This window comes from Bacillus sp. AFS012607, assembly GCF_002558005.1.
GTDB lineage: Bacteria > Bacillota > Bacilli > Bacillales > Bacillaceae_G > Bacillus_A > Bacillus_A thuringiensis_S.
The window spans coordinates 57,672-115,162 of sequence record NZ_NTVM01000028.1 but is presented as its reverse complement, the minus strand read 5'-3'; the positions used below and the strand labels follow the sequence as shown (position 1 = coordinate 115,162).

The window sequence follows — 57,491 nt, the reverse complement described above, 5'->3', positions numbered from 1 at the left end:
TCCTGCTAAAACAGGATAAAGCCCCCAGCATATTGATGTAATAAGTCCAATTCCATTGCCATAAAAAGAACTAGCAAGTGAATGTCCTGCTACTAAAACTAATGCTGCACCACTAAAGGCAATGATAGAACCTATGAGCTTTCGAGAAGAAAACTTTTCTTGTTTCAGAAAAATCGCAAATACAGTTGTAAAAATAGGTGAAATAGAAATGAGTAAAGAGGCATTTGTAGCGGATGTATATTTGACAGTTTCCATAAATAACGTTTGATACAGTACAATACCTACAACGCTAACGATGATTAATCTAGGTATATCCTTTCGCTCCATATAAACCGACTTTTCAATAAAAAAAGTAAGAAGTAACAGGAGCGGTGCCGCCGCCATCATACGAAGTGCGGTAAACTCAATTGTTGTAAATTCTAAAAGTCCATACTTCGCAATTGTATAGTTAATCCCCCAAATAATAACAACACTTAAAATTAATAACTCAATTCCCCATCTTCTCATGCGTATCCCCTCCGCAAAGAAAATTATACAGAAAATTCAATCATGTGTACATTTCATTATGTGAAAAAACTTTTTATTATATGAAACGTTTTGGTAAATGAAATTATATTGGCGCAACTCCATTTATATCGGCGACTTCCCAAATATATCGACTTATAAAATAAAAAAAGGTGATTCCAAAATACATTTTGGAATCACCTTTCCTTTACTATACTCGAACGTGTAATTTCATATTTGGATTATAAAACTGGCTTGGGCTCTTCAACTGAAAAGTTCCTCCACCTTCATGCCAATCAACCGTTAACTTATCGTCCATAAATACAAGCTTTGTACGATCAGCGATAAAATTCATTGTGCTTGATTCAATATCCACATCGCGCTCATCTTTCTCTGCTACAGCTACTAAATCGATGATTCCGCTCATGACACAACCGCAACCCTCATTATCGTAAAATAACTTTATATATTTCGCTTCACTTGGAATCGTATCCATAATCTTTTTATATGCTGCTTCTGTTACAGTAACGTACATATGTTAATCTTCATCCTCTCTTCTCTTATCATTCATATATTGTATCACCATTTTTCTTAAAATTTATATACAGAAAATTAAGACTAATATACAATGTATGTGATAAAGTTTCAGCAATCGAGCTTTTATGAGTAGTTCATACAGGAGAAAGGAGGTTTGCTATCCGTGTTCAAACTACAACGATATCCTATTTTATTAAGTCTATTTGGTAGTTTCTTCATTTCTAGCGAAATGCTATTACAGCATGTACTTCCCTATTCTCCTTCTATCGGCTGGATTCTAGGCTTTATTTGTTTCCTATCGCTTCTTATTTCGCTACGAAGAATACAAACAACTCATAAAGCAAGAATCATCTTAAGGAGGATTATTAAACATGCCAGCCTTAAAAAAAATAGAGCAATCACTCGATCACTTATTTCAAATTGAAAAATACGGAAAAGATAGTGCCTTTAGTCGATTTATCCCAGCCGTATATGATCCTATCAAATTTCCTTGGCAACAATTTTTCGAAGCAAATTTTGTAGATTTATTTAACAGCCTTATGATGCACGGATCTGAAAATGTAAACAAAGTATTTTTAGCTGTATTCCCTACAGATGACGTTCTTGAAACATTCATTTCACAATCCACACCCGGTGATTTACTCTTTATGCACCATCCCCTTGTAATGGAGTGCGGTGATCCAATTGGAAGATCAGGCCGCGGTTTCATACCAATTCCTGAAAAATATTTGCAAGGAATAAAAGAAAAACAACTTTCTATATATACATGTCACGTACCAATGGATTTTCATCAAACGCATGGAACGAGTATTTCAATTGCAAAAGCATTAAACGCTACTGTAGTGGACGACTTTGCATATGGAGGTCCAGAACAAGAACCAGTTGGCCTTATTTGTGAAATAGATGAAACATCAACAGAAGCACTCCAAAAACATCTAAAACAACTCTTCCAGATCCCTTACACAGACTTCGAAGGTAAACGACATGATTCCATCAAAAAAATCGCAATTATCGCTGGATGTGGCGATGTTGTATCTTTAATGAAGGAAGCAGAAAAAAAAGGTGCCGAAGCATATATTACAGGAGAAATCCATTGCCATATCGACAATGATTACGGGCGACATAAATACTCGCTCATTATGGATTATGTAAAAGAAACAAATATGTCTCTAATTGGGGTGTCACACTCTGCCTCTGAATATTTAGTGAAAGAGACATTGATGTATGATTGGTTTAAAGAGAATTTTGATGTGGATGTTATTTTGCTTCCTCAGGAGAAATGGTGGCTCTAACACTACTTAATTCTCCTACCGCTATTTTTGAAATCTAGACACAAAATACGATCAGCCACACAAAAATATAGAATCCGTAATATACATATAGTAGTTCTATTTTTAAAACTAGATTTTCAAAATATAGAAAGGAGAACGTACATGTATCAACGTAATTGTTTTAGTTGCGATGGCAGACGCAATAGTGGTGGTTCTAACGGAAACACTGGGCCCACTGGTAGCACCGGGGCTACCGGAAGTACTGGACCTTCCGGGCCTACTGGGGCTACTGGACCTACTGGTAGTGCTGGACCTTCCGGAGCTGGTTTCCAAAGTACTACCACCTTCAGTCTAGCAGCGGCCCCCAACTATAAAAAAGGACAAGTTGTCACTTATACGGGCAGTGGCTATGTTGTAAAAAAGGATGCACCTCAAGGATTTCCAAATGTATCTCCGGATTATATCATATTAGTAGAAAGTGGACCTACCGGTAGTACCGGACCTACGGGGAACACCGGACCCATGGGATCTGCCGGTAGTGCTTCAGCAAAAAGTATTGTTTTTCAGGGAACAAATGCTGGTTTTCAACGTATAGCGGGTTCTCCTGGAATTGACTCCAATGTTATCCCATATGTCACTGCTGGAGCCGGTAGTATAGTTGGCTTTTCTGCGTCTATAAATATAAATAATTTACCTGCTGCTGTTTATACGATTAATATTTGCAGAAATGTCCCAACAAACCTCACATCCCCTACTTCTAGCTACATCCTATCTACTATTACCTTAACTACTACTGACAAAATTACCGGAACTATGGTATTTTCTATTAAACCAACGGATAGCGGAGCAGGACAAATTCAAGTATTTAATCCTACTCCAGCAGTAGGTCCCGCTACTGTAACTTGGACTAGTATTACAACTGGAAACCCAATTGTCAGAGGAGATGCTATATCCCTTTATATTACCCCTGGAATTACTGCAAGTGCTGTATACTCTGTTTTTCTCATTACTGATATATAGCAATTCATTCCATAAAAAAAGACCCGAGATTCGGGTCAACAAATAGAAATATAAATGAACTACAACAAATAACAGACAAAGCCATTATATATTTTTCATAGTAAAACATCCATTATTTTCTTTTTACACTATCAATATATTATTTTTCGTTATCGTCCTCTTTTTTAGAACGTCTACCTAAGAAGAACACAAGAACTAATAATATAATTACCAGTAGTACTCCGCCGATAATGTAATATAGCGTGTAGTCTTTTTTCGCTTCTACCGCTGTATCATTTAACTTATCGGCTTTCTTTCCTTCAATTGTAAATTTCTTCGTCCATTCCCACTTTTGATCGCCATCAGTGGCTTTCACTTCTACTCGGTACATTCCTGGATCAAACGCTTTGTTTTCCCAGCTAATAGCGTAATCAAAGTTTGAGTTTGGCGCCATTCTTAAATTTTCTTTTTTCGCTTCAAATAAAACGTCTGTACCTTTTTCTTTATATACCTTTGCATCAACACTTAAATTTTTTAACATTGCTGGCTTTACGTTTTGTAAATTTGCAGTAACAACGTTACGCCCGTTAATTTGTGTTGGCTTTACTTCGTTTAATTTCATGTCTGGTTTTACTTCAGCATCCGTCTCTTTTAAAACAACGCCAATTGCGTATGCATATTTATTTTCAATTTGCACACCTTCATCTTTTTTCTTTGCATTCTCATCTTCTTTTTCTTTAAAGTATAAACCACCTAAAATAACACCATCAAACGACTCACTTGGCATTTCCAAGTTTATATCAACTGTCACTATGCTGTTAGCTGGGACTTTCGTTTCTTTTGGCATTTTAACAATTTTAGAAAACGGATATTTCAAAGTAGAATCCGTTTTTGGTTCTACTGTACTATAATCTGTAATACCATTGCTATTCGTAATTGCTGTATTAGCAAACGATTCTACCACAACTTCTTTATTCGTATCATTTTTCATTTGGACTTGAATTGTTTGCTTTTGTCCAGGTTGCATTTTCAAATCAAAATACGTTTGATTTTTATCAATTTGATTTTCTGGTATAACTGCTGTCACAGCGAATTTCATTTCAGCCGCATATACTGAAAAAGCGTTTACCATGAAGAATGTAATTAATAGTAAGCTAGTAAATAGTTTTTTTACCATCTCTTATGTAGTCCCCTTCATATCCATTTTATAGACAAGAAAGAGATAAGGTTAAAGCCATTCCCTTATCTCTTCTCATTTTCCTCTTTTATCTTAAAATTCCTCTTACTTACATAGGAGCGTCTGTTAGTTCCCAAGTTAGTGAAGTTGTGTATTGTGTTTGTTCTTTTTTCGTTTTACCTGGTACAGATAACTCTACGCTTTGTTTCGCTTCTGTTGCATCTTTACCAAACGTATTTACCCATGTACCCATACCTTGGTTTTCTTTTGCATCGATTAAATCAGATGCTGCACCACTTGGATTTAATGTGATAGATTGTTCTGCTGTTGGTGCGTCGCTACCTGCGTTTGATTTCAAAGCTGAATTTTTTAATGTTAATGCTGCACCATCCAACGCTTTATCATCTGCAGTTTTGAATTGACCATTTTGTTTTACTGTTAAATGCCATCCAGCATTTGTACCACGATTATCTGTTACTTGAACGTAGTTCGGCACGTCAATTACAGAACCGTCTACTTTTTTCTTTACTTTATCTAATTCTGCAAAGTAGATTTCGTTATTCCCTGATGCTTTTTGTGTTTTAAAGTTGAAGTTAGATACATAATCAATACTTAGTGGACCATCTGTACCTTTTTTATCTGGATCAACTGGATCTACAGTTTCATCTGGATTCTCTGGATTAACAACATCAATTTTATCTGTATTTTTCTCGAATTTAATAAATGCTTTTGAGTCTAATTTCCCGCCATCTTTCTCAGCTGCAAATGCAGACGTCCCTACTGATACTGATGATAATGTTACCGCTCCAATTAATGCTATTTTTGCTAGTTTCATAGTTTTATACCCCTTTATAATCATTTTTTAAAATTCAGTCATTCTTAATTTTCAATCTTGTATAAGCTTAGTTTGGTGTATCTTCTAAAGTCCAAGTTAACTCAGCTGAATATTTCGCACCTTTTTCTTTCGCCGTCGTACCTGGTACGAATAAGCTCACACTCTGTTTACCTTGTTCTGTTCCTTTACCAAATGCAGTCGTCCAATCACCCATACCTTTATTCTTTGCGGCAGTAGTAATTTCCACCGCATCTCCACCTGGAGCTAGCGTTACTTTATTTTTAAATGTTGTAGGTGCATATTGTGCATCAGTTACAGAATTTACAGCTGGGTTACTTAAGCTTAAAGCTGCATTTGTTAACTCACTATTACCACTTTTAAATTGTGCATTTTGCTTTACTTTCAATTTCCATCCTGCATTTGTACCACGGTTATCTGTTACAGATACGAAGTTAGGTACTTCAACTGTTTTGCTCCCTTGTTTCACTTTATCCAATTTTGCAAAGTACGTTTGATCATTACCAGAGATAACTTGCTCGCCGAAGTGTAAGTTAGAAACGTAGTTAATACTTAATGGACCTTTTGTTCCTTTTTCATGGTCATCAGGGTTCTCTGGTGTAACTTTTTCATTTGGATTTTCTGGATTGTTTGGATCTGTTGTGCTTGTATCTTCAATAAACGTTACATCGGTTTTTGATTTCATATTTGCTTTCTCTTCCGCAAATGCTGAAGTTCCTACTGCTGCAACTGATGTTAATGATACTGCACCGATTAATGCTAATTTTGCTAGTTTCATATGTACCTTCCCCTTTTCTCTGTTTTCATCTATTTTTTATTTTGAATACACTTGCTTTCCCCTAATTCTTTTGAATACATATAGAGATAAAACAATCGAAAACAATCCTATATATTGTTTGAAGTCCCGTGTCTGGCCTCCTGTTTTCGGTAAATATTTATCTCCATTTTTATTTTTATCAACTGTCTCTTTTTTTGTATTTATCTTTGTCGGATCAGTTGATGTATTTGGTGTATAGCTATTCGAAAATGTAATACCCGCTTTTGAATTCGTACTTGTAGCCGTTACTACATTTGCCATAAGAAACGGCACACATATAACTGTGGAAACGATAATACCAACTATTTTTTTCATTACTCTCTCCTTTCTAAAATTTATATATTTCATATATTTTTAGAGAGGAGCATCGGTTAATGTCCATTCTAGCTGTCCAGCATATTTTGTATTTGCTTTGACATTCGGCCCTGGTTTTACTTGTAAATGAATTCCCTCGTTTTCCTTCCAATTTAATGAAACCTCCTCGTCGTTTTTAGAAGTATACGAGAATGCTTCTATACTAGAATTACTTAAAGGTGTATCCTTTCCATTTCGTTTGTAAATCAATGCTCCCGTCAATGTGTCATTTTGCGCTGAAGTTAATGGTGTAATTTCCTTTACATATACACTCCATTTTTGCTTTTTAACACGATTATCGGTTACCTTTAAAGAATTTGAAATCGCCTTCGGTGTGTATGTCGTTGTTTTCGATGGAATTGTTACATCTCCAAAGGTAATTTCTTTTGGTACGTCTACTAACTTTAAAGTCCCATCAACGACAGTAACCGGTACTTGAATCTCCGCTTGTACACCTTGCTTCGTTTCAATTACAACCGTTACAGTATGATTCCCTATTGTTTTTGTATCCGGAATATTGATTAACTTCATTACTGATATTGGTTTATCTACATCCAAATTCGTATCTACAGATAAATCTGTCACAAATTTAGAAATATCCATTTTTGTTAAATCTGTTCCTTGCACTACTTTTTGTGGGACTGGTTTCCCAGTCGGAATACCTTTATACCTTATTTTTGCGATTCCATCTCGATTACTATCTTGCCCATTCTTATCGTCATCTAAATAGTTTTTAGCTGACACCGGTATTTCAAGATAACCATCTTTATAATATTTCATTACATCAGCACCTTTTACAGGAGAACCTGTAATTGTCATCTCGTAAATTTTCCCGTTGAATTCTTCTGTTTTTAGCGCATTTGCTTTCGCAACCGCAGTGACCTTATTGTTTTTCCTGCTAATATCAAAGAAGCTACTTACATCATCTCCACTTTCCACATCTTGAATGGAAACATCATTCACAGTAAAATCCTTATTCACTTCACTTTCTAATACAAAAGATTTCGCATAGTGAATATCTTTCGATTGAGCAGGCATATTTTGATATACCTTATAAGAAAGTTGACGGGAATTATCTTCCACGATATCTCCTATTACACTTGGAGCTGGAATTTCAATTTGTGCAATCGCTAATTGGTCGTATGATACATTAACACCTGAAGCATTTAATCTAACTTCTAGCGGTAATTCTGTTAAATTATCAAATGTAATTGTCATATCTGCTTCTGGAGTAGCTACTGGGCCTGCTGTTCCAGAAAACTCTATTTTATTATTCCCTTTGTCTTGATACCTAATTGAACTCGTATCATACACGTATAAATTCGTTAAATGACTACCATCATTACGTAACGTTACATTTTTATAACTATTTATCCTTTTGAAATTCCACATTGCCGTTAATGGTACTTTTTTACTTGTTCCGTGTTCATAAAATTCAAAGGAAGCATTATAAGTTTGTCCTGACCTTCCGTTCCCATATAATTGTAAAAAGTTTTTTGCATCACCTTTAGTTATTGGTGTTTTAACATCTACAGATGAAGCTGTCATAGAGTGAATATTAATACGGACATCAATCCATTTCCCTTGATATTCACCAGCTTTTTTTACTAATACGTACTGTTCTCTATTTGAATTTCTAAATGTATATTGACTTTGACCAGTTCTGTCATTGCTACTACCCTTTACCTCATATGTTACTTGTGGGCTCCAAACAAATCTAAAAGCATATTTACCCGGGATAGAAGGCCCTTCACCTGTTCTATTATTTATTACCTTTACATTTGGATATCTAAGAATACTTGTAACAGGACTAGCAGCTAGTAGAGATTGGCTCTTTAATACCTTCTCAGCTTGAATAGCAGGTAATTCCTGATTATTTTCGTTTACCTTATTGCTCTCTTTTAATTCATTTTCCTTTGATACGAGTTCTTCATTAACCTTTTCTTTCTCTAAAGTATTCGTTTCTTTTGGAACTTCAGCATTAGTAGGCTTTATTTCTTGTTTTTTATTTTCTTCCGATACTTTTACTTTTTCATTTTTTTCTTTTTTCACAACTTCCTCTGAAGCCTTTAGATTTTCATCAGAAATAGCTACATTTAAAGCCTCTTTTTTCTCTACAACATGTAGAGAAGGAGATTCAATTTTCTTTTCATTCCCTTCAAACTTCACTATCTGTTCAAATTTGTACTCTCCAGCTTTTTTCATTTGAATGACTACATATACGTCACCGATAAAATTACTTTGTTCATTCTTTTCAATTTTTACAATGTGATCTTCTGTTACTGAAATGTTTTGAATCGCTTTATTATTTTCATTCATTTTTTTCGTTTCTTCTTCATTAAAGAGCTGCTCATTAGATAATTTCAGCTCGATATTAGCATCTTGTTTATTTGTATTTGTAATCTTTAATACTACATTTTCATCAACTTTTATTTCTTGTTTATCCATATGAACAATAAAACGTCCTTGCTCGTCATTTGTAACCGCATAAACTTTCGTTGCAGAGTAGTCTAGCACACCAACTTGTGTAAATAATATTCCTCCAGCGAGAAGTATACGCCCAAATTTCCCTATTTGATTTTGCAATGTACTTCCCTCCCTCGCTTTTTATGCACAGAATATTCCGAACATTAAATGTATTAATCGACTAAATTTACAATCATAATGTGTATTCTGAAAAAATAAAAAGCCTGGTTGCCTTTTCGATTTTCATATATCACAACATGTGTGAAAATCCAAACTGCAACCAGACTATCATAGTAATTTTCATTACCTTAGACTCTTAGCTTTGCGACCTATCCTTTCGAACAGTGTGCCTATTTATTTTTTTTGAGACAACAAAAAGTCCAGTTGCCTCTTCGATTTTCATACACACAACTATGTGTGAAAATCCAAACTGCAACCAGACTATCATAGTAATTTTTATTACCTTAGACTCTTAGCTTTGCGACCTATTCTTTCGAACAGTGTGCCCATTTATTTTTTTTTAAGAAAACAAAAAGTCCAGTTGCCTCTTCGATTTTCATACATACAACTATGTGTGAAAATCCAAACTGCAACCAGACTATCATAGTAATTTTCATTACTTTAGACTCTTAGCTTTGCGACCTATCCTTTCGAATAGTGTGCCAAATATAGGAATTTATTTATCGTGTTTTGAATATACCATTAAAACCAAAAAAAGAAAATAGTTTTTTCAGAAAAAAATAATTAATTTTTATAGTCTAAATTCCCCCCGGAAAATCCATAATGAAAACTTTCAAAAAACATTTTGATATTAAAAACACATCATACATTCTTTATAGATAAAGTGAAACTTTAATCAGCCCTCACCAATCGGGCTGCCCGGCAAATAGCGGGATAAAATAAAAAAACATCACTTCCAAATAAGTGATGTTTTTTGTAGTTAATGCAGTGGTAACATAACCTCAACCGTCGTTCCAACCCCAACTTCACTTTCAAAACTCATTTTACCGTTGTGATCTTTAATAATTTTTTCTGTAACTACTAAACCTAGACCAGTTCCTGTTTCTTTCGTTGTATAAAAGGCTTCGTTTAACTTTGGAATTTTATCTTTCGGAATGCCGCATCCCTCATCTTTCACTTGAACGATGATTCCTTCTTTTACAGTAACTTTAATCGTAATTGTTCCGCCAACTGACATTGCTTCAATTGCATTTTTAATTAAATTAAAAAAGACCTGTTTTAATCGTTTTTCATCACATGTAATTGATGGTAAGTCTTTACTGTAAATACCTTGTATGTGGACTCCTTGTTTTAAAGCAGGCTTTTCCATAACTCGAATAACATAAGAGATAATTTCTTGTATGTTATGAGTTTCTGATTCTAGTGATTTAGATTTCTCAAATCCACTAAGTTCTGTAGCAATTATATGAATCCGATCTACTTCTTGTTTCATAATATCACTATAAATTTTATCCTCTGGATGCTTGTCTGCTTGTTTATTCACAAGTTTTTTTAAGTTTGCTAAAGGTCTTCTAATCTTATAACCAATAACCGTTGCCATCTTTCCAACAGCTGCTAGTTTTTCTGTTTGTTTTATTTCTTTGTCCATCATCTCAAGCGTACGAACGTAAGACTGAACCCTCAAAAATATAATCCAACATATAATAGTAAATACACTATATAATGCCATTGGGATTAAAACGAGAGAAGATTGAATAATGATTCCTGTAAAAGCGTACTTCCCGACAAGTATCGCTGGAACTAACCAGAAATATCTTTTATTCACAAAGATTGGTGCAAACAAAATAAAAAATACTTCTACTATATTTCCACCGTCAAATTCCGCATCGCTACCATAATAAATCATAATGTTGTGGATACAATCTAATACATTATAGCCAATTAGAATAATATACTTTACCGCAAAAACATTCTTCCATTTCATAAAGTATATTCCAATGCAAAACAATACTACCATCAAAAAGTAAAGCCATAAACCTAAACCATCTTCAAACTTTCCTACGCCTTCTTGCTCTCCCGCGATCAAAGGTACGATAAATTCATAGGCAAGATCATACACAAAAAATATAATAAAAAATAAACTTAAAAATACTTTCAACGCCTTTATTTCTTCATTTTTAAATATATAGCCTTTATTCATATGGTAACTCCTAGCTTTTCTTCCACTTGAATTTCAGTATTTCCACACTTCCTTGGCAGAATAATGTCTATTCTCGTTCCAATATTTCTTTCACTTGAAATATGTAACTCACCAAGGTGCTCGGCGACAATTCGATTCGCTACTGTAAGACCCAGACCAATTTTATCTTGTTTCGTTGTATAAAAGGCCTCTGTAACACGGGCTAAGTTTTCTTGCTTAATACCATGACCATTATCAATTAAGCTGATCATCACATACTCTTTCCCTTTATTTTCTAACCGTAAATGTAATATGCCACCTTGCTCCATTGCTTCTAAAGCATTTTTTATCGTATATAGAAAGACTCCTCTTATTCTTCGTTCATCACATTCAACTTCTATTGTTTGTTCTCCCACATTAGAAATAAGCTGCACATTTAATTCATTCATTTTTTCGCGAAGAGTTGTTGTTGCTTGTAATACAATTTTTCCCAGATCATGTTTCTTATAAATAGAAGGCTTGCATGTAGCAACTTCCATCAACTCACTTATCATATTATTCATATTTTCTATTTCAAAGATCATACGTTTATAAACAGGATCCTCTTCATGCTTCTCTCTTTGTAATTGCGTAAATCCTTTTAATGAAGCGAGTGGATTTTTAATTTCATGTCCAACCGTCGCTGCCATTTTTCCGATTACTGCTAATTTTTGTGATTCACTAGCAATCGCAATACTTTCCTTTACAGCTGAAAGATATTGTAAAAATCGGTTTAAAATGATATATGCAGCTATTAACATAAGTGTACACATAATAAGGAACATAAATGCTTTTATTTCCTCTAATACAAATAAATAAATTAAATATTTTCCTACAATAGAAGAAAGTAAGATTACATAAAATTTTTTATTTAAAAATATGGGTACAAAGAAAATGAGAATAATTTCTATTATATTTGTCGCATCAAACGCCGCCTTATTATAAAAAATATACGAAAATATATTAGCGATTTCTATCCCTATGTATGCAAATATCCATGCATATTTAACAAGGTTTGCCTTCTCTTTTTTCATTAAATATATATTCACGCACAGTATTGCTACTCCGCAAATAACTTGCCATACTATGTTGTATCCCTTATCCATTATTGATTTATTGTCTAATACAATTGCATAGAAAATTTGATATACAATAACAATAACATATAACACCCATAAAAGGATTTTTGCATTCCTTTCTTCTTCTTTATATGATAGAAAACTTTCTTTCACTTCAACACCCCTTCAAAATAATATCTCGAAGAATACCATTTATTATAATAAATGATTTTCATAGACAAACAAAGATAAATCGCAAATTTGAGGAAAATCATCCCAACGATGCAACATCTTCATGCTATATACAAGCATAAAAACCATAAACAATAATACGTATATTATGGGAGGTGTTTTTATGGACGGCAAAAAAAATAAAAAGATAGAACAACTCCAATCTTTCACGCGTGAAAATGAAGGAAAGGAGATGACAACAAATACAGGTGTTAAAATTTCAAATGATGAAAACTCTTTAACAGCTGGAGATCGTGGCCCTACCCTTCTAGAAGATTTCCTTATGCGAGAAAAACTTTCTCACTTTGACCGTGAACGAATTCCAGAACGAGTCGTTCACGCACGAGGATACGGAGCACATGGCATTTTTGAGTTATATGAATCTTTAGAAGAGCTAACAATGGCCCATTTTCTACAAGACCCTTCAAAAAAAACACCGCTTTTCATTCGTTTCTCTGAAGTAGCTGGATCAAAAGGAGCAAATGAAACGAATCGAGATGTAAGAGGATTCGCCGTTAAATTTTATACAGAAGAAGGAAATTTTGATTTAGTAGGAAACAATATTCCCATTTTCTTTATTCAAGATGGCATTAAATTCCCTGATCTTATTCACGCCCTTAAACCAGAGCCGCATAATGAAATTCCACAGGGACAAACAGCACATGATACTTTTTGGGACTTCATCGCCAATAATCAAGAATCAGCTGCAATGATGATGTGGATTATGTCCGATCGTACAATTCCAAGAAGCTTTCGAATGATGCAAGGATTTGGCGTTCATACATTTCGTTTCGTTAATAAAAATGGAAAGTCACGATTCGTGAAATTCCACTGGAAGCCAAAGCTCGGCGTTCATTCGTTAATTTGGGATGAAGCACAAAAACTAGGTGGTGCTGATCCAGATTACCATCGCCGTGATTTGTGGGAAAATATTAATGCTGGAAACTATCCTGAGTACGAACTTGGCATTCAAATTTTAGAAGAAGAGGACGAATTTAAATACGGCTTCGATATATTAGATGCAACGAAAATTTGGCCTGAAGAAGATTTTCCCGTTAAAATCATTGGGAAAATGACCTTAAATCGCAATGTAGATAATGTATTCGCTGAAACTGAACAAGTGGCACTACACCCTGGAAGTATCATTCGTGGTATTGACTTTACCAATGACCCTCTCTTACAAGGTAGACTCTTTTCTTATACAGACACACAATTAGCACGCGTTGGTACAAATTATCAAGAACTACCGATTAACCGTCCAATATGCCCATTTCATAACAATCAAAGAGATGGTGCATCTAAATATATAATCGACAAAGGAAACGTTGCCTACCATAACAATTCCTTAGCAAATAATTCTCCTTATACTGTACCTGGGACAAAGGGGGGGGGCGTTACATATCCTTCTACTGTATCTGGTCATAAAACAAGGGAAACTGCTGCTAGCTTCAAAGACCACTTCTCTCAAGCTCGTTTATTTTGGAATAGTATGAGTCACGTCGAAAAAATCCATATTATACAAGCTTTCTCCTTTGAATTAGGAAAAGTCAAAAGTAAATCTGTCCGCCAACAAGTCGTTGATATGATTGGACATATTAGTACAGAATTGGCTACTTTAGTTGCAGAAGCTCTCGGAGCAAAAGTCCCAAATGTGCAAGAATCCAACGTTACAAAATCATCTCCAGCACTCAGTATGGCAAATACGACCTTTAGTCCTAATACATTACGAGTAGGTGTCATTGTTGCAAATGGATATGATGGGCCAAGCGCACAATATATAATAAATCAGTTCAAACAAGTAGGTCTTCAACCAGTGATCGTTTCCGAACGATTAGGCATAGTGCAGGGGACGTCAAATGGACATTGGGAAGTAAATGATACTTTCTTAACAGGCTCACCACTCCTTTATGATGGATTACTTCTTATCGGCGGAAAGATGGATGATCATTTTCTTAACAAAGCAAGTTCCTTTGTCGTAGAATCATATAATCACTTTAAGCCGATTGGCTCCTTCCAAAACGGCTCTTCTATTATTCAATCTTTAAATATAGAAGGAAAGCCTGGTGTTTTAATAGAACAAGACCCTACGCGACTAGCAAATGAATTTATTAAAGCTATGACAAAACAACGCTTTTGGGATAGAGCATATTCATAAAATAGGGGGACATTTATGTTTGTTACTGTCGAGAAAGATGTGCATATTTTTGTGCAAGACGTTAATCCTGGTCCAGGTAGTAAGACTGTTTTCTTCGTTCACGGATGGCCTTTAAATCATCAAATGTATCAATATCAACTCAATGTTTTACCAGAGCATGGCTTTCGCTGTATCGCCATGGATATACGAGGGAATGGGCAATCTGATAAGCCATGGACTGGTTACACGTATGATCGATTAGCCGATGATATCGCAATTGTTCTAGAAGCACTCGAAGTAGAGAACGCTACATTAGTCGGTTTCTCAGTTGGTGGTGCTCTTTCTATTCGCTATATGTCTCGCTATAATGGGCGCCGCATTTCTAAGCTCGCATTAATTGACGCTGTCTCCCCCTCTTTCGTTAAAAATCAAGAGTCCCCTTACGGTGTACCGAAAGAACAAGCAGATGCTCTCATTAATCAAATGTATGCTAATTTACCAAAATTTTTAAATGATGTATCTTTATCCTTTTTCAATAGAAACTTAGGAGCTGCAACCCTTGAATGGTTTTCTTATCTCGGTATGCAGTCCGCTTCTTATGCCCTTATCAAAATTTTACAAGCAGCTGCAAATGAAGATGTAACGAAAGATTTAAATAAAATTAACGTCCCAACAAAAATCTTCCACGGCGTTCACGACCAACTAATTCCTTACAAAAGTGCTGAGCTTACGCAACAACGAATTAAAAATTCTCAGTTACATGCTCTTACAAATAGTGGCCATGGTTCACCAATCGATCAAGCGGATGAATTAAATAAAGAACTGATAAAATTTTTACATGCATAACAACTGCAATACAAGATTGAAAGTTAACATAATCGATTTTTTACAAAACATAAAATTCACACATTTCTCACAAATATACAAATAAAACGATTACATTTTCATATATACTAAATGTACAAGTAATACTCCCTAAACCCAGCTTGTCTGGTTACCCCGTTAAATACTATGAAAAAAGAACTTGTATCGTTATACAAGTTCTTTTTGTTTCTTTTATTAAAAGAGGATTTCTTTGCTATATTGATTTCCAACGAGTAAATCATATTGAAGCATTTTATATTGCTCTAACATTTCTTTTTGTTTCTTTGTTAAATCATTGATTACTTCCCCATTTTTATCAACTTTTAATTCATCTCTAAGCACTGGTATTTCCTTGTAAAGTCCCGATAAAAATTGATAAAATGAGGATTTATTTAACCCTGCATAATCAAAAATAAGATTAGAAAAATGAATTGGGCTTACTAAACCTAAATTATCATTTGGCATATCAAAGTTTGCATACATTAATAGCGGCGTTTGCGCCATTGCTAAACGTTCACTCGGTGTTTTTTCATTCGTTATATACCCATTTTCTTTATAAAAAGATTTATTTGTTCCTAATGATGGAAGGTGATCTCCAAAGAATACTAATAATGTAGGTCTATCTAAATTATCTAGTTGCTCTATTAAATATTGAAGAGCCTCATCTGAACGTCTTAACCCTTCTGTATACGTCTCTAATTCTCCCTTTGATTCTTCATTTTCTAGCCCGCTAATTTCTATTAGATTTTCACCAAATCGGCCCTCTGTAAATGGAAAATGATTTTGCATCGTAACTGCATGAATAAATGTAGGTTGTTTTTGTTTCTCTAACTCAGCAATTATCTCTTCACTCATCGCTAAATCACTAATATAATCTCCATCAATATCCACATTTTCCATCGTGTCCTCTGCATTAAACTTATCAAATCCTAACACCTTATATACATCATCACGTTTAAAGAATGTGCGTCCAAATGAATGAATTGCACTTGTGTAATAGCCTTCTTTTTTCAAAGCCGTCGGGATTGATGGAATTTCTTTCTTATTTGTAATAACCTGCTGATATGGTATAGAACCTGGCTTTAACAAACTCATTGAATAACTCGTTAATGCCTCAAATTCAACGTTCGCCGTATTTCCCCCAAATGTAGGAGAAATAGTTTGTCCACCAGGAAAGTTTTCTATATAATGATGTAAATTTGGTACAGGATCTTCACTAAAAGAAAGGTTGGTTACTTTCGTCGGATCCCAAAACGATTCACTCATTACAAAAATAATATTCGGTTTCTCTTTTTTCTTTTCGTTCCCTATATTTCCACTATATTGTTTTTTTATATCGTTTGCTATTTGAAGCATATTTTCTTTAGAATAATTTTTTGGTTTTTCCATAACTGTTGTATCTAAATTGCTAATAAACCCCAGTACAAAACCATTTGAAGCATAGTTCTCATTTTGATTCCACAAAACAAAATCTACACCTGATTTTTTAAATACTTTATTCATAAATGTATTCGCAAAATTACCGTACGCATATAGAACAAAAATAGATCCTACTACTAATAAGGCTCTTATTCCTAGATGAATCTTTACATTTTGAATATACCTTCTCATATATATCCCTGCTACAATACAAGCTACGATACTTACAATAATGATTAAAATATAACTCCAGCTAAAATAGTCCATCACCATCGGTATAACAGATTGCATATGCGTAATTTGTGTGAAATCAGAAGGATATAACGGATCCCCTCTGAAAATAAGCTTCAAATAATTCACAATACCTAAAATGACTAACGTACAGCTAGATAAAACCATACTTAGAAAAACCTTACCTATTAAATTATATACAAGAATATATATTGCATAAATTACTACAAAACTTAATATAAACTGCATATTATAAATGTAAATCCAATTCATTGTCTCTATGAAACTCATATTAACTTGCATTACAATATAAAATAATGCTACTGCATGAGCTAGCAAAAATAATATAAAATGCACTCGCAGGGATACCCTAGGTATAGACATCTCTTTTTTATTGAAATGCGTAATATAAAATGTTATGCCCCATATGAAAATCATCATAACACTTAAAACAAGCTTTTGATTTAAATGATCTTTCATCATGTCTAAATTAAAAACCTTTAAAATCATAAACAGCATAGTTATTACTAATAAAGTCACCATACTACTTATAATGCTAGAAATTAATATACTTCTTTTCGGAAGATGAAAAAGTGTAGAACCATACTTCAATTCATTCCCTCTTTTCTATGTATTAATTTCACCCCGCATCAAAAAAACTATTTTTATTAAAATAACATATATCCTATATTTCGTCTGCAAACTTGCTTCTACTATAAATATATTTCCTTAATACTTCCTTAATCAATAGTTAAATTGTGGCATACAAATTACTCATTCTTGAAAAGCTTAATTTCAGCATTCCACTTTATGATATAATAACTATTTTTTAGAAATCCTTAATGCTATCCAAGATTTCACATGAAAATACGAAAGAATTAATAAAAAGGCGTTGCACGTTTTTAACAACTATTAATATAACGAAAAGAACCTGCCACAAGACAGGTTCTTTTCGTTATTTTATGATAAAAGAGAAAATGATTAGCATGTGTATTATATAAAAGGAAGCAGCCATATTTTCCATACGATACATACGAGTACTATAACTACAAAATCAAAAAAATCTAATCTCGGACCTTTTTTCATATTCATATGTAGCCACATATGAAACCATTTTATTTTCGTATATTTATGAATGTTTTTCTTGGCAAATCGGTAAATAAGCATTTGCATGATAAAAAATCCGGCCACAAAAATAAATAATAAGATGAGAAATCCAATCACAAAATTCCTCCTATTTTTGTAGCGTTTTTTCTACTATCCGATTTTTCAAAACCCACTCTTCAAACTGGGCACTTCCAAATTCCCAACTAAGATCGCGAGCATGTACAGAAAAAACGTAATGACCAGCATATTCGTCCATAAACCTCCCTAACTCTACATCGTCTTTCTGAATACCGTATACTCCAAAATTAAAATACACATCCCATACGTCTTCATTCTTCCTCTTATAAGCAATCGATCCCATGTCACATTCTGTCCCAAAATAATCAAGATGTAAATGTACGCTATCATCGTATTCGTACTCCATTTTATCACCCCTTATATTTGTACTTCTTTACCATCCAAAAAATTCCTGCTATCTACACTCACATATAGGCACTTACCTACATATCATGCTTGTAGAGTGACTTCTAGGAGGTGTTATATAGTGAAAAAATTAATCGCGATTTTTTGCATCATGTTACTAGCTGTTTTTACTTTTGCTGCTTGTAGTAATAAAAAAGAAGGTACGAAAGAACAAACTCAAAACATTCGTGTCGGCGAAGTTACCCATTCTCTCTTCTACGCCCCGTTATATGTCGGGATTGAAAAAGGATTTTTTAAAGATGAAGGACTAGATATTGACCTACAAACAACAGCCGGTGGCGATAAAACGATGACCGCCCTATTATCTGGCGGAATTGATATTGCTCTCGTCGGTTCTGAAACGTCTATTTACGTTCATCAACAAGGAGCGAAAGACCCTATCATTAACTTTGCACAGCTTACACAAACAGATGGGACATTTTTAGTTTCACGTAAAAAACTAGACTCTTTTAATTGGAATGACGTAAAAGGTGTTACATTTTTAGGACAGCGTAAAGGCGGCATGCCGCAAATGGTTGGGGAATACGTTTTAAAGAAAAATGGCATTGATCCTCATAAAGATACAAACTTAATTCAAAATATTGAGTTTGCTAATATTGCAAATGCCTTCGCATCTGGTACTGGAGAGTTTGTGCAGCTCTTTGAACCGACTGCAAGTATACTTGAGAAAGAAGGTAAAGGTTATATCGTCGCTTCATTCGGAAATGAATCTGGTACTGTTCCTTATACAACGTTCATGGCAAAAGAAAGTTTCTTAAAGAAAGATAAAGCTGCTGCTGAAAAGTTCACACGTGCGCTCTATAAAGCACAGCAATGGGTTGATACACATAGCCCAGAAGAGATTGCTGATGCTGTTTCTCCGCTATTTAAAGACACTTCAAAAGACATAACAATACAAGTAATTGAACGGTATAAAAAACAGCATTCTTATGCGACAAATCCACTACTAGATGCGGAAGAATGGAAACAGCTCCAAACTATTATGAAAGACGCTGGCGAATTACAAAAAGAAGTTCCACATGAAGCGCTCGTCAATACAAAAATTGCCGAAAGCGTTATTAAGAAATAGAGGCGAAGTGTATGAGTTTTTTACAAATACGTAACGTTTCTCACTGCTTTTTTGCAAAAGAGAATGCCAAACTTATTCTCGAAGATATGAGCTTACAAGTGGAAGAAGGCGAATTTATTTCTATACTCGGTCCAAGTGGTTGTGGTAAAACAACACTCCTCTCAATCATTGCTGGGCTACTTGATCCAATTGACGGTATCGTCTTTTTAGATGGTGAACCGATTACAACGAAAACTTCATCTATGGGATATATGTTGCAACAAGATTACTTATTCCCTTGGAAAACGATTGAAGAAAATATTATGCTTGGACTTCATATTCGAAAGATTTATGATGAACAGATGAAAGAACATACTTTAAATCTTTTAAAACAAGTCGGTCTACATGGGGTAGAAGGACAATATCCTCGTGAACTATCCGGCGGTATGCGTCAACGTGCCGCTCTCGTTCGAACATTAGCGACTGATCCAAAAATTTTATTACTAGATGAACCATTCTCCGCACTCGATTATCAAACGAAATTAAAACTAGAAGAACTCGTTTTCAACTTGCTAAATAAATATAAGAAAACATCACTACTTGTTACTCACGATATTGAAGAAGCGATCGCGATGAGTGATCGTATTTATTTACTGCAAGCGAATCCTGGAAAAATCGCAAAAACCTTTATCGTCCCGGAAAGTATCCGTTCTTTATCACCGTTAGAAGCACGCCATCACTACGATTTCCCAGCCCTCTTTCAAGATATATGGAAGGAGCTGGAACGACTTGGATAATATAAAACAACTACATGAACAATTTCGAAAGAAAGAACGTAGGCGTGCTTGGATTGCTCGCTCTCTACAACTTTTACTACTTATTCTTTTCTTTGCACTATGGGAAATATCTAGCAAAAGAGAATGGATTGATCCTTTACTCTTTAGCTCTCCTTCAAGTATTTGGGATCTCTTCTTAACAAAATGGATCGACGGTTCACTTTGGGTCCACATATGGACGACATTGCTGGAAACGGGAGTAGGCTTCATTCTCGGAACAGTACTTGGTGCTATTATTGCAACGTTTCTTTGGTGGATGCCACTTCTAGCCCGCGTACTTGATCCTTATCTCGTCGTCCTAAATGCAATGCCAAAAGTTGCACTCGGTCCAATCATCATCGTTATTTTCGGTCCAAACATTTCATCTTCTATCGCAATGGGAGTAATCATTTCCATCATCATTACCATTCTCGTTATTTACAGTGCGTTTCAAGAAGTCGATTCTAACTATATAAAAGTGATGGACACATTTGGCGCAAATAAATGGCAATGTTATAAGCAAGTCGTTCTCCCTGCATCCTTTCCAGCAATTATCTCAACGTTAAAAGTAAACGTTGGTTTATCCTGGGTCGGTGTTATTTTCGGAGAACTTCTCGTTTCCAAACAAGGACTTGGCTACTTAATTAGCTACGGATTCCAAGTCTTTAACTTCACACTCGTCTTACTTAGCGTACTACTCACATGTGTTCTCGCAACTCTCATGTATGTATTTGTCGAGGCATTTGAAAAAATTCTAATTGGAAAAAGAAAAAGAAGCTGACTCAAAACAGTGCGCTATAGTCAGCTTCTTTCTTTTACCTTTTATCACACATTTTCGTTTCATTTGTAATGTTTCCATCCGCAACCGTAACTGTATGGAAACATTCTTTCACACGTACTGTAACGACATTATCTTTTCGATCTATCACATGATAATCATTAAACTTTTCATTCAAAGCACTACGAATTTGCTCCCCTTCAAAAATCGGAAAACCGTGAGACATTACCCAAATGAGACCAGCAACAGCAAGAATCGTTTTCATACGTTTCATTACCTCCTCGAGAGTAAACTTATAGTCCCTACAACACGCGCATTATAATTGTGTCTAAATTGTGACATTTTTATACTAATTCTATTTTATACCGCCAGTTCCTTCTTCTTTTCGATAAAAATACAGAATTTTCAATTTTATCAACATGAAAAAACGTAAAGAATTAAAAATTCTTCACGCTTTACTTTAACGAAACTATATCGAACGCATAACTCACATTAGTCTCCACCTTGTTGTTCTATCGTTTTCGAAACATCATATAATCCTGACAGCACTTCCGCTCTCATTTTTACAAGCTCAGGGAACTGATGGAAGAAAGCAATTTTCTTATATTTTAACTCTGTTCCTTCTTTCACTTTTTTTGAATCTTGTAAAATGAACGCTGTAAATGTATCTGCGATATCTTCCGTTACATTTGTTGTTCCATACAGCGATACAAACTCATCATGCTTTTCTTTATAAAATTTAATTTGTGCCTCTTCACTTTCTTCTACTTTCTTTTCTGTCCACTCTTGTTCAATTGGTTTCCAAAATTCATTATAAAATTGGTTAATATACGAAGTTTTTCTCGCACATCCATTTTTCAAGAACACCGTTTTACATTTATTTCGATATGATGAAATGTCTTTCTCTTCATCAAACGCCTCTAAATATTTCCTATCCACTGGTACTTGTTTATGCCCAATCGTTAATACGTGAGCCGTTTCATGAATTAATGTTTTCATCACTTCATCTATATTCACCCCAGAATCGAGCACGTCTAAACTAAGCAACCAATCTCTCGGGTCATCCATACTTGGCATGACATGAGCAACAACGCCATCATAACCATCCGTTATTAGATCAAACCCTGTTATATTCTCACGATATTTCACTGGAATGAGAGTGCGATACATGTCCCATAAAGTTTCATGATACTCTCTATCTTGCCGCTGGCTTAACAAATCATCTTTTGCTACTTCGTCATCTGCAAAAGCTTTATTCAATCTCTTACGATCCAATTTCTCAAAATAAGGATCTACAATTTCATCATCATCGATATAATAAGAAGCTAAAAAGAAATAATTGTCATCCTCTTCTTTTTTCTGTTCCGCCTCTTTCATATTCATACTTTCATACTCTTCTATTTCATAATCCTCTACTTTTTCAAGTTCTGAAAGTCCCTCTATCTTTTTATATACTTTTTGTAATGTTTTATCTCCTATTTGCGTGCACTCTTCTTCTGTTTTACAAATTTCTTTTTCTTTCGTAACCTCAATAGCACTATCGCATCCTGCAACTAAACTGCTTGCTATCATACAACACATTAACTTGCCATACAGTTTCTTCATACAATCCCCCATTATTCCATTCTACAAAATATCATAATCATTTTTTTGTGAATATGCGATAATTAATTATAAAAACTGCAAGGAGGTTTCCCATGATTCGTGCAATCTTATTCGACTTAGATGGCACACTATTAGATCGGCGCCAATCTTTAGAACAATTTATTTGTGACCAATATAATCGCTTCGCCTCACATTTGATGGGCATAGAAAAATCCGAGTATTGTTCTCGATTTCTTGAACTTGATAATAATGGCTATACGTGGAAGGATAAAGTGTATGCTACTCTCCTTTCCGAATACAACATTACTACTTTAACGCAAGAGCAACTGCTACACGACTATATTACAAACTTCCAACATCATTGTATTTCTTTCAAAAACACGCATGAACTACTTCAACAGTTAAAACAGCGAAACATTAAAATTGGTATTATCACAAATGGTTTTACTGAATTTCAGATGAGCAACCTTCGAGCACTACATATACATACGTATACAAACACCATTCTCGTTTCAGAAACTGAAGGAATTAAAAAACCTCACCCTGAAATTTTCGAACGTGCTTTGCAAAGACTAGATGTTAAGGCAGAAGAATGTCTTTATGTTGGAGATCATCCAGAAAACGATGTGCTTGGTTCTGAACAAGTAGGGATTCTTGGTGTTTGGAAAAAAGATTCATTTTGGGGTGATTTTAAGCATTCACGTATCGTAGATGATTTATTAGAGGTTCTTTCATTTTTAGAGGTAGAGATAAAAATACAATAATAGCAAATAAATTATATCAGCGATTTACCAACAAAAAGTGACCATAATAAGAGGAGGCCATTGCTCAAAAACGCCTCCTCTTTCTTTATTCATATACTGTAAACTGTGGTTTACTCGGATGATCTTTTACTAGCGCATCATCTGGAAACTTTGAAACTTTTTGATATAAGGCAATGTCACCGATACAACCTGCTGTTAGTAGAATTCCTAAAAATGAGAGTGGCTCCAGATTCATAGCTAATCCCAATACAATTGGCAAAATTCCAGTTGGTAAAAACGGAAGCATTAACACTTTCTTCATTTGCTTTACTGTAACCGCCTGTTTAGAATGAGCATATGCAACACCTAATTTCCAATTAACGCCCCATTTTAGTTCACTCCACGGAATACCTCCGATATAGCGAAATCCTATTAAATGTATCGCTTCATGAATACAGACGAGAACAATCATTGCAATAATAAACAGAAACATCGTTAATAATGTAACTTCAACTTGAACCCCACCTGAAAGAAATATATGCAAATAACCTATTCCAAACGACAAAGCAATTATTATAAAAAATAAAGAAAAGTTTAATTTAACCATCGAAACAGTAACAGTCGTTTCTTTTCTTTTATCCATCTTCCCCCTCCTAAAATGTAAGTATATCTTCGCAAAATTGTATAATATACCCAAAAATAACATAAAGATATATTTACATTTATTATTACATACAAAAAAAGAAACCGGCTACTTTACTTCGTAAAACAGCCGATTTCTTCTATATGTTTCATCGTACGCGCTAATACGTCATCGCGCATTATAAAGCTAAATTTTCTGTTCGTTTTAATGTTGTCAGGAATGTCTTTTAATAAAACAGACCCTTTCGTTTCTTCGTAATGCGTATGTTCTTCTACCGCACTAATTGTTGCAAAATAAATGTTTTTAATGATTATTTTGTCTTTTCCAGATACTTTATATTGTCCTAAGTAAGTTAAATCAGAAACTATGCCGCCAGTTTCTTCATGAACCTCTCGAACTGCCGCTTCTTCCGGTGTTTCCCCTAGTTCTACTTTACCACCTGGAAATTCAAGACCACGACGTAAATGATGTGTTAATAACCATTGATCCCCGTACCGGCATACAACCCAAACATGCTTTGGCTCAGGAGAAAATGGATAACGTTCAAACGATAATTGTACAGTGTTGTGGTAATAATCTTTAAATTTGTACATGCCATTACTCCCCTATTGATGGTTACAAGTTTTTCCTACCACAAATTGTAGCATATTCTCGCTTTTCTGCATAATATTATCCAATTACAATCCATTGATTATTCCCATTTGCGCGACTAATTCTTTCGTCTCATGATTTCCTAAATCGTAAATCATTTTATATGCTTTTTGTAGTTGTTCATCATATCGGTCATTATTTGAATCGTGATGATACTCAACAAATGGAACGTGGGAGCGTACAAATGAACCTAAATCTTCTACATATGCTTGATCGAAGTGCTCTCTTAATTCCGTAATTTCCTCATCATTTGCATAAATTTCAAAATTATACGTATCCGCCGTCTTCACTTGTGAAATTTGACCATTTCCTATTGATATATAATATGTTTTTTTCGTTTCCATGTAACACCCTTCTTTCATCCTTTTATTTTCTATTGTTTTCATCAATTACAAAATTATGTAAAATAAATAAAAGGAGGGGTTTTATGTTCAAAATATTAATTATCGGTATTATCATCGTCCTAATCATCCTCGTACTCTCCATCATGACAATTAATAAAGGCTATGCTTATAAACATTACGTCGATAAACTAGAAGATAATCCTTATACAAAAAAGAATAAGGAGAATTCCTAATATGCTTCGTATACTCCGCATCACAATCGCACTCACTGTGTTCGTTATGTCGGCAATTGGATTATATACAGGTCAAAATAATTTTCTACCTCTTTCACAATTTCTATTAGGGGCTTTAATGTTTCTCATCGCATTTGAACAAATAAAGAAAAAGGAGGCAGCAACTGGGCTTATTTGTATTATTTCCGGTGCTTTCATTTGGATTGTTCTCATCATTAGCTATATAAAATAAAAGGAGGTACATGCATGCTAAAAGGAGTACGGATTACTTTATCACTTATTGCTTTATGTATAGCAATCTATAGTTTCTTTACTAGTAATAGAGAAATTATGCCTTATATGTTCATCTTTTTAGGGATGATGGCTTTCGTTATTAGTATAGAGGAAATCTTAAAGCAGCAAAAAGGTGGTAGTATACTTGCTCTGTTAGCAGGAGCTGGTGCTTTATTTCTTGGCTTCTCAGAAATATTTCGATAAATAGTCCCTTTAAAGGAGGTATACAATGCTAACTGGATTACGCTATTTTTTCATGCTTCTCACACTCTCTCTTTGCACTTATTCTCTTGCTACCGACAACTTCACACTTCTCCCATACATGCAATTTGCTCTCAGTTGTTTCTTTATTCTTCTAGGAATTAATGAACTGAAATCCGGAAGAAAATCAATGGGTATCTCGCATTTTTTCGTTTCTAGTCTTATGCTCTTCATTGTAATATCGAACTACTTTCACTAAAGATAACATGTAATTTCCAATCACCTACTGACCATTACCTCTCACTAATTTGGATTTTTTAAACAGTTAATAAATTGGAGGATACTATGCTAACAAACCTTCGAATCTTACTATCTGCTATTGCTTTTATTCTTGCTTTTTTTAGTCTTTTTACACGAATTTCTATTCTTTTCTCTTATGTATTTATCCTTTTAAGCATCACATTTATTCTTTCGGGAGTTGCTGAAATACAACAAAAGCAAAAATCGAAAGCTATCTTTTGTTTTATAGTTGGGATAATCACTTTCTTCGTTGGGATTTCTGACATACTTCCATAAAAAAGAAGAGCTTGTGTGCTCTTCTTTAACTCACTACTTTCAATCCAATAATCGTCCCCATAATCCCAACAATACAAATAATTCGAAAAGCGTTTTTAGGTTCTTGAAAAAATAAAATACCGACAACTGCTGCCCCGAGCGTTCCGATTCCAGTCCAAACTGCATATGCGATCGATAACTGAATTTCTTGAAGCGCCATCGTTAAAAATTGAAAACTAATAATAAAACCACCTATTAAAATAATATTATTCGTCCAACTATTATTTTTTGCTACTTTCTTTATCCCAATTACACCGACAATTTCAAAGAGCCCAGCTATAATTAAATAGATCCATGCCACTTTATTTCACCTCTTCCTTATTCCCACTAAATTTCAATCCGATAATAAATAGTGCCAATAAGCAAACGAGGAAAATTTTGATGAGCGAAAATGGTTCTTTGAAATATAAAATATCTACCAATATCGTTCCAACTGTACCAATTCCAGTAAATACTGCATATGCCGTACCAATTGGAATTTTTTTAGTTGCTTCAATTAGTAGTTGAAAGCTCACTAAAATTGCAATGAGTGTCAAAATACTCATTGAATTTGTTTTTAATCCTGTCGCCCAATATATTTCAATTAAGCCCCCAAATACTAAATACATCCACGCCCTATTTATGCTAATCTCCTTTTTCTTTTTCACTTCTTCTTTTATCTCTTCTCTTGTTTCTTGTTTCGAAGAATTACGCTTCTTTTTCGGAAAAAGAATGTAAGACATCGCCCATATAAAATGAATAATAAGCACTGATGTCCAGACACTTGTAATCGTATTAATCGTTTCATTTTTATAAAATCCAATTTGTTTATTTAAAATCCACTCTTTCATATGAAGGAAATAGGAACCGCTTGGCAACTCTTGAGCTGGTACAAGCCCTACTATAAAAATAAATAGAATCTGTGCAAAAATGAAAATCCCCAGATGCTTATAAAAATATTGCCTCTCCATCCGCGCATGCTTAATTCCATATAGCTTCTCTTTTCCCGCGCCAGTCATTTACCCTCCTCCTTTTTTAAATAACAATCTATCATCTTTTCTATATAATTCATCGTTTCTAAATCAAGTCCGTATACTCTTGCAATCTCTCCCTCTTCAGGTTTAATTAAATCCCAATACTTATTTATTAATTGTTCATCTTCATGAAATACGTGCATTGAAAAAGCCACTACCCTTTCCGCTAACATTTGAATTTCCGGTGAATCTACTGGTTCATTTATACGCTGACGAATTTCTCTTAATACTTGTAACCATTCTTTTGTTCTTTCATCGTTTTCTTCAAGTGTTGGTAAATCCTCTATAACCTTCTGTTCTTCCTCCGTAAAATATTTTTGTCGGAAATTTTCTCTCTGCTCAATTCCCTGTACTGATTTTATGAATAACATTAAATCTTCTGTTTTAAGCTCTCCTGTTAATTCAATGGAATGAAATGCTGTATATAATAGTTTTTCTAAGTCCTTTAATCTTTTTACTTCCGCTTGTATTGTTTGAATTTCATTTTGAATTGCACTTTTCCATCTTTCTTCTGAATTCCCCTTTTCCTCTTTTAACACTTTTTTTATTTCCGAAAGCTTAAAACCAAGCTTTTTAAACGTTGTTATTTGTTGCAATGTAATTACATCATCTTTTGAATAGTAACGATATCCTGACTCAGCAACGTACGACGGTTTTAATAATCCAATTTCCTCATAATATCTAAGTGTTCTCGTCGTTACATTCGTTTCTTTTGAAATTTCACCAATGCTATACTTATCCATCGTTTCCTCCTCACGCCTTATTTATCTTCACTATAAACTTTGACGTATACGTTAAAGTCAATACTCCATTCACACAAAAAACTCCTGTTTTACAAATAAAAAAACTGCCCTTTAACAGGCAGTTTTTCTTTATCCAAACACTTTCTCAAGTTCATCTTTATCTTGGCTTAGCCAGAAGTTCATTAAGCGTTGTGCTCCTTCTAAGTCATGAAGCTTCGCTTGACCACATTGCGTTTCATTTGCAGCCGGAATTTCTGTAATTTGAACCGCATCTTTTAATGTTAGTTCTAATAAATCAATGATTTCTCGAACTGTCGGTGTTCCGCTCACTACAAGATAATATCCTGTTTGGCAGCCCATCGGTGAAATATCGATAATATCAAAATGCGGATAACGATCAATATATTTACGTAAATTAAATGCTAATAAATGCTCTAACGTATGAATAACATCTGGTTTCATTGCTTGTTTATTCGGTTGGCAGAAACGAATATCAAATTTATTTACAATACCGTCACTACCTACATTGTGAACTCCGCAATGTCTTACATAAGGTGCCTTTACAATCGTATGATCTAATTCAAAGCTTTCTACTGATGGCATACAACATCTCTCCCGCTTTTAATTTAATTCCATTATATCCAATATGATATAACGGAAATGCACATTAGTAAAGTATTATGTACAGTCGTGCTATAATACTTTAAGAGTATGCTGAAAAGGAGACCATTATGAAACAGATTTTTATTGGGATTATACGCTTTTATCAAAAGTTCATTTCTCCGATGACACCACCAACATGCCGCTTTTATCCAACTTGTTCTCATTACGGATTAGAGGCGTTTCAAAAACATGGTGCACTCAAAGGTTTTTGGCTTACTTGTAAGCGTATATTAAAATGTCACCCTTTCCACCCGGGAGGATTTGATCCTGTCCCAGATAAAAAGGATGACAAAGTAAATTCTTAATTGTCGTAACCATTCACAACTAAATCTAATTTTCCTGTATCAGGATCTATAACAAGACCGTGAACAGGTACTTCTTCTGGAAGTAATGGATGGTTGCGAAGTATTGATACACTATGTTCTACACTTTCTTCTACACTAGAGAACCCTTGTAGGAATCTTTCTAAATCGATTCCAGAATAACGGAGTGTATCTAATTTCTCATTTGTTATACCGCGCTCTTTCATCTTCTCAATTGTACTGCTTGCCTGAATTTTTGCCATACCGCAATCGTGGTGACCAACTACACAAACTTCATCAGCACCAAGTTCATATACAGCAACTAAAATACTACGCATAATACTTCCGAATGGATGTGAGATAACAGCTCCTGCTACTTTAATAATTTTCACATCACCGTTACGCATATTCATTGCTTTTGGTAATAATTCAACAAGACGAGTATCCATACAAGAGATAATTACCATTTTTTTATTCGGGAATTTTCCCGTTTCATACTCTTCGTATCTTTTCTCTTCAACAAATTTTTCATTGTATTGTAAAATCTCTTCTAATGACTTCATAGTAAAAAACCCTCTTTTCTCTCATTTACATTACTTATATAGTGTACCAAAATATGAAAAACTCAAAAAGGATATCGCTTTATAGTAAAAATAGGATATTTTCAGATAATCGACATAATTCTTTCAAAATATACACACACCTTTGTAACAAGTCCCCTCTATTTCAAACGTATTTTCACTATAAACTGATTGTAGATAATGTAAAAAAGGAGTGAATATTCATTATGTCCGACGTTCTGTTACTGAGTCGTTTTCAATTTGCAATTACTATTTTTTATCACTTTTTATTTGTACCTTTGACAATCGGACTTGTCATTTTAGTAGCATGTATGGAAACTCAATACGCCCGCACATTGAATCCAACATACCGTAAAATGGCAAATTTCTGGGGTAAATTATTTACAATTAACTTCGTAATGGGGATTATAACCGGGATTACGATGGAATTCCAATTTGGAACAAACTGGTCTGAGTACTCCAAATATATGGGAGATATTTTCGGATCACCTCTCGCAATTGAAGCACTTGTTGCCTTCTTCTTAGAATCTACTTTCATGGGAATATGGTTATTCGGTAAAGACAAAATTTCACCAAAGTTCCGTGCCTTCTGTATGTGGATGGTTGCACTTGGAACAAATATTTCCGCACTTTGGATTATTACAGCAAACGGCTTTATGCAAAACCCTGTTGGCTACGTAGTACGTAACGGCCGCGCTGAATTAAATGACTTCTGGGCACTCGTTACAAATCCATATGCTTGGAATATGTTCTTCCATACTGTCATTGGTTGTTATATCGTAGGTGCTTTCTTCGTTATGGCAATTAGTTCCTATCACTTATTACGTAAAAACGAAGTGGAATTCTTCAAAAAATCATTTAAGTTTGGTTTAATGCTAGGTTTATTCGCCGCAACAATTACACCGTTTATGGGACATCAATCTGGTGTATCAGCAGCTAAATATCAACCAGCAAAAGGAGCTGCGATGGAAGCAGTTTGGGAAACTGGAAAAGGACAAGGCTTCTCAATTGTTCAAATTCCTGATGTAAAAAATGAGAAGAACTTTGAATTCCTTACGATTCCAAAACTCGGAAGCTTCTTCTATACAAACTCATTTGATGGCGAAATTGTTGGTTTAAAAGATATTCCGAAAGATGAACGTCCAAATGTTAACCTCGTGTATTATAGCTTCCGCTTAATGGTTGCACTTGGTATGTTCTTTATGGCATTAACTTGGTACGGCTTCTATTTAAACCGAAAAGGAAAACTAGAAAACTCAAAACGTTATTTAAAAATTACAATATGGTCTGTCTTACTTCCTTATATCGCGATTAACGCAGGATGGATTGTCGCTGAAGTAGGTCGTCAACCATGGACAGTATATAAACTAATGCGTACAGCAGAATCTGTATCGCCTATATCAGTTCCACAAATTTGGTTCTCATTAATTAGTTTAATTTTGTTCTACACTTTACTTTTAATTGCAGACGTATACTTAATGCTGAAGTTCGCGAAAAAAGGACCTGCAGCATTAGAAGAACCTGCTACTGAGGGAGGTGTGGCTCATGTCTCATGATATGCTTGCAATCATCTGGTTTGGTTTATGGGGCGTGATTTGGACAGTTTACTTCATTCTTGATGGGTATGCACTTGGTAACGGAATGATTTTCCCTTTCGTTACGAAAGATCGACAAGAACGAAATCAATTACAAGAAGCAATTGGCCCATTCTGGGGCGGTAATGAAGTATGGTTAATTACAGCTGGTGGCGCAACATTTGCTGCCTTCCCAGTCACATATGCAAATATGTTTAGTTATCTCTATACACCGTTATTCTTAGTATTACTTGCACTATTTGCTCGTGCCGCTGGGCTGGAATTCATGCATAAAGATGATTCACCGATTTGGCAAAAAACTTGTAAATGGGCATTTGCAATTGGGAGTTTTTTAATTGCTTTCCTATTCGGTGTTACGTTCGCTAATCTTTATTACGGACTACAAATCGGAAAAAATGGTTATGAAGGAAATTTACTTAGCTTATTAAACCATTACGGTATTTTAGGAGGATTGTTCTTCACTGCTATATTTGTCGTATCCGGTGCCCTTTGGGTCATGATTAAAACGACTGGTGAAGTATCCGACCGTGCTTATAAAATCACGAGACCGTTTTCAATGGCAGCAGCTATTATTTTAGCTATCTTCTATGTAGCAACTGCTAATCGGACAAACTTGTTCCAAAACTTTACGGAATATCCGGTACTATTCATTCTTCCAGTACTTGCAATGTTAATGAGTGTACTCGCACTTATTATGGTGTACAAACATAAAATTGGCCTTGCATTCACATTCGTTTGCCTAACAATCGCAATGTTTATGACAACTGGCTTTGCAGGTATGTTCCCAAGAATGTTACCATCTCGTATTAACGATGCATACAGTACAACGTTATACAACGCAGCTGGTAGTCAATTAAACTTAAAGATTATGTTCTTCGTTGCAATGGTCATGGTACCAATCGTTATTGGATATCAGCTTTGGAGCTACAGTATCTTTAAAAATAAAATTCATAAAGACTCTGCTAAAGGGTATCACTAAAATAAAAAAAGACACTTCGGTTGAAGTGTCTTTTTTATACGTATGATTTTTAATAAGATGTTATATTTCTAATCTAACAACTATAATACAGAAGAATCATTAACAGCTCACAGCTAGATTGTATCATAGGGCAACTTCATCATTTTATGCAATTTTACATATTGTGCTATAAAGTAAACTGTATCCCCTGATCATTCACATCATTATCCCATACATCAGCTGTACTAATTCCGCTAAACGTTTGTACTTTCATTCCTGTATTTGATGATCCCGATCCATTGTAAGCTTTCGTCTTTTCAATCGGCTGTACGTTATATTTATCACCTACATTAATTGTTCCATTGCAGTTTTCAATAATAACACCTTCCACAACTGCTGGCATTTTGTCACCCACTTTCATTTCTTTACTTTTATTTTATGAAAATCGCCTAGAAAAATAGCATGTTTTAATAAGAAAAAGCACTCAAATTGAGTGCTTTTTCCTTAAGCATAAAGACAAGTTTGGAGACAGTTGACTTCTTCAAAATTTTATTAGGGGTAATATTTTGAAAAAGAAAGCCTTTCATATGTAGGTTAACACCACTGGAATATATAGTAAATTGATAATATTTATACGGAAGATTGCTAATGTTTAGTATAGATAGTTTACACTATGCTAACAGTGAAAACTATCTATACTAATAAAAAAAAAGTGCCTTCAAAGAAGCCACCTTTCAAAAACAGACACTATAAAACAGAATTATTTATTGTTATACGATTGTTAGATACAAAAAGTAGAGGGAAATGTTTGTATTAAATTCTGCTTTATAAAGTCTGTCTACAACTTATATTGTAATCCTCTTCATTTGAAAAAAAATATAATATGCACAATTACATACAAAAAGAAAAAGCACTCTACTGAGTGCCTCTTCAACCATTTTACTTTTAATATATCGCTTTGAATATATTGTAACATATGTATCCATATATTTTATTGAGAAAATTCAAAATCCTTTTTCTTTCATTTTTACTTATATAATCATGTAATATAAAAGGTATGTCAAATTCTTATACAAGTTGAGGTGTACTATATTTATGCTGTATTTTGGAATTATTCCTCTTATATTGTTTATTATTTTTCTTATCTCGTATTTAAAAGATCCGCGGAAAATAATAAACGGCTTTTTATTTAATGCCTTTATCTGTTCATTTCTATTATTTTGCGCTATAGCCTCATTTGAGTCTGGTAATAACGATTTACATTTTATCGTTATCATCCCCATGTTAGCACTACTTGTAATGATTCCTTTTGCTATAGTCGCTTTAATGTTCGGACTCTTTCTTAATGCAAAAATTTTAATGCAACGTGAAGGAAGACGCTTCACAAACTCTTTAACTTTAATTGCTGCTTTAGGGATTTTATTCTTTATAATGCTCCCTATCATAAATCCAGCAAATTTATTCTCAGAGCATTTTCAATTTATCTTTGCTGCTATCTCTCTTATAACTATGTATTTCTTTGTGCATTTATCTAACTTCTTAAGCGCATATTTTTTATATCAATTCAACAGACCAAGACGTAATCAAGATTTCATCATCGTTCTCGGTAGCGGCTTAATTAATGATAAAGTACCACCTTTACTTGCAAGTCGTATTAATAAAGCTATCGACTTTTATTGGAAACAAGCAGCTGTGAATACACCACCAACAATTATTTTTTCTGGTGGTCAAGGTCCAGATGAAGGCCTTCCAGAAGCGGAAGCGATGCAAAATTATGCTGTTGAAAAAGGAATTCCTCTTGAACATACAGTGCAAGAAAATCGCTCTGTAAACACATATCAAAATATGTTGTTCTCTAAAGAAATTATGGATTCTTTAAAAACAGAAGGTAAGTATAGAAGTATTTTTACAACGAATAATTTCCATCTTTTCCGCGCTGGTATATATGCAAGACAAGCTGGCCTTAATAGCCAAGGAATCGGATCAAAAACTGCATTTTATTACTGGCCTAACGCAATGATTCGTGAATATGTCGCAATTGTTGTTATGGGACGTAAGCGCCATATGAAAATATGTGGAACTATTTTAGGCTTCGCTTTATTCCTAACAGTAATTAGTTTTATTGTTTCTTAATAGCTATCAAATAAAAATTCCTCTGAATGCTTTATGCACAGGGGACTTTTTTATACCTTTTTGTTCATCAAATTTAAATAAATAACGTAACAGCATACAACACATTAATTATTCCAGAAATCACTCCAACAATAGCAAATGTTTTACTCGTACCCGTCACTTTTTTGTTTAAACCCAATATAGAAAATACGATAGCTACACTACCAATAAGCCCCCATAAGTTTATAAACCAAGATATTAATCCAGTGATGAAACCGACTAAAGAAAAAATTTCTATACTACTATTAGAACTGCTATTCGAAAAACTTCCCCCTACCGTTTTATAGCTAAGACTCTCCCCGCACTGCCCGCAAAACTTGTTGCCCTCGTTCGTTTCATTTCCACATTTCGTACAGTATCCCACATAACCCCCTCCCTAAGGTTAGTGCCCCAAATGTATATATCCATACTATTCATTCTACTTTTTCATATTAAAATTATGACCACTCTCTAATCTTCTACAGTTGTATTTAAAATAATAATATGGTCATAATATTCCCTGCATACATCCATTAAAGGAGAATTTTTTCAAATTAAATGTTAAAATAAAATTTAGGTGTGAATTATGTAACAAACAAGAAACTAGTTTGAAACGAGGAAATTATATGGAGAAAATTATCAAAAACAAGCCCAATAAGCTAAAAATTGCTTCGAAAGCTTTGATGATTATTATTGGGGCATTTATCACAGCGTACGGATTAGAAGCAGTATTAATTCCAAATAACGTATCAGACGGTGGTGTGACTGGTTTAAGTATCGTTAGTTCAAGATTATTTGGATTGCCATTAGGAGCTCTAATCGCAGTTATTAACATTCCTTTCGTTTGGTTAGGATATAAGCAAATCGGTAAAAGCTTTGCAATTTATTCTATTATTGGAATCGCTTCATTAGCAATAGGTACCGTTGTCATGCACGGAATACCAGCTATTATCGAAGGCGATACATTATTAGTTACAGTTGTTGGTGGTATTATTATCGGTTTTGGTATGGGACTAGCATTACGTAACGGTGGGGCATTAGATGGAATCGATATGCTAGCTGTATTGCTTTCTCGTAAGTTACCATTTGGAACGAGTGACCTTATTTTATTCTTAAACATGTTCGTATTTATTTTCGTATCAACGGTATTCGGCCTTCAAGGAGCTATCCTTTCGGCAATTGCTTACTTTATCGCTTCGAAAGTGATTCATATCGTTGAAGTTGGTTTAAGTGGTTCAAAAGCATTTAAAATTATCACAAAAGAGCCTGAATTAATGGTAGAAACAATTCGCGATCGTTTAGGCCGAAGTGCAACATATAACGAAGTATACGGTGGTTATTCAAGAGAGAAATTCAAAGAAATTTCTTGTGTAATTAACCGTTTAGAAGAAAGTAAAATGAAAGAACTTATTAATGAAATCGATCCACACGCCTTTATTACAGTTTATGACGTAGCAGAAGTAAAAGGCGGTAATTTCAAGAAACGTGATATTCATTAATCATTATGAAAAAGAGGGTGGGCCAACAATTTGGCACACCCTCTTCTTATTATTAAATTGCTATAGTTGTCAGTTTTTTTCAGTACGTAGATATATTTTTACTCGCCCCACCGACTCCCACGTTTAATCCACGCTACATACTTTTGAAAAGCCGTCACTTCATGTTGAAAACGCAGCGGGATATACAAAAATAAAGTGCATGTACACAGTATCCATAGAATACCTACTACAAAATGAAATTTCATTGTCGTGCTAATAAACAAGCTGAGGAATAATACAAGGAACATAATTACACTAAATCTTTTATACGTAGTCATACTATCCCCTCCTTATACTTCAATTGTACCAGTTATAAGGAATTAATTCCCATAACAAAAAAAGACCAAAAAGTAATTTACACTTTTCGGTCTCTACACTATCTTCTCTTCGTAATCTTTCCTGAACCACCGACCCTCGTTTTCGGGGGAGATGTATTCCTTGGCGGAGTTTTAATAGATGATTTCGGCTTCACATCTGATCCGCTTGAACCGCCTGGTGTTTTTGTAATTTTACCCTTGCTTCCAGTAGAGGGTGGGGGCGTCGTATTACTTCCTTTTTCAGTAATACTTCCCTTATCACCTACTGATGGTTTCGAATCTACATTATCGCCTCGCTTAATAATAGACCCTTTCCCTTCCTTCGTAATTGGAGGTGGGGTTTTCTTTTCTTCTTTCGTAGGTGGTCTCTCTGGAATGACTGGTTTATGATTTTGTCTGTCGTTATATCCTCGATAATCACCGTATGATGATTTTCGTGAACCAAATATATCGTTTAATATGCTACCCATAATATATCCTTGCAAGAAGGACGGTTGATAATTTTGACGGACAAATTCTTTATTACTTATTTCAATTAACGTATCCGATGGTTTCTCTTTATCCTTTTGCAAGTTATAAATCTTGTCAGAATAAACGAGGAACATTTGATTTTCGTCTTCTTTAGATGCTTGCTTCGGTTCTCTTTCGTTAATGAGTTCCTTCGCTACTTCAGGAACTGACCGATTGGCGGCCCTATACACGTAAGATTCTTGTTTACCTTCCTTTGCGACAGACTCAAGTGGATAACGGTCTTGAATCGACTTTGTCTGCCCGCCTTGACAACCTGATAAGGCATAACCAGCAACAACAAGTAATATAACGATAGCAAGTATAGGGATCACAAACGATTTAATCATGGTAAACAATCGGTTTGACATGATTACGCCCCCTTACGTTGCTCTTATAATTTGTACATCAGCAGGAATGATTGCTTCTCCCTCATACATCATTGTGCGACCATTTTGCCATTCAATACGCAATAATTTTCGATTATCTGATTGGAATTCCCATACGTACTGTTCCTCTGAAGCTGAGAATGGTGTTTTCCCCATCACAACAACACGTCCGTTATATTGTTCTTCCATATGGTACTCAGTATCATCCATTTCAATTGTCGTCGGAATTTCATCAATTGAATCTAAGCGACCATCAATTGGAGTATATAATTTGTAATACGTATTTTCACGATCTTCAATTTTTAAATAACGAATATCTTTTCCATCTTGCAGTGTTAAAACAATTTCTTTACGAGAATGCATACTCGTTTTCCCAGTCAATTCGTACATAACTAATGAAACTTCAATCATATCGCCAGGAGCTAACGTTAAAAGACTCTTTTCCGGCTTCGGTGGCTCTGGGCTTTTCATTATATTTTTAATTCGTTTAAATAAACTCATGATCTACCCCTCCTTTTCTCTTTATAAACAAGCACCTAAAATTAGTGCACCAACAATATGTAATGATCCAGCTAACATCGCATGTGCAACGCTACCTTCTTTCGTACCTTCTTCTAAATCTAAGCCAGACATTTTCTTTAACACAAATTCGATAAACATTTCTACAACTAATAAAATAACGAAAGAAACTGCTGAAGCAAGAAGCGCCTGCCATAAGTCATTTGCTTTCGTGATTGATTGAGATAAAATGTACCCTTGTGCAAATAATTTCATAATAAAACGAGTTGTTACAGCTGTATTTCCATTTTTGATTTCTTTTAAATCATTGTATTTTGTAAAAATTGAATCAACCCACATAATTGCAAATAAAAGTACTGCACTCGCTCCAGTCCATACAAGCATGGCAACTACATTCATCCATGTCATTGCAAAACCTCCTCAAAAATATAATAGAAAACCGACATGAATTTGTTTAGACATGTCGGTTCATTTGTCTTTATTCTATATTATTTCTCATACTGCTTCATAATACGAGCCAATTCATCGTCAACAGCAGAATTTTTGTTTAAGCTTGCGAATTCATCATCTAATGACTTTTCTTTCTTATAAACTTCACCGCTTGCTTCCGCTTCAGCCTCTAATTGAAGAGCTTTCTCTTCCATACGGCTTAAACCAGCTTTTGCTGAATTTGAATCAAATCCAGACATTGCCTGATTAATATTTTTCTGTGCTTTCGCTGCATTTACACGTGCTACAAGTGTTTCACGTTTATTTTTCAGCTCTGTTAATTGCTTGCGCATTTCTTCTAGCTTAAGGCGCAGGTTATCAGCAGCAGCTTTATTTTGCTCGTAGCTTGCTTTATATTCATTCATTTTTTGCTCTGCATTTTGTTTTTCTTCTAATGCACGGCGCGCAAGATCTAAGTTATTAGCTTGAACAGCCATATGAGCTTGCTCTTCACGTTTTTTCACAAGTGCTTCTTGCTCTTCAAATAATATTTTGAATTTCTTCTCAAGTGCGATTTGAGCTGCTACACTTTTCTCAGCTTCTTGTACATCGGCTTGCATATCGCGTAAATATTGATCAGTCATCTTAACTGGATCTTCCGCTTTTTCAATTAATGAATACACATTTGACATTGTTAAATCTCTTAATCGTTTAAATACAGACATCTAAATTCCTCCTATGATAAACCTCATATTTCAAATTCACTACTTGGAAAACTGAAAAATCTCCCTTTACAGTAAAGAATATTCATTTTACAGCCTATTTGTTTATTATAACAAAACTAATATGTCCTTACATGTTATTTCCAAAATACATCCATTATAATATGACATTCTATATACAATATTGTATTTATAATATATTCTCATTATCCCTCTTTGAAATTAACTTACTTTTGTGCGATTTCACTAAATTACATAAGTGTAATGTTACTGTAAGCTAACTCGATAGTTGCATTCTGATATTTCTTATACACTAATACCAGAAGCAACAAACAAGCTTCTTCATATGTAAGCAATAATACAAAAATTGTATTTACTATAAAACATATAAAAGGAGAAATCATCATGAAAAAATTAGTAGGAATCGGATTAGCAGCAGCAATTTCATTTGGTGCATTATCAGGTTGTTCTTTATTAGGAGAGAAAGCGAACGGTTTTGTACTGTACGGCTCAGAAGAACAAGTTCAGCAAATTACAGATAAAAACAAAAAAGAAGTGAAAGAAAAAGACTTCTATAAAATGAAAATGACAACATTAGATGGTAAAAAAGTTCTTGTAATGGATAAGAAAACTGGTGAAGAACTAGTGAAAAAAGAGTTACTTAGCAAAGTTGATGAAAAAGACAACACGAAACCACTTGATAAATTACCAGCTGTAACAACAGAACAAGGTTTATTATTTGCAAAAGAAAAAGTAGAAAATGCTACACTTGATGGGGCAAAATTAAAATATGAAGGCAACACAATTATCGGAAGTGGCCGTGCATATACAGATATGTATGCGATTGTCGATGACGCAACTTACAACAGTGTAAAAGGTGATGAAAAATCTGTAGGTGTATTAAAATTTGATAAAGACCCAAGTAAAGAGTTCCCTGGTTACAAAGGCGTCGAAGCTTCTCAACTTGTAAAAATTAAAAAGTAAAACAAAAAAGCTTTGCAATTCGCAAAGCTTTTTTCTATTTATTATGAGCAATTTGTTCCATATCCGGATTACAAGTTTTCGACTGACATGACTTATTTAAAGAACATGCTGCGCATTTTCCTTTTTTACTTCTCTTTACAAAATTAACTAACGTGTATGCTGCATAACCAAAAATGATAGCTCCAATTATAATATTGACCATCATTATACATCTCCTTTTAGAATCCTAGTAAAGATCCAACTTGGTATATAATAAGCGTTAATACATAAGCAACAACGAGTGGATAAACGACTGAGAAAATCGTCCATTTCGCTGATCCTGTTTCACGTTTAATAACAGCCACCGTCGCTAAACATGGAACATATAATAAAATAAAGAACATAAATGCATAAGCTGATAATGCTGTATAATGTGCTCCCATTACGTTTCCAAGCACATCTTCTTTAACTGCATAAATAATTGCCATTGTAGAAACGACAACTTCTTTTGCTAAAAATCCTGTTAAAAGGGATGCTGCAGCTTGCCACGTTCCGAAGCCGAGCGGTGCAAATAACGGTGCGATAAACCCACCAATCATCGCTAAGTAACTGTCTCCCATATCAACACCAAATCCTGATGGACCTGCATAGTTTAATAACCAAATGACAACAGAACCACCAAAGATGAATGTACCTGCTTTACGAACAAATCCTTTCCCTTTCTCCCACGTGCTTAGCCATAACGTTTTCGCTTGTGGCACGCGGTAAGGAGGTAGTTCAATTACGAAAATAGACTTTTCCGCTTTTAAAATTGTAAGAGACATAATTTTTGTAACTAGTAATGCAAGAACAATACCTGCAACATATAAAGAAAATACAACAGTTGCCTGACTATGAGGGAAGAATACGCCCGCAAATAATGCGTATACAGGCAAACGTGCCGAACAAGACATAAATGGTGTTACAAGAACTGTAAGTAAACGTTCTTTTTCTTGTTCAATCGTTCTCGCTGCCATAATACCTGGAACGTTACATCCAAAACCGATAATCATCGGAATAAACGCTTTTCCGTTTAAACCGAAGAACTCCATAATTCGATCCATAACAACTGCAATTCGCGCCATATATCCTGAGTCTTCTAATAATGAAATGAAAAAGAATAGTGCAAAGATTTGTGGTACGAATACTAATACAGCACCAACACCGGCAATAATACCTTCTGTAACGAGCGCTTGAATAAAATGAGAAGCTCCAATACTTGTAAGTCCAACCGTCACCCAATCCGTAAGCTGGCCACCAAAAAACTCATCTAACATATCCGATAAAGGTGTCCCAATCCACGTAAACGTAACCTGAAAAATAAAAAACATAACTGCTAAAAAGATTGGAAGTCCTAAAATTTTATGCGTAATTAGTCTATCAATTTTTTCCGAAAAAGGAATTTTCCCTTCTTTCTCATGCTTCATAACATTTGTTTTTAACTTTTCAATATACGCTTCACGAGTTTTGTAAATGTGCTCTTCCAACGTACAATCAAGTTTTCCCTCTAGGCGAGATCGAATGGCTACAAGTTCCTTATAAATTGGTAATGCTTTTATTTCTTTTTCTACTACTTCGTTATTGCTTAAAAATTGAAGTGCTAACCATCTCGGATGCTCGTAATTCGCTTTCTCTAAAAGAGAAATTACCTCTTCAATTCCTTCATCCATTTGTACACCATATGAAATAATGAATGGTTTTTTCTCGTTTTTGTCATTTTCTTTAAGGGTCGCAAGTAGTTCTTCACAACCTTTTCCACTTCTTGCAACGACAGGAACGACTGTTACGCCTAATAATTCGGATAAACGTTTTACATCGATCACAATTCCTCTTTGCTTCGCCACATCAACCATATTTAGACCAATTGAAACTGGCTTGCCAAATTCGAGCAACTGCAACGTTAAATGCATATTTCGTTCAAACTGCGAAGAATCCACAATATTTAACATATGCTGAAATTCTTCTGTTAATAGGAAGTTTGTTACAACACCTTCATCACGTGAAACTGGATTTAAATCATAAACACCTGGTAAATCAATTAATGTTCCTTGTCTATCTTTTAATTTACCAACCTTTTTTTCTACTGTTACACCGCTCCAGTTTCCTACGTATTCATAAGAACCAGTAAGTGCATTAAATAATGATGTCTTTCCTGTATTTGGATTCCCTAGCAAAGCAACCTTATTCACGCTAATTCCACCTTTATCATTTTCGCGTCACAATGACGAATACTAATTAACTGTCCACGACACTCCAATGTACAAGGACCTTTGAACATCGCCTTTTGCTTCATACGAAGTTCGCTTCCTTCAGAAAGACCGAAAGCAGCCAATCTTCTCTTTAGTAAATAATCTAAAGACTGAACACTTTTCACTAGCACTTTCTCACCGATTTTAATATCTACTAAGCTCATAACCTTCCCCCTCCGAAGAGAATGATAATTATTTTCAGAAGAATTATAGCACACTCTATTTCTCTTGTACTATACCCTTTTGCTTCATATTTATTAACATTTCGCTACAATTCTATTTCAATAATTGTCATAACAGATTCGTTTGCCATTCTCATCCATTTCGCTTACAATAAACAATAACAAATAAAGAATCTCGTTATCACTGGGGGAGCCATGCCGCTGAGAGGGAACACTTCGTTCCGACCCTTCGAACCTGTTAGTTAATGCTAACGCAGGGATTGTGCAAACGTCCGAAATACATACCTCTTTTCATTTACGTATTTCGTATCCTCCTATGATATCTATTCTTTTTTGTACAACTTGGATTTAGGGGGAGACAACATGCGTAACACCAATTTACAAGCGATGATTGAATCTGCTATTCTTGCAGCCTTCGCCATGGTCATCGACATTTTACCACTTTCAATAAAAATATCAGCTACAGGCGGTTCCATTTCATTTGCTATGATTCCTATTTTTATTATCGCTTATCGCTGGGGTTTCAAAATGGCTTTCTTAGGAGGCTTAATTTGGGGATTATTACAAATTGTCGTAGGCGATGCCATTATCGTAACACCAATTCAAGTATTAATTGAATACTTTGTTGCTTTCGCATTCATTGGGTTTGCTGGTTTATTCTATCGTCCAATTCAAAAGGCGCTTTTAACATCCAATGAAAATAACGAAGAACAATCAAACTTAGGTAGCCGTAAAGACAAACCTTCATCAAAACCAAACCAAGGGAAGAAAGTAATTGGATATATTATCGTCGCTACTTTTATCGGTAGTCTAGCTCGTTACTTCTGTCACTTTATCGCTGGTATCATTTTCTGGGGACAATATGCACCAAAAGGACAATCAGCAGCTCTATATTCTTTAATATTTAACGGTAGTACAATGATTGGTTCCTATATTCTATGTACCGTTTTACTTATATTTTTATTTATCACTTCACCACGTTTATTCAAAAGCATCAGTGCTTATCAAATGAATACACAAAAAAAGGGCGCTTAATGAGCGCTCTTTTTTCATATCGTAATATCAATTAAAAATACAATAAATGCACAAAAGAAAATAAATACCATTATACTTAGCCAATTGCTATGCACGGTTCATCGACTCCTTACATAACCTCGTTTTCTAACCAGATTATATCGTTTAAAAATAAAGATTAGGTAAAGATAGTATGAAAATAAATTAAAAAAAGCGTAGCATGCATTATCTACGCTTTTTTCGGTAAGTAAAAGTAAAATAATACACCGTCTCCTGTATTCTTTACTCCATATTCAGCATCGTGTAATTCTAAAATATTTTTAGAAATAGCAAGCCCAAGTCCCGTCCCACCTTGTGAACGCTGCCGAGCTGCATCCACGCGATAAAAGCGATCCCAAATTTTATCTAATTGTTCTTCTTCAATGTGAGTACCTTTATTTTCAATGCACACTTTTATACGATCTTTATCATCTATTGTCGAAATAATAATATCCTCTTTATTTGGTGTATAACGTATTGCATTCGTAATGAAGTTCACAATGACTTGTTCAATTCGGCCTTGATTTGCAATCACTTCAAATGAACGTATATTTTTATGAACATGAAGTTCTTTTTTCTCTATTTCCACAGATAGATGTTCACATATATCTTCAATTACTGTATCAATATAAAACGAAGACTTTTTCATTTTATATGTACCAGATTCAAATTTAGCTAACTCAAGCATATCCAAAATTAAAGTATCCATTTTGTCTACTTCTCTCTCCATCGCCTGAAAATAATACTCTTTTTTATGCTCAGCTACCCCGTCTTTTAAAATGGAAATACAACTTTTCATAATACTCAGCGGTGTTTTCAATTCATGCGAAACACCAGAAATGAATTCTTTCCGTGTATTTTCTAACTTTCTTTCCTTTTCAATATCTTGTTCAAGCTGTCCGATATGAGAATTTAATTTGTTAGAAAGTATATTAATATTTTTCGATAAATCACCAATTTCATCTTTTGAAGTAATCGGTATTTTTTCTGTAAAATCTAAATGCGCTATTTTCTTCGTCGTATCATTTATTTTTAATAACGGTTTGGCAATTTGCTTTGAATAATAAAACGAAGCTAAAAAAATAAGAACGACTACAAATGCAATGATGTATATGTAATAATCTTGCACCATTTGTACAGCTTCATCTACAGGCTGTAAAGAAGCCATTGCATATATATATGCTACTGATCCGTCTTTTTCTTTTATTGGCTTAATTAATAATTTATATTTTATATCATTCTTTTCATAATCTATTGTTTGTGTTGTATATCGTATTTTATTGCTTTCTTTTAATAATAAATCGGTTTGAAAACCCTTAATATTATCTAAAAATATGCTATTTTTATAAATTGGATTCACAGGACCGTTTACATCTGGTAACTGTACTTTTGTAACACGTCCTCCTATGTAAACGCCTAATTCCTGAGCAGCTTCTTCCTGTACGGCTGGTTTCTTTTCCTTAGCAAGTTGCTCCCCAGCCGCTCTCTTTTTCTCCTCATCTAATTTTATTTTCTCCTGAAATGCTTTTTCTAACGGTTTATTAGATCCACTTAAATTCTGCTTAGATAAAGAAAAAGAGAATGGAATAAAACTATCTTCTTTTCTCACTCCAGAAAAATAAATCTCTTGTCCTAAAAACTGCTCTAATGATTTATTATCAATCTCCTCTATATTGACGAGATTGTATAAGGGTATCTTGAATAGTTGTTGTCCAAAGCTCTTTTGTTGCCTACGATCTATCGTTACCTCAAAATAAAAATCATCCACATGTTTTAAATTCCCATTCTGATCTAGTGTCGTAATCCACGTATTATTTTCCCTAAAAAAGTCTTGCTCAAGTTTCTGAATTCCTTCTGCATTTCCTGTGTAGTTTAGATAATTCTTCTCAAAGGAATTTAAATTCACTTTAATATCTTCCACTTTTCGATTCGCATAATATTGTTTAAAAAATATCGTTTGTCCAATAAATATCGTCGCTAAAATCAACATACATAATGCTGTTGTAAGAGTAAATAATTTTAGTACAATTCCTTTCTTCATACATTTCCCTCAAATTTATAACCTGTTCGTACTACAGTTGTAATGTACTTTGCCTTCTCTCCTAATTTATTTCTTAAATTACGAATATGACTATTAACCGTTCGATCATCACCAGCAAATTCATATCCCCAAATTCTTGAAATTAATTGTTCCCTTGTTAGTACAATTCCTTGGTTTTTCATGAAATACACTAATATTTCAAACTCCGTATGCGTTAAACTAACATCTGCCTCATCAACAGTAACAGTACGTGACGGAAAATGAACTTGGATGCCATGAATCGATAACGTATCATCTTCATTCTCTAAAGGTTTCTTCGATGCCTTTCTACTTTCTAATAATCGTTTCGCTCTTGCTAATAGAATGGGTGGACTATACGGCTTCGTCACATAGTCATCTGCCCCAAGTTCAAAACCAAGTAACGTATCATCTTCATCTACGCGCGCCGTCAGCATAATAATAGGCACCTCGGACGTCTTCCTAATTCTTCGGCAAACAGACCATCCATCGAGTTCTGGCAACATAATATCTAAAATAACTAAATCAACTTCTTCTTCTTCAAATACAACTAAAGCCTCTTTCCCGTCCCTCGCTTCAAACACTACATATTGTTCACTTAAAAAATAATCTTTTAATATTTCACGTAATATATCTTCATCTTCAACAATTAAAATGTTTTTTGACATAACTTATATATCCCCCTCCTGCTTTCAGAAACTATAATTTCATTTTGAATAACTGCCAGTTAACTTCGCCTCGATAATATATCTATCTGGTGCATCCCCTATATAATCAAATGGATAACAAGTTGTCAGTGTTAATATCGGTTCTTCTTTTTTTATAATAACAGTACGATCATCCGCATGAGTAATCCATGTCTTTTGAATTTCATATGTGTACGTTTTATTATCATACTCTAAAACAAGGGTATCCTTTTCTTTCAACTCTCCTAAATCTGTAAATACAGTATCTCGATGTCCACTCAGTACAGTATGTCCCCCTCCAGATGGAGTTGTCGTTAAATCACTAACAAACATACCAACTCCTTTTTTCAGAGTCGTATCATCCGCTCCCCAATATATAGAAAACTTCTTCTTTATTTTCGGTATGTTTAACATCGCTACCTTTTCTCCTTCTTTATGTTCTGTTTGAGAAGAAGGCACTTGAGTGGTTACAGGTGTTTCATGAGAAAGTTGAGTATCTTGTATATTTTTAAGGCTCTTTATTTCTTCTGCTGTTAATTGCCCGGCAGAGCTCTTTCCTTTATACCATTCCACAGCGTAATAGGATCCCATGAATAGCCCTATAGCCATCAATATGATACCGATATAATTGAGTAACTTCATGTTTCATCCCTCCATGCCAAAAATGGTAGGAGTAACCTACCATTTTTAATATATGAAATTATCCCATTCTTTATAGGACAATATTTTATTTACACTTTAAACTTACTGCGACGATTCAAACCAAATAATGTACCTAGTGCTACAAGGGCTGCACTTAATCCCATCATTACCACGTTATTTGATGCCGTGTTTGGCAATTTTTCACCTTGTACAACTGGCTTGGCTACTTCTTTTTTAGCTACTTCATTCTTTTGCCCAGCTTCTATAGCTGCTTCTTTTTTGGCCATATCGTTTTTTAACTGTTCTTGCGCTATTCTCTTTTTCTCTTCTTCACTTTTTTTCTCAGCTTTTATTGCTTCCTCTTCTTTAGCCATATCATTTTTTTCTTGTACTTGTGCCGCTTCCTTTTTCTCTATTTCACTTTTTTGCTGTTCCTTAATTGCTTCTTCTTTTTTAGCTTTATCTTGCTGCATTTGCGCTGCTTCTTCCTTTGTCAATGTTCCTGTTGAAGCACTCGCTACTGAAGAATATCCTACTGTTAAAAGTGCCATTGCACAAATTGGTAATAGTCTCTTTTTCATCTTCATTCTCTCCTTATATTTTATTCACATCAACTCGCATCGGATGTATTACTAGAATAAGCAAGAGATATAAATATAAGATGCAGATGAAATATAATTCATTTAAAGATTTCATTGTAGAAAAAGAAAAAAACATCGCAATATATACGATGTTTTTTTCGGGTGTGTGTCTCAATATTTACATGTTACTTTCGCGCGATTTGGAAGTAGAACGGGCCGGAGCGATAACTAATTGTCTCGGCTCAGTTTTCTTGAAGTGATTTTTGACGTTACACTTACGACGTTGAACAACCCACGCTTTAATAGGGTTTGTCAAAATAATCTTTTGCTCTTCGTTAGGGGCCTCTTCTTCAAACCTACAACTTTCGCTCCATTTATTCCATTTCATTGTAAATTTAGAAGAAGAATGATCATCTTCACGATCAAACAAGTGCAAAAAATCCATTTTTCCATCTAGCATTACGGTATTACTAGTCGCTAAAAAAGAAAAGGTCGTCCAACGTTTCTCCATGCCCTCCTACTCCTTTTTCACATATAGAGTGCCTAAAACTTAATTTACCTAAAATATGCTTGCCTTTTACCTTACACCCATAGTTTATCCAAAATGCTATTATGCAACTATCGATTTGCCTTACAACTACCTTACATTTTTGTAAGAAACAAAAAACCTTCACTCTATATAATGAAGGTTTCTTACTTTTTATCTATATGATTTCTCATATCATCAAGTCCAGCTTCTTTTAGCTGCGACATCATACCGTGCGAAATTGCTCCTAACACTAAAGTCATTCCAATTAATGAAATACGAATCGCAGGTACATCAATTACGTAAGCCAACAGGCCAAGAACAATTGTTAAAAGTAATGCTTTTATAAATGTTACACTTGTGTACTGTTTCTTCTTCATCATATTCACCCTTTTTGGAAGCGTTTTCTTAATGTACTTAGTATATCATATCATCAGATGATTTTGTCTTTATCTTTGTAAAAAATTACTATCTCCTTTGACTTTTTCTATTCTATCCTTTACAGTCGAAATGTTCGCAAGTTTTACACTGTAGGAGGATTACAATGAATATTGAAATAAAAGACACTTTAATTTCTGAAGAACAATTACAAGCAAAAGTGAAAGAATTAGCACTTCAAATCGAACGTGACTTTGAAGGAGAAGAAATCGTAGTTATCGCAGTATTAAAAGGTTCATTCGTATTTGCTGCTGATTTAATTCGTCACATCAAAAATGATGTAACAATTGACTTTATTTCTGCATCTAGCTACGGAAATCAAACAGAAACAACAGGAAAAGTGAAACTACTAAAAGATATTGACGTAAACATTACTGGAAAAAACGTAATTGTTGTAGAAGATATTATCGATTCTGGTTTAACACTTCATTTCCTAAAAGACCACTTCTTTATGCATAAACCAAAGGCACTCAAGTTCTGTACATTACTTGATAAGCCAGAACGCCGTAAAGTAGACTTAACAGCTGAATATGTTGGCTTCCAAATTCCAGACGAATTCATCGTTGGATACGGTATCGACTGTGCGGAAAAATATCGTAACTTACCATTTATTGCTTCAGTTGTAACGGAATAATATAATAAAATAAGCTTCCATCAATTACTGATGGAAGTTTATTTTCTATCACGATTCGTAAAAGACAAAGGGAGAGAATAAAAATGACAAAGACAAAATTTGAAAAAGTACTCCTCATCGTAAATCCGAAAGCTGGTCAAGGTGACTTACATACAAATTTAACAAAAATCGTACCACCTCTTGCCGCAGCTTTTCCTGATCTACATATCCTTCATACGAAAAAACAAGGTGATGCAACAAAATATTGCCAAGAGTTTGCTAGTAAAGTAGATTTAATTATCGTCTTTGGTGGTGATGGAACAGTATTTGAATGCACAAATGGCTTAGCACCTCTCGAAACTAGACCTACACTTGCAATTATTCCAGGTGGAACTTGCAATGACTTCTCTCGCACACTTGGTGTTCCGCAAAACATTGCAGAAGCGGCAAAACTTATTACAAAAGAACATATAAAACCAGTTGACGTTGCAAAAGCAAATGGACAACATTTCTTAAACTTCTGGGGGATTGGTCTCGTATCTGAAGTATCAAACAATATCGATGCAGAAGAAAAAGCAAAGCTTGGTAAAATCGGTTACTATTTAAGTACAATTCGAACTGTAAAAAATGCTGAAACATTCCCGGTAAAAATTACTTATGACGGACAAGTATATGAAGACGAAGCTGTCCTTGTCATGGTTGGAAATGGTGAATATCTTGGTGGTATTCCATCCTTTATTCCGAACGTAAAATGTGATGACGGAACACTTGATATTTTCGTAGTCAAATCAACAGGGATTCAAGCATTTAAAGATTACCTCGGAAAGAAATTATTTGAAGACTCAAATGAAAATGACATCTTCCACGTAAAAGCGAAATCCATTCATATCGAAACAGAGGAAGAAAAAGAAGTAGATACAGATGGAGAAAGTTCGCTTCATACACCTTGTCACATTGAATTATTACCAGGACACTTTACGATGATTTATAATCCTGCGGTTGTGTAAAGAAAAAAACGAGTGCTAGCACTCGTTTTTTCTCTTCTAATCTAGTTATGTCGTTGAATAATTTCCTCTATTTCTTTAACTCTGTCTAAAGTAATTCCATTTCTTTGTTCAATTGCTAAAGGATGGTCGGTTGGCTCTAATTCAACATACGGTGCCATTCCAACTTCTCTTATATGTACATTTGTTTTTAAATTTAATGTTTCTGGATAAACTGGTATTTCTACAGATAACCACCCAAAATAAGGATCACTATTTTCTCGGCCTCTCTCATCCCACTTTTCTAATACTTCATCATAACTTTCTTTACTAAGCGATACCCACACAGTCCATATGAAATTTTCGTGGTAATCAATGATAGGAATCTCTAAACAACCTCTAATAAAGTAATGTTCATCGTCCATTACGCAAAGTTCTGATGTTAAATGGAAGCGTCCCTCTCTTTCATGGGGCGCTACCTCGTAATAATAATATGGTGCTTTACTTCCGTAGCATAAAGGAAGTGTAAAATGACTCATTTGTACTTTTTCTCCAGATTTTCTTCTTCTTTTCATTTATTATTCTTTCTCCTATCTTTTTCAGTCACAACCAAACTCCACCCAATTTTCCCAGTTCGTATTAGCATCCTTATTTACAATTTCACTAGAGTATACCATAAACATACTTACCTTTCATTTTCTAATAATATTACTAAAAAATAGTAGAATGACTAGTTTGCATACTCTAGTTCTTTTTATGTACAATGAAGGAAAGAAGCACCTTCATATAAGGGAGAGGACAAACTTTGTTCAACCAACAGTTAGTTAATTTACGCATTGATTTTGCATTTAAACAATTGTTTGGTACGAATGGTAGTGAAGATATTCTAATTGCATTTTTAAACGCTATGTTACAAGATTCTTTAGAGTCGCCCATTGCTTCTCTACAACTAGAAGATCCACATTTACACAGGGAATATGAAGAGGATAAGTTATCTATTTTAGACATTTCAGCGACATTAAACACAGGAATAAAAGTCAATGTAGAAATACAACTCAATAATAATCACGATATGGTTAAACGCAGTTTATATTATTGGGGAAGACTATACACATCTCAACTACAAAAAGCGATGCCCTACAGTGCACTTCACAAAACCATCACCATAAACTTACTAAACTTCGTAATGTTTTCGGAACACCCAGCCTTCCATACAACGAGCATATTATGGAATACACAACAAAAAAAACTCCTAAGTGACGACATAGAAATCCACACTATAGAAATTCCAAAGTTAACTGAACAATGGTATGAAGAAAAAGTAAATCCGTGGAAAGATCCATTTGTTCGTTGGCTTTTATTGCTTTCAGCAAATGAGGATGAGCACTTAACTAAACTATTGGAGGATATTGCTATGAACCAAGACCCTATTTTACAAAAAGCGATAAATAAATGGGAACGTATGAGTCAAGATTCTTCTTTCCGACAAGCCTATGACGCAAGGGAGAAAGTTTTAATGGATGAAGCAGCAAAATTCGCCCACGCAGAGACAGAAGGAATAAAAAGAGGGATGGAACAAGGGATAAAAAAAGGGCTTGAAAAAGGCATTGAAAAAGGCATTCAACAGGGCATTCAACAGGGCATTCAACAGGGCATTCAACAGGGCATTCAACAGGGCATTCAACAGGGCATTGAAAAAGGTCGAAAAGAAGGAGTCCAACAGGGGAAAATTCAAATGATTAAAAATATGTATGATCTTGGTATACCACTTGAAACGATTGCTAAGGCAAGTAAATTAAGTTTGCATGAGATTGAGCATATTTTAGGACATAAATAGTCATAAAAAAGAGCTTGAATAGTTTCAAGCTCTTTTTTTATCAACTCTCCTCAATACCATCCAATTGAGTCTTATAACATTCATCACATTCTGGCCTCGTAGGAAGAATCCCTCTTTCATCAGGTAATAAAACCCTCAAAACTTCTCGATCCATCTCTACGAAATACTTCATAATAATGGGATATCCTTCAATAATATTCATATACTCAATCCCTTGTTCAAACTTTTTTCCGCTCTTTATTTCTTCTATTTTCAGCATAAAAAATCCGAAACCATACAAAATGATTTCGGATTTCCTATAGTTAAAATATTAAATTACATTTCGAACAAAAAGGAGCAGAATTTCCTCTTCAAATTTTCGCATTACGTTTTGGACAATATACATCTCTCTCTTCTATCTTTTCTCGTTCTATCATATGTAAGGATACTATTCTCATACTGCACATAACCCCAATTAATATAAGGCTAACAACGAGCAGCATATCTCTCACTTCCTTTCTATATTTTACCATAAAATAACAAAACCGATTCCCACATTGAGAATCGGTTTTATCTTTATAATCCTAACTTCGCCTTCGCACCATCAGGAATTTTATCTACTTCTATTTCTACTTTATCATGTAAAAACTTCCCTCTTGTAATGACATGCCAGTACGAGCCTTTTTGTAATTTATCTACGCCATCAATTGTTACTTCTTTCTCTTCTCCCTTCTCATCATAAGCTTTAACTGTATATTCAAAACCTTTATTTCCACCTAACTTCTTCGCTCCAACCAAATTTTGAGCTGGGATCCCTACTACCCGTTTATGCTGGATAAATTTATTAAACTTCATAGTGTTTTCAAAACAAAAAGTCTTCCATACAACGAGCATATTCTGGAAGACACAACAGCAGCGACGCCTAATTGATGATATAGAAATTCCAAAGTCAACAAAACAATAGCATGAAGAAGAGCTAGAAAAATATCGAGAAGGTTGACGGGGCATACACCGTGTCAAATTGAATTATTATCAAAGCTTTCAACAGTGATTTATAATCCTTATTTTGCTATACTTTAACAATTACTAAACTTCGCATTTTTTCAAAAAATAAAGTATAATGAACTAATATAAAAAGGTTGTTAACAAAATCGTTAACAACCTTTTTTGTTTTTTCCGAAAAACTTTTCAATTTAAGGGAGCGATCACATGTATTGGAGAAAAAATGATAAACCTGTAGAAGAACCAGAAGCAATTGCTGTATGGGAATGCCAAGAAGAAAACTGCCGTGGGTGGATGCGTAAAAACTTTTCGTTAGAAGAAGAGCCGCAATGTCCTTTATGTAAAGGAGATATGGAAAGCAGCGAACGCTTATTACAAAAGTTATAATAAATTTTCCTCTTCACCTTTTATAAACTCAAACATAGAGGATCCTCTTTCTCCTTATTTGCAATGTGAATCGAAAGAAAATAAACTATACAAAAAGCTTTGCGTATCCTCGCAAAGCTTTTTCAATATCTCAAACTCATTCCAACCATAGTTCCTATCCAAATGATTACTGTTCACCTATATGCTCAATAACCAAATTAATATAAAAGGAAATCCAATAAAATTTACAAGTTTCACTTTTAATTCATCCATTTTTTATAGGCTAATACAAATTTTATACTTTAATCTTACGACGAATAAATCCAAATACAGATCCTAATACCACAAAACATGCACTTGGTATCATCATTGTTTCGCTACTTCTTTTTTCTCTATATCATTCTTTTGTTGTGATTGAATCGTTGCTTTCTTTTTCCCTAATACTTCTTTTTATTGATCCTGAATCACGGCTTCTGCTCGTTCTAATGATTTTTTTTACTCCTGCATTGCTGCTTTCTTCTTCTCTAACGCCTCTTTTTGCCAAGCATGAAATTCTGCTTCCTTTTTTTCTAATGCTTGTGCTGATACCTCTCCCTTTGACGTTGTTCCAGTAGATGCGCTAGCTAACGATGAATATCCTATTGATAAAAGTGCCATCGCACAAATTGGTAAAATTTTCTTTCTCATTTCATTTTCTCCCTGTATACTTTTTTAAATACCAGCTTGGGGGTATTTATAGACTAAACAAGCTATATAAATATAAGATGCAGATACGATATATTTCACTTAAAAATTCAATTAGTGTAATTAATTACACTAATCTCTATGTATAGATGTATTTCCTTAAAAATAGTAGAGGGATTCCTTGATTTCTCCTTAATAATATTCAAAAGTCCCAAACTATAATAAGTTTGAGACCCTTGAATTCTATATTCTATTTTTTCTTTGGGAGGACAATCCCCTTATATAATTGAATAGTGATCAAATAGTAAACAACGTAAATAATTAAAAATATACAAATCGGAAGTCCAATATTCACATATGGATTCACAAAAAATTTAACAAATGTAAATACATTCATTCCTACCAAAACGTGTATAAGACCCAATATAGCTGGAAATAGAAATACAATGCCTAATTCTTTATACATAGATTTTATAAGTAATTCTTTACGTACCCCAATTTTCCGAAGCATCTCATAACGCCCTATATCTTTCGTAGCTCCAGAAAGGATCTTAAACATTAAACAACTTGCCATCATAGCTAAAAAAGCAAGGCCTAAAAAGAATCCCATAAAGGAAGTTCCTTTTGAAAAGGCAAGCATAGATTCATAATCACTATAGTTTGTCGGTAAATATACATCTTCCTTAGGCTTATTAATAGTAGCGGCTATTTTTTCGATTTGACGATCATCCATCTCTTTTAACTCTGTTTTATACCTTAAAATATTATCTACTTTAGCAATAAAAAATGTATGCTCATTCCCTTGAATTGCTTCATAACGTTTTTCATCGACGATATAGACAGGTTTACGATCATATACAGAAATATTCGATCTAAAATCACTATCCATACTCTTATCCCAATTCAGTGGTAACGTAGAACTAGATGGATCAACTTCCTCCCCCTTAAACATCCTATAGCTCGAAGATGGAAGTTGTTCAGTAATATGTGTTGTCTCTTTCTTTCCAAACAACAGTGGAGGATTCTCCAATAATTCTTCTTTTAAATAGTAAACAGCCTCATTATTAACTTTATATTTATATTGTTTTTTATCTACAATTTTCATTTTTTCCATAGCTTTATAATCCTCTGCTTCTGGATCATGAATTGTAATATCATAACCTGACATTCTTTCTGCTGTAAGGATTACGTTTTTCTGTAAAGACATGCCACCAGCCATTGCCCCCACACCCAGTCCAATTAGCATCGTTACCGTGCCTAATATTTTCGCCAAACTACTTACACGAAACTGCAATTGTGCAAATGTAAATGCATTTAATTTCTTCTCATTTAAATAGCGCGTTTTCTTTAACCTGTTAACAATCATAGGTAAGAACGAAATAAATATAAGATATGTCCCGATTGTAATCGTGAATAGTGGAAGCATAATGGCTCCAGCGCCCTTTATTCCTACGAAGAGTACGAAATAATACCCTACACCTAGTCCTAGCAAACTACATAAAAGTAACAATATTGTGGCTGGTCCTTTCATTCGTATGTGCTCCGTTTGCTCCTCTGTACGAATTAAATCTAGTTCTGTTTTAAGTGCTATACGAATCACATTCACAACGGATGTAAGTAGAAATAACACACTAAAGAATATAAATGTTATTTTGAATGCAGGACCATAAAATGCTTGATAACCTTCCGCTGAAATTTCCAATTGTTTCGTTAGAAATTTGCTAACGAAATTAGAAAGAATGGCTCCGAATACACTACCTAGCACTAGTGAAATCATTCCCATAATGAACGTCTCAAAAAATAAAAGTTGACTAATTTTACTCTTTTTCGCCCCTAATACAAGGTACATACCAAGCTCTTTCTGCCGGAGTGAAAGTAGAAAAGAGTTTGCATAAAAAATATAAAAGAATGTAATAAACGCTACCAAAACAGAGCCTATTTGAAATACAAATACAATTGAACCAATAATACTGTTATTCATTGTAAACTCTTTATTTAACGCAAGCGTTTGAAACATATAAAAAATAGAAATTGAGATTACAAGACCTATTAGTAAAACGATGTAATCCTTTATCATTTTTTTCATACTGGAAATAGAAAGTTTTAATAACACACTTTACACCCACGATTCTCTACAGCGTGGTATACTACATTCACCTTTTTACTATCCCCTCTTTGTACAACGTTCTCTTCAAATATTAAAGTTTTCATATTGCCTCCTGTCATGTGGCTAGTGCTACGATCATGCTATTTTCATAGCCACTAACTATCATTTTATCTTTTCCCGACAAACAGCAATATTGATTCCTCTTACATTATCCTTACATTTTTGTAATGTACAATACCTTAAAATCATTATATTAAAATTATTATTTTCATAATCCGATTCATATACCTTTACTTTGTTCTCACGAAGATGACATCAATATTCTCACACTTAAATAATATATTTATAAATATAAATTCGAAGGATATTTTATAGGTTTTCTAGTCTATTTAAAAAGTTATATAAATCATTAACATTAGAAATGGACAAAAAAAGCCCCTCTGTAATACTTAATAACTTTGCACTTATCATCAGTTTACCTCTTCATTATAATTGTCCAAGATAAAGATAAGATAACAACGATATAAAGATATACCCACATGTTATTAAATTTAGTACCGTTTTACCTTTCCTTATCCCTCTCACTCTTTACTTTACATTAATTCTCTTCGTTTCTAATCCACCTCTGATGGACTCTATATAAAACTATTATTTAGGTTGTATTAAAATAACATATTCTAAATCATATAAATTTGCCTTTGGTTTTGCATAAATAGTATAAGTAAGACCATATTGATCTTGTTCTTGTTCTAGTACCTCTGCTACTTCAAGACCTGGTGGTATTTTCTGACTCAATTCAGAGGTAATAATGCTATCACCTATTTTTATTTCTTTCACTTTATCTGATGGGATATTATCAATTCGAAGGGCCTGTTTTTTCTTATCATACCCTGTAACAAATCCTAAAATGGATGAATTATTTTGAAGGGTGATTGCTAAACGATTCGTTCGTTCATCACTCGTAATTAATTTCACAACAGATGTATATTGATCTACACTATCTACCTTTCCAATAAAACCGTTCACTGTAATAGCAGCCATACCAACCTTTACACCATGTTGTGCCCCTCTCTCAAGAGAGATTTTTCCATACCAATCTTCTGCTTCACGCCTTACTACTGTAGCTTGAATTAGATTGTATTTTCCTTGTTCCTTTAATTCTTTCGTTTTATTGATAAGTTTAGTAAGATTTTCTTTCTCCTCACTTAACATTTGCACTTTACCCTTTAATGATTCTTGATGTTCAATTTTCCCTTTCAATGCTTGATTCTCTTTATATACTTTATAAATGTCTTCTATATTATGAACAATATTTTGGACATGCTTATTATTTGTACATACATACACCGCCAATAAAGCCAAAAGAATAATTGAAAGAAATAATAATATTTTCTTCTTAGAAACCTGCATAATTATCCTGCTACTCCTTATCAATTTTTATC

General features: G+C 34.2%; 66 protein-coding genes, 1 pseudogene and 4 riboswitches (1 of these 71 only partly in view). Of the genes and pseudogenes, 23 read left to right on the top strand and 44 right to left on the bottom strand.

Going from position 1 to position 57,491, the window contains the following annotated elements; all coding sequences use genetic code 11:
• Both CN409_RS26510 and CN409_RS26505 read right to left on the bottom strand, forming a co-directional pair.
• Positions 1-507 carry the 5' portion of a DMT family transporter gene (locus CN409_RS26510; protein WP_001255422.1) on the bottom strand. It extends 399 nt beyond the left edge of the window, so 507 of the gene's 906 nt are visible here — the first part of the coding sequence; it begins with the start codon at positions 505-507; the stop codon falls past the left edge of the window.
• Between the two features lie 208 nt (positions 508-715).
• A complete protein-coding gene (locus CN409_RS26505) occupies positions 716-1,039 on the bottom strand; it encodes an iron-sulfur cluster biosynthesis family protein (RefSeq protein ID WP_000289570.1) in 324 nt (107 codons plus the stop codon).
• Between the two features lie 373 nt (positions 1,040-1,412).
• On the opposite strand from CN409_RS26505, the gene CN409_RS26495 reads away from it, so the two are divergent.
• Positions 1,413-2,333 (top strand): Nif3-like dinuclear metal center hexameric protein, encoded by a 921-nt coding sequence (locus CN409_RS26495; protein ID WP_097981127.1) that lies wholly within the window; start codon positions 1,413-1,415, stop codon positions 2,331-2,333.
• A gap of 141 nt (positions 2,334-2,474) precedes the next feature.
• On the top strand, positions 2,475-3,332 hold the full coding sequence (locus tag CN409_RS26490) for a collagen-like domain-containing protein (RefSeq protein WP_000284871.1): 858 nt from the start codon (positions 2,475-2,477) through the stop codon (positions 3,330-3,332).
• 139 nt (positions 3,333-3,471) lie between these two features.
• Here CN409_RS26490 and CN409_RS26485 read toward each other — a convergent pair whose 3' ends face one another.
• From CN409_RS26485 to CN409_RS26455, 7 genes are all read right to left on the bottom strand, one after another.
• On the bottom strand, positions 3,472-4,488 hold the full coding sequence (locus CN409_RS26485) for a WxLIP family cell surface protein (RefSeq protein WP_097981126.1): 1,017 nt from the start codon (positions 4,486-4,488) through the stop codon (positions 3,472-3,474).
• Positions 4,489-4,597: 109 nt separating this feature from the next.
• Entirely contained in the window at positions 4,598-5,323 is a 726-nt protein-coding gene (locus CN409_RS26480) for a WxL domain-containing protein (protein WP_000761506.1), read from the bottom strand.
• A gap of 67 nt (positions 5,324-5,390) precedes the next feature.
• The gene (locus CN409_RS26475) at positions 5,391-6,119 is read right to left on the bottom strand and encodes a WxL domain-containing protein (protein ID WP_000761529.1); all 729 of its coding nucleotides are present in this window, start codon (positions 6,117-6,119) and stop codon (positions 5,391-5,393) included.
• Between the two features lie 36 nt (positions 6,120-6,155).
• Positions 6,156-6,473: an EF2685/EF0750 family sortase-dependent surface protein gene (locus CN409_RS26470; protein ID WP_000724871.1), complete on the bottom strand. Its 318-nt coding sequence runs from the start codon at positions 6,471-6,473 to the stop codon at positions 6,156-6,158.
• Between the two features lie 39 nt (positions 6,474-6,512).
• Positions 6,513-9,098, bottom strand: a complete 2,586-nt coding sequence (locus CN409_RS26465) for a WxL domain-containing protein (RefSeq protein ID WP_097981124.1) — start codon at positions 9,096-9,098, stop codon at positions 6,513-6,515.
• A 152-nt stretch (positions 9,099-9,250) separates the two neighbouring features.
• Positions 9,251-9,339: riboswitch (cyclic di-GMP riboswitch) on the bottom strand.
• A gap of 67 nt (positions 9,340-9,406) precedes the next feature.
• Positions 9,407-9,495, bottom strand: a riboswitch (cyclic di-GMP riboswitch).
• Positions 9,496-9,563: 68 nt separating this feature from the next.
• Positions 9,564-9,652, bottom strand: a riboswitch (cyclic di-GMP riboswitch).
• A gap of 266 nt (positions 9,653-9,918) precedes the next feature.
• Complete coding sequence (locus CN409_RS26460) at positions 9,919-11,139, bottom strand: ATP-binding protein (RefSeq protein ID WP_001032631.1); 1,221 nt, start codon at positions 11,137-11,139, stop codon at positions 9,919-9,921.
• Positions 11,136-12,389 (bottom strand): ATP-binding protein, encoded by a 1,254-nt coding sequence (locus tag CN409_RS26455; protein WP_097981123.1) that lies wholly within the window; start codon positions 12,387-12,389, stop codon positions 11,136-11,138. Before CN409_RS26455 ends, CN409_RS26460 begins: the two co-directional genes overlap by 4 nt.
• Positions 12,390-12,570: 181 nt before the next feature.
• On the opposite strand from CN409_RS26455, the gene CN409_RS26450 reads away from it, so the two are divergent.
• Positions 12,571-14,601, top strand: a complete 2,031-nt coding sequence (locus CN409_RS26450) for a catalase (RefSeq protein WP_097981121.1) — start codon at positions 12,571-12,573, stop codon at positions 14,599-14,601.
• Positions 14,602-14,616: 15 nt separating this feature from the next.
• Positions 14,617-15,426, top strand: coding sequence for an alpha/beta fold hydrolase (locus CN409_RS26445; RefSeq protein WP_000498274.1), 810 nt, complete (start codon positions 14,617-14,619; stop codon positions 15,424-15,426).
• 213 nt (positions 15,427-15,639) lie between these two features.
• Here the strand turns inward: CN409_RS26445 and CN409_RS26440 are convergent, their stop codons facing one another.
• The 3 genes from CN409_RS26440 to CN409_RS26430 all read right to left on the bottom strand — a co-directional run bounded on the left by CN409_RS26440 (position 15,640) and on the right by CN409_RS26430 (position 18,625).
• Positions 15,640-17,706 (bottom strand): LTA synthase family protein, encoded by a 2,067-nt coding sequence (locus CN409_RS26440; RefSeq protein ID WP_000873641.1) that lies wholly within the window; start codon positions 17,704-17,706, stop codon positions 15,640-15,642.
• A 381-nt stretch (positions 17,707-18,087) separates the two neighbouring features.
• The gene (locus CN409_RS26435) at positions 18,088-18,318 is read right to left on the bottom strand and encodes a hypothetical protein (RefSeq protein ID WP_000578981.1); all 231 of its coding nucleotides are present in this window, start codon (positions 18,316-18,318) and stop codon (positions 18,088-18,090) included.
• A 10-nt stretch (positions 18,319-18,328) separates the two neighbouring features.
• Complete coding sequence (locus tag CN409_RS26430; RefSeq protein WP_000455582.1) at positions 18,329-18,625, bottom strand: DUF3986 family protein; 297 nt, start codon at positions 18,623-18,625, stop codon at positions 18,329-18,331.
• A 120-nt stretch (positions 18,626-18,745) separates the two neighbouring features.
• On the opposite strand from CN409_RS26430, the gene CN409_RS26425 reads away from it, so the two are divergent.
• From CN409_RS26425 to CN409_RS26415, 3 genes are read left to right on the top strand one after another with little or no spacing between them, the layout of a single operon-like run.
• On the top strand, positions 18,746-19,753 hold the full coding sequence (locus CN409_RS26425) for an ABC transporter substrate-binding protein (protein WP_000733138.1): 1,008 nt from the start codon (positions 18,746-18,748) through the stop codon (positions 19,751-19,753).
• Positions 19,754-19,764: 11 nt separating this feature from the next.
• Positions 19,765-20,529, top strand: coding sequence for an ABC transporter ATP-binding protein (locus tag CN409_RS26420; RefSeq protein ID WP_000009025.1), 765 nt, complete (start codon positions 19,765-19,767; stop codon positions 20,527-20,529).
• Complete coding sequence (locus tag CN409_RS26415) at positions 20,522-21,328, top strand: ABC transporter permease (RefSeq protein WP_000368777.1); 807 nt, start codon at positions 20,522-20,524, stop codon at positions 21,326-21,328. The genes CN409_RS26420 and CN409_RS26415 overlap by 8 nt, the downstream gene beginning before the upstream one ends.
• A gap of 34 nt (positions 21,329-21,362) precedes the next feature.
• Here CN409_RS26415 and CN409_RS26410 read toward each other — a convergent pair whose 3' ends face one another.
• Together CN409_RS26410 and CN409_RS26405 are read right to left on the bottom strand one after the other, a co-directional pair.
• Complete coding sequence (locus CN409_RS26410) at positions 21,363-21,590, bottom strand: hypothetical protein (protein ID WP_000849113.1); 228 nt, start codon at positions 21,588-21,590, stop codon at positions 21,363-21,365.
• 227 nt (positions 21,591-21,817) lie between these two features.
• Positions 21,818-22,930 (bottom strand): recombinase family protein, encoded by a 1,113-nt coding sequence (locus tag CN409_RS26405; RefSeq protein ID WP_141527746.1) that lies wholly within the window; start codon positions 22,928-22,930, stop codon positions 21,818-21,820.
• A 92-nt stretch (positions 22,931-23,022) separates the two neighbouring features.
• Between CN409_RS26405 and CN409_RS26400 the strand changes: the two genes are divergently transcribed.
• Positions 23,023-23,694, top strand: a complete 672-nt coding sequence (locus CN409_RS26400; protein WP_000617246.1) for an HAD family hydrolase — start codon at positions 23,023-23,025, stop codon at positions 23,692-23,694.
• 85 nt (positions 23,695-23,779) lie between these two features.
• On the opposite strand, the gene CN409_RS26395 is transcribed toward CN409_RS26400, so the two are convergent.
• The 3 genes from CN409_RS26395 to CN409_RS26385 form a co-directional block, all read right to left on the bottom strand.
• Positions 23,780-24,316: a DUF3267 domain-containing protein gene (locus tag CN409_RS26395; protein ID WP_000361285.1), complete on the bottom strand. Its 537-nt coding sequence runs from the start codon at positions 24,314-24,316 to the stop codon at positions 23,780-23,782.
• Positions 24,317-24,429: 113 nt separating this feature from the next.
• Positions 24,430-24,909, bottom strand: a complete 480-nt coding sequence (mutTA, locus tag CN409_RS26390) for an antimutator 8-oxo-(dGTP/GTP)ase (RefSeq protein ID WP_000276385.1) — start codon at positions 24,907-24,909, stop codon at positions 24,430-24,432.
• Between the two features lie 84 nt (positions 24,910-24,993).
• Positions 24,994-25,311 carry a hypothetical protein gene (locus CN409_RS26385; RefSeq protein WP_000448411.1) on the bottom strand — a complete coding sequence of 106 codons (318 nt, stop codon included), beginning with the start codon at positions 25,309-25,311 and terminating at the stop codon, positions 24,994-24,996.
• An 83-nt stretch (positions 25,312-25,394) separates the two neighbouring features.
• Between CN409_RS26385 and ytzI the strand changes: the two genes are divergently transcribed.
• The 4 genes from ytzI (at position 25,395) to CN409_RS26360 (ending at position 26,594) form a co-directional block, all read left to right on the top strand.
• A complete protein-coding gene (gene ytzI / locus CN409_RS26380) occupies positions 25,395-25,544 on the top strand; it encodes a YtzI protein (RefSeq protein ID WP_000472793.1) in 150 nt (49 codons plus the stop codon).
• A 1-nt stretch (position 25,545) separates the two neighbouring features.
• Positions 25,546-25,776 carry a DUF3953 domain-containing protein gene (locus tag CN409_RS26375; protein ID WP_000944462.1) on the top strand — a complete coding sequence of 77 codons (231 nt, stop codon included), beginning with the start codon at positions 25,546-25,548 and terminating at the stop codon, positions 25,774-25,776.
• Between the two features lie 14 nt (positions 25,777-25,790).
• On the top strand, positions 25,791-26,021 hold the full coding sequence (locus tag CN409_RS26370; protein WP_000912056.1) for a DUF3953 domain-containing protein: 231 nt from the start codon (positions 25,791-25,793) through the stop codon (positions 26,019-26,021).
• A gap of 342 nt (positions 26,022-26,363) precedes the next feature.
• The gene (locus CN409_RS26360) at positions 26,364-26,594 is read left to right on the top strand and encodes a DUF3953 domain-containing protein (RefSeq protein ID WP_000957185.1); all 231 of its coding nucleotides are present in this window, start codon (positions 26,364-26,366) and stop codon (positions 26,592-26,594) included.
• A 25-nt stretch (positions 26,595-26,619) separates the two neighbouring features.
• On the opposite strand, the gene CN409_RS26355 is transcribed toward CN409_RS26360, so the two are convergent.
• The 4 genes from CN409_RS26355 to luxS form a co-directional block, all read right to left on the bottom strand.
• The gene (locus CN409_RS26355; protein WP_000312334.1) at positions 26,620-26,934 is read right to left on the bottom strand and encodes a DMT family transporter; all 315 of its coding nucleotides are present in this window, start codon (positions 26,932-26,934) and stop codon (positions 26,620-26,622) included.
• Between the two features lies 1 nt (position 26,935).
• The gene (locus CN409_RS26350) at positions 26,936-27,631 is read right to left on the bottom strand and encodes a DMT family transporter (RefSeq protein ID WP_000145220.1); all 696 of its coding nucleotides are present in this window, start codon (positions 27,629-27,631) and stop codon (positions 26,936-26,938) included.
• Complete coding sequence (locus CN409_RS26345; protein WP_000362242.1) at positions 27,628-28,389, bottom strand: MerR family transcriptional regulator; 762 nt, start codon at positions 28,387-28,389, stop codon at positions 27,628-27,630. The genes CN409_RS26350 and CN409_RS26345 overlap by 4 nt, the downstream gene beginning before the upstream one ends.
• A gap of 129 nt (positions 28,390-28,518) precedes the next feature.
• Positions 28,519-28,992, bottom strand: a complete 474-nt coding sequence (gene luxS, locus CN409_RS26340) for an S-ribosylhomocysteine lyase LuxS (RefSeq protein WP_001141371.1) — start codon at positions 28,990-28,992, stop codon at positions 28,519-28,521.
• Positions 28,993-29,120: 128 nt separating this feature from the next.
• On the opposite strand from luxS, the gene yidD reads away from it, so the two are divergent.
• Positions 29,121-29,357, top strand: coding sequence for a membrane protein insertion efficiency factor YidD (yidD, locus tag CN409_RS26335; protein WP_000809334.1), 237 nt, complete (start codon positions 29,121-29,123; stop codon positions 29,355-29,357).
• Here yidD and CN409_RS26330 read toward each other — a convergent pair.
• Positions 29,354-29,917, bottom strand: coding sequence for a beta-class carbonic anhydrase (locus CN409_RS26330; RefSeq protein WP_000838173.1), 564 nt, complete (start codon positions 29,915-29,917; stop codon positions 29,354-29,356). The genes yidD and CN409_RS26330 overlap by 4 nt on opposite strands.
• Before the next feature lie 224 nt (positions 29,918-30,141).
• Between CN409_RS26330 and cydA the strand changes: the two genes are divergently transcribed.
• Positions 30,142-31,491: a cytochrome ubiquinol oxidase subunit I gene (gene cydA, locus CN409_RS26325; RefSeq protein WP_001286178.1), complete on the top strand. Its 1,350-nt coding sequence runs from the start codon at positions 30,142-30,144 to the stop codon at positions 31,489-31,491.
• Positions 31,481-32,509, top strand: a complete 1,029-nt coding sequence (gene cydB / locus CN409_RS26320; RefSeq protein ID WP_097981116.1) for a cytochrome d ubiquinol oxidase subunit II — start codon at positions 31,481-31,483, stop codon at positions 32,507-32,509. The genes cydA and cydB overlap by 11 nt, the downstream gene beginning before the upstream one ends.
• Before the next feature lie 166 nt (positions 32,510-32,675).
• Here cydB and CN409_RS26315 read toward each other — a convergent pair whose 3' ends face one another.
• Complete coding sequence (locus CN409_RS26315; protein WP_002005871.1) at positions 32,676-32,909, bottom strand: spore germination protein; 234 nt, start codon at positions 32,907-32,909, stop codon at positions 32,676-32,678.
• A gap of 677 nt (positions 32,910-33,586) precedes the next feature.
• Between CN409_RS26315 and CN409_RS26310 the strand changes: the two genes are divergently transcribed.
• Positions 33,587-34,621, top strand: coding sequence for a YdcF family protein (locus CN409_RS26310; RefSeq protein ID WP_057187512.1), 1,035 nt, complete (start codon positions 33,587-33,589; stop codon positions 34,619-34,621).
• 73 nt (positions 34,622-34,694) lie between these two features.
• Here the strand turns inward: CN409_RS26310 and CN409_RS26305 are convergent, their stop codons facing one another.
• Positions 34,695-35,024, bottom strand: coding sequence for a zinc ribbon domain-containing protein (locus tag CN409_RS26305; RefSeq protein ID WP_016077177.1), 330 nt, complete (start codon positions 35,022-35,024; stop codon positions 34,695-34,697).
• Between the two features lie 241 nt (positions 35,025-35,265).
• Here CN409_RS26305 and CN409_RS26300 point away from each other — a divergent pair, with 241 nt between their 5' ends.
• Entirely contained in the window at positions 35,266-36,138 is an 873-nt protein-coding gene (locus CN409_RS26300; RefSeq protein ID WP_000411240.1) for a YitT family protein, read from the top strand.
• A gap of 98 nt (positions 36,139-36,236) precedes the next feature.
• Here the strand turns inward: CN409_RS26300 and CN409_RS26295 are convergent, their stop codons facing one another.
• The 5 genes from CN409_RS26295 to CN409_RS26275 form a co-directional block, all read right to left on the bottom strand.
• Positions 36,237-36,455: a hypothetical protein gene (locus tag CN409_RS26295; RefSeq protein WP_000214757.1), complete on the bottom strand. Its 219-nt coding sequence runs from the start codon at positions 36,453-36,455 to the stop codon at positions 36,237-36,239.
• Positions 36,456-36,553: 98 nt separating this feature from the next.
• Complete coding sequence (locus CN409_RS26290; protein ID WP_000071190.1) at positions 36,554-37,372, bottom strand: DUF4247 domain-containing protein; 819 nt, start codon at positions 37,370-37,372, stop codon at positions 36,554-36,556.
• 12 nt (positions 37,373-37,384) lie between these two features.
• Complete coding sequence (locus CN409_RS26285; RefSeq protein WP_000051750.1) at positions 37,385-37,891, bottom strand: DUF4178 domain-containing protein; 507 nt, start codon at positions 37,889-37,891, stop codon at positions 37,385-37,387.
• 21 nt (positions 37,892-37,912) lie between these two features.
• The gene (locus CN409_RS26280) at positions 37,913-38,317 is read right to left on the bottom strand and encodes a DUF350 domain-containing protein (RefSeq protein WP_000220087.1); all 405 of its coding nucleotides are present in this window, start codon (positions 38,315-38,317) and stop codon (positions 37,913-37,915) included.
• Positions 38,318-38,397: 80 nt separating this feature from the next.
• Positions 38,398-39,063, bottom strand: coding sequence for a PspA/IM30 family protein (locus CN409_RS26275; protein WP_000110281.1), 666 nt, complete (start codon positions 39,061-39,063; stop codon positions 38,398-38,400).
• Positions 39,064-39,465: 402 nt separating this feature from the next.
• On the opposite strand from CN409_RS26275, the gene CN409_RS26270 reads away from it, so the two are divergent.
• Complete coding sequence (locus CN409_RS26270; RefSeq protein WP_000737467.1) at positions 39,466-40,044, top strand: lipoprotein BA_5634 family protein; 579 nt, start codon at positions 39,466-39,468, stop codon at positions 40,042-40,044.
• 34 nt (positions 40,045-40,078) lie between these two features.
• Here the strand turns inward: CN409_RS26270 and CN409_RS26265 are convergent, their stop codons facing one another.
• Genes CN409_RS26265 through CN409_RS26255 form a run of 3 tightly spaced genes read right to left on the bottom strand, consistent with a single transcriptional unit; the run spans position 40,079 to position 42,475 of the window.
• Complete coding sequence (locus tag CN409_RS26265) at positions 40,079-40,249, bottom strand: FeoB-associated Cys-rich membrane protein (RefSeq protein ID WP_000989591.1); 171 nt, start codon at positions 40,247-40,249, stop codon at positions 40,079-40,081.
• Between the two features lie 13 nt (positions 40,250-40,262).
• Positions 40,263-42,251, bottom strand: a complete 1,989-nt coding sequence (feoB, locus tag CN409_RS26260) for a ferrous iron transport protein B (protein ID WP_001044862.1) — start codon at positions 42,249-42,251, stop codon at positions 40,263-40,265.
• Complete coding sequence (locus tag CN409_RS26255) at positions 42,248-42,475, bottom strand: FeoA family protein (protein ID WP_000060521.1); 228 nt, start codon at positions 42,473-42,475, stop codon at positions 42,248-42,250. Before CN409_RS26255 ends, feoB begins: the two co-directional genes overlap by 4 nt.
• A 194-nt stretch (positions 42,476-42,669) precedes the next feature.
• Positions 42,670-42,771: riboswitch (TPP riboswitch) on the top strand.
• An 85-nt stretch (positions 42,772-42,856) separates the two neighbouring features.
• On the opposite strand from CN409_RS26255, the gene thiT reads away from it, so the two are divergent.
• Positions 42,857-43,528, top strand: coding sequence for an energy-coupled thiamine transporter ThiT (gene thiT / locus CN409_RS26250; protein WP_044783222.1), 672 nt, complete (start codon positions 42,857-42,859; stop codon positions 43,526-43,528).
• 208 nt (positions 43,529-43,736) lie between these two features.
• On the opposite strand, the gene CN409_RS26245 is transcribed toward thiT, so the two are convergent.
• The 6 genes from CN409_RS26245 to CN409_RS26220 all read right to left on the bottom strand — a co-directional run bounded on the left by CN409_RS26245 (position 43,737) and on the right by CN409_RS26220 (position 48,423).
• Positions 43,737-45,587, bottom strand: coding sequence for a sensor histidine kinase (locus tag CN409_RS26245; protein WP_000715418.1), 1,851 nt, complete (start codon positions 45,585-45,587; stop codon positions 43,737-43,739).
• Positions 45,584-46,273, bottom strand: a complete 690-nt coding sequence (locus CN409_RS26240) for a response regulator transcription factor (protein ID WP_000041850.1) — start codon at positions 46,271-46,273, stop codon at positions 45,584-45,586. Before CN409_RS26240 ends, CN409_RS26245 begins: the two co-directional genes overlap by 4 nt.
• 39 nt (positions 46,274-46,312) lie before the next feature.
• Entirely contained in the window at positions 46,313-46,933 is a 621-nt protein-coding gene (locus CN409_RS26235; RefSeq protein ID WP_000771574.1) for a class D sortase, read from the bottom strand.
• Between the two features lie 89 nt (positions 46,934-47,022).
• On the bottom strand, positions 47,023-47,514 hold the full coding sequence (locus tag CN409_RS26230; protein WP_000746712.1) for an LPXTG cell wall anchor domain-containing protein: 492 nt from the start codon (positions 47,512-47,514) through the stop codon (positions 47,023-47,025).
• A gap of 178 nt (positions 47,515-47,692) precedes the next feature.
• On the bottom strand, positions 47,693-48,025 hold the full coding sequence (locus CN409_RS26225) for a hypothetical protein (RefSeq protein ID WP_000415613.1): 333 nt from the start codon (positions 48,023-48,025) through the stop codon (positions 47,693-47,695).
• 182 nt (positions 48,026-48,207) lie between these two features.
• The gene (locus CN409_RS26220) at positions 48,208-48,423 is read right to left on the bottom strand and encodes a hypothetical protein (protein WP_002081963.1); all 216 of its coding nucleotides are present in this window, start codon (positions 48,421-48,423) and stop codon (positions 48,208-48,210) included.
• Between the two features lie 161 nt (positions 48,424-48,584).
• Between CN409_RS26220 and hpt the strand changes: the two genes are divergently transcribed.
• Positions 48,585-49,112: a hypoxanthine phosphoribosyltransferase gene (gene hpt, locus CN409_RS26215; RefSeq protein WP_001019295.1), complete on the top strand. Its 528-nt coding sequence runs from the start codon at positions 48,585-48,587 to the stop codon at positions 49,110-49,112.
• Between the two features lie 83 nt (positions 49,113-49,195).
• Entirely contained in the window at positions 49,196-50,098 is a 903-nt protein-coding gene (locus CN409_RS26210; RefSeq protein WP_097981115.1) for a diacylglycerol/lipid kinase family protein, read from the top strand.
• Positions 50,099-50,139: 41 nt separating this feature from the next.
• On the opposite strand, the gene CN409_RS26205 is transcribed toward CN409_RS26210, so the two are convergent.
• Positions 50,140-50,649, bottom strand: coding sequence for a DUF2199 domain-containing protein (locus tag CN409_RS26205; protein ID WP_097981113.1), 510 nt, complete (start codon positions 50,647-50,649; stop codon positions 50,140-50,142).
• Positions 50,650-50,879: 230 nt separating this feature from the next.
• On the opposite strand from CN409_RS26205, the gene CN409_RS26200 reads away from it, so the two are divergent.
• Positions 50,880-51,911, top strand: a complete 1,032-nt coding sequence (locus tag CN409_RS26200; RefSeq protein ID WP_098217953.1) for an Rpn family recombination-promoting nuclease/putative transposase — start codon at positions 50,880-50,882, stop codon at positions 51,909-51,911.
• Positions 51,912-51,951: 40 nt separating this feature from the next.
• On the opposite strand, the gene CN409_RS26195 is transcribed toward CN409_RS26200, so the two are convergent.
• Both CN409_RS26195 and CN409_RS26190 read right to left on the bottom strand, forming a co-directional pair.
• Positions 51,952-52,170 (bottom strand): hypothetical protein, encoded by a 219-nt coding sequence (locus CN409_RS26195; RefSeq protein WP_002081958.1) that lies wholly within the window; start codon positions 52,168-52,170, stop codon positions 51,952-51,954.
• 296 nt (positions 52,171-52,466) lie between these two features.
• Positions 52,467-52,676, bottom strand: a pseudogene (locus CN409_RS26190) (DUF1093 domain-containing protein); the annotation flags it as partial.
• A 423-nt stretch (positions 52,677-53,099) separates the two neighbouring features.
• Between CN409_RS26190 and CN409_RS26180 the strand changes: the two are divergent.
• Entirely contained in the window at positions 53,100-53,279 is a 180-nt protein-coding gene (locus CN409_RS26180; RefSeq protein ID WP_000289928.1) for a cold-inducible protein YdjO-related protein, read from the top strand.
• A 474-nt stretch (positions 53,280-53,753) separates the two neighbouring features.
• Here the strand turns inward: CN409_RS26180 and CN409_RS26175 are convergent, their stop codons facing one another.
• From CN409_RS26175 to mreC, 3 genes are all read right to left on the bottom strand, one after another.
• Entirely contained in the window at positions 53,754-53,945 is a 192-nt protein-coding gene (locus CN409_RS26175; RefSeq protein ID WP_002162460.1) for a hypothetical protein, read from the bottom strand.
• Positions 53,946-54,192: 247 nt separating this feature from the next.
• Entirely contained in the window at positions 54,193-56,055 is a 1,863-nt protein-coding gene (locus CN409_RS26170; protein WP_086390918.1) for an FtsX-like permease family protein, read from the bottom strand.
• Between the two features lie 642 nt (positions 56,056-56,697).
• Positions 56,698-57,459: a rod shape-determining protein MreC gene (gene mreC / locus CN409_RS26165; RefSeq protein WP_001198147.1), complete on the bottom strand. Its 762-nt coding sequence runs from the start codon at positions 57,457-57,459 to the stop codon at positions 56,698-56,700.
• Positions 57,460-57,491 lie beyond the last annotated feature (32 nt).

Bases quoted from the DNA above. Each gene is read 5' to 3' on its own strand.
- CN409_RS26255 (WP_000060521.1), bottom strand. From the start codon at position 42,475: ATGAGCTTAGTAGATATTAAAATCGGTGAGAAAGTGCTAGTGAAAAGT.
- CN409_RS26270 (WP_000737467.1), top strand. From the start codon at position 39,466: ATGAAAAAATTAGTAGGAATCGGATTAGCAGCAGCAATTTCATTTGGT.
- CN409_RS26285 (WP_000051750.1), bottom strand. From the start codon at position 37,891: ATGAGTTTATTTAAACGAATTAAAAATATAATGAAAAGCCCAGAGCCA.
- CN409_RS26460 (WP_001032631.1), bottom strand. From the start codon at position 11,139: ATGAATAAAGGCTATATATTTAAAAATGAAGAAATAAAGGCGTTGAAA.
- CN409_RS26300 (WP_000411240.1), top strand. From the start codon at position 35,266: ATGGAGAAAATTATCAAAAACAAGCCCAATAAGCTAAAAATTGCTTCG.
- CN409_RS26180 (WP_000289928.1), top strand. From the start codon at position 53,100: ATGTATTGGAGAAAAAATGATAAACCTGTAGAAGAACCAGAAGCAATT.
- CN409_RS26345 (WP_000362242.1), bottom strand. From the start codon at position 28,389: ATGGATAAGTATAGCATTGGTGAAATTTCAAAAGAAACGAATGTAACG.
- CN409_RS26205 (WP_097981113.1), bottom strand. From the start codon at position 50,649: ATGAAAAGAAGAAGAAAATCTGGAGAAAAAGTACAAATGAGTCATTTT.
- CN409_RS26490 (WP_000284871.1), top strand. From the start codon at position 2,475: ATGTATCAACGTAATTGTTTTAGTTGCGATGGCAGACGCAATAGTGGT.
- CN409_RS26350 (WP_000145220.1), bottom strand. From the start codon at position 27,631: ATGACTGGCGCGGGAAAAGAGAAGCTATATGGAATTAAGCATGCGCGG.
- yidD (WP_000809334.1), top strand. From the start codon at position 29,121: ATGAAACAGATTTTTATTGGGATTATACGCTTTTATCAAAAGTTCATT.
- CN409_RS26450 (WP_097981121.1), top strand. From the start codon at position 12,571: ATGGACGGCAAAAAAAATAAAAAGATAGAACAACTCCAATCTTTCACG.
- CN409_RS26445 (WP_000498274.1), top strand. From the start codon at position 14,617: ATGTTTGTTACTGTCGAGAAAGATGTGCATATTTTTGTGCAAGACGTT.
- CN409_RS26230 (WP_000746712.1), bottom strand. From the start codon at position 47,514: ATGAAAAAGAGACTATTACCAATTTGTGCAATGGCACTTTTAACAGTA.
- CN409_RS26360 (WP_000957185.1), top strand. From the start codon at position 26,364: ATGCTAACAAACCTTCGAATCTTACTATCTGCTATTGCTTTTATTCTT.
- hpt (WP_001019295.1), top strand. From the start codon at position 48,585: ATGAATATTGAAATAAAAGACACTTTAATTTCTGAAGAACAATTACAA.
- CN409_RS26315 (WP_002005871.1), bottom strand. From the start codon at position 32,909: ATGAAAGTGGGTGACAAAATGCCAGCAGTTGTGGAAGGTGTTATTATT.
- CN409_RS26430 (WP_000455582.1), bottom strand. From the start codon at position 18,625: ATGGAGTACGAATACGATGATAGCGTACATTTACATCTTGATTATTTT.
- CN409_RS26295 (WP_000214757.1), bottom strand. From the start codon at position 36,455: ATGACTACGTATAAAAGATTTAGTGTAATTATGTTCCTTGTATTATTC.
- CN409_RS26290 (WP_000071190.1), bottom strand. From the start codon at position 37,372: ATGTCAAACCGATTGTTTACCATGATTAAATCGTTTGTGATCCCTATA.
- CN409_RS26210 (WP_097981115.1), top strand. From the start codon at position 49,196: ATGACAAAGACAAAATTTGAAAAAGTACTCCTCATCGTAAATCCGAAA.
- CN409_RS26375 (WP_000944462.1), top strand. From the start codon at position 25,546: ATGCTTCGTATACTCCGCATCACAATCGCACTCACTGTGTTCGTTATG.
- CN409_RS26265 (WP_000989591.1), bottom strand. From the start codon at position 40,249: ATGATGGTCAATATTATAATTGGAGCTATCATTTTTGGTTATGCAGCA.
- mreC (WP_001198147.1), bottom strand. From the start codon at position 57,459: ATGCAGGTTTCTAAGAAGAAAATATTATTATTTCTTTCAATTATTCTT.
- CN409_RS26395 (WP_000361285.1), bottom strand. From the start codon at position 24,316: ATGGATAAAAGAAAAGAAACGACTGTTACTGTTTCGATGGTTAAATTA.
- CN409_RS26495 (WP_097981127.1), top strand. From the start codon at position 1,413: ATGCCAGCCTTAAAAAAAATAGAGCAATCACTCGATCACTTATTTCAA.
- CN409_RS26405 (WP_141527746.1), bottom strand. From the start codon at position 22,930: ATGAAGAAACTGTATGGCAAGTTAATGTGTTGTATGATAGCAAGCAGT.
- luxS (WP_001141371.1), bottom strand. From the start codon at position 28,992: ATGCCATCAGTAGAAAGCTTTGAATTAGATCATACGATTGTAAAGGCA.
- CN409_RS26225 (WP_000415613.1), bottom strand. From the start codon at position 48,025: ATGGAGAAACGTTGGACGACCTTTTCTTTTTTAGCGACTAGTAATACC.
- CN409_RS26220 (WP_002081963.1), bottom strand. From the start codon at position 48,423: ATGATGAAGAAGAAACAGTACACAAGTGTAACATTTATAAAAGCATTA.
- CN409_RS26485 (WP_097981126.1), bottom strand. From the start codon at position 4,488: ATGGTAAAAAAACTATTTACTAGCTTACTATTAATTACATTCTTCATG.
- thiT (WP_044783222.1), top strand. From the start codon at position 42,857: ATGCGTAACACCAATTTACAAGCGATGATTGAATCTGCTATTCTTGCA.
- CN409_RS26505 (WP_000289570.1), bottom strand. From the start codon at position 1,039: ATGTACGTTACTGTAACAGAAGCAGCATATAAAAAGATTATGGATACG.
- mutTA (WP_000276385.1), bottom strand. From the start codon at position 24,909: ATGTACAAATTTAAAGATTATTACCACAACACTGTACAATTATCGTTT.
- CN409_RS26400 (WP_000617246.1), top strand. From the start codon at position 23,023: ATGATTCGTGCAATCTTATTCGACTTAGATGGCACACTATTAGATCGG.
- CN409_RS26330 (WP_000838173.1), bottom strand. From the start codon at position 29,917: ATGAAGTCATTAGAAGAGATTTTACAATACAATGAAAAATTTGTTGAA.
- cydB (WP_097981116.1), top strand. From the start codon at position 31,481: ATGTCTCATGATATGCTTGCAATCATCTGGTTTGGTTTATGGGGCGTG.
- CN409_RS26280 (WP_000220087.1), bottom strand. From the start codon at position 38,317: ATGACATGGATGAATGTAGTTGCCATGCTTGTATGGACTGGAGCGAGT.
- CN409_RS26245 (WP_000715418.1), bottom strand. From the start codon at position 45,587: ATGAAGAAAGGAATTGTACTAAAATTATTTACTCTTACAACAGCATTA.
- CN409_RS26175 (WP_002162460.1), bottom strand. From the start codon at position 53,945: ATGAGAAAGAAAATTTTACCAATTTGTGCGATGGCACTTTTATCAATA.
- cydA (WP_001286178.1), top strand. From the start codon at position 30,142: ATGTCCGACGTTCTGTTACTGAGTCGTTTTCAATTTGCAATTACTATT.
- CN409_RS26470 (WP_000724871.1), bottom strand. From the start codon at position 6,473: ATGAAAAAAATAGTTGGTATTATCGTTTCCACAGTTATATGTGTGCCG.
- CN409_RS26480 (WP_000761506.1), bottom strand. From the start codon at position 5,323: ATGAAACTAGCAAAAATAGCATTAATTGGAGCGGTAACATTATCATCA.
- CN409_RS26370 (WP_000912056.1), top strand. From the start codon at position 25,791: ATGCTAAAAGGAGTACGGATTACTTTATCACTTATTGCTTTATGTATA.
- CN409_RS26420 (WP_000009025.1), top strand. From the start codon at position 19,765: ATGAGTTTTTTACAAATACGTAACGTTTCTCACTGCTTTTTTGCAAAA.
- CN409_RS26195 (WP_002081958.1), bottom strand. From the start codon at position 52,170: ATGCTGAAAATAGAAGAAATAAAGAGCGGAAAAAAGTTTGAACAAGGG.
- CN409_RS26385 (WP_000448411.1), bottom strand. From the start codon at position 25,311: ATGGAAACGAAAAAAACATATTATATATCAATAGGAAATGGTCAAATT.
- CN409_RS26275 (WP_000110281.1), bottom strand. From the start codon at position 39,063: ATGTCTGTATTTAAACGATTAAGAGATTTAACAATGTCAAATGTGTAT.
- CN409_RS26235 (WP_000771574.1), bottom strand. From the start codon at position 46,933: ATGAAGTTACTCAATTATATCGGTATCATATTGATGGCTATAGGGCTA.
- CN409_RS26240 (WP_000041850.1), bottom strand. From the start codon at position 46,273: ATGTCAAAAAACATTTTAATTGTTGAAGATGAAGATATATTACGTGAA.
- ytzI (WP_000472793.1), top strand. From the start codon at position 25,395: ATGTTCAAAATATTAATTATCGGTATTATCATCGTCCTAATCATCCTC.
- CN409_RS26475 (WP_000761529.1), bottom strand. From the start codon at position 6,119: ATGAAACTAGCAAAATTAGCATTAATCGGTGCAGTATCATTAACATCA.
- CN409_RS26410 (WP_000849113.1), bottom strand. From the start codon at position 21,590: ATGAAAACGATTCTTGCTGTTGCTGGTCTCATTTGGGTAATGTCTCAC.